This is a genomic window from Zunongwangia sp. L-65 (assembly GCF_056859415.1).
On sequence record NZ_JBSXOK010000036.1, the window covers coordinates 1 to 57,671 of the forward strand.

General features: G+C 36.0%; 53 protein-coding genes and 2 tRNA genes (1 of these 55 running past the window's edge). 34 read left to right on the top strand and 21 right to left on the bottom strand.

The annotated features are described in order from the left end of the window. Positions 1-498: 498 nt before the first annotated feature. Positions 499-1,626, bottom strand: a complete 1,128-nt coding sequence (folK, locus tag AC13DP_RS02965) for a 2-amino-4-hydroxy-6-hydroxymethyldihydropteridine diphosphokinase (RefSeq protein WP_483067291.1) — start codon at positions 1,624-1,626, stop codon at positions 499-501. A 110-nt stretch (positions 1,627-1,736) separates the two neighbouring features. On the opposite strand from folK, the gene AC13DP_RS02970 reads away from it, so the two are divergent. Together AC13DP_RS02970 and AC13DP_RS02975 are read left to right on the top strand one after the other, a co-directional pair. Then, positions 1,737-2,444 carry a queuosine precursor transporter gene (locus AC13DP_RS02970; RefSeq protein WP_483067292.1) on the top strand — a complete coding sequence of 236 codons (708 nt, stop codon included), beginning with the start codon at positions 1,737-1,739 and terminating at the stop codon, positions 2,442-2,444. A 127-nt stretch (positions 2,445-2,571) separates the two neighbouring features. Next, positions 2,572-5,271, top strand: a complete 2,700-nt coding sequence (locus AC13DP_RS02975; protein ID WP_483067293.1) for an AsmA family protein — start codon at positions 2,572-2,574, stop codon at positions 5,269-5,271. 653 nt (positions 5,272-5,924) lie between these two features. Here the strand turns inward: AC13DP_RS02975 and AC13DP_RS02980 are convergent. Beyond that, positions 5,925-8,555, bottom strand: coding sequence for a valine--tRNA ligase (locus AC13DP_RS02980; protein WP_483067294.1), 2,631 nt, complete (start codon positions 8,553-8,555; stop codon positions 5,925-5,927). Positions 8,556-8,687: 132 nt separating this feature from the next. On the opposite strand from AC13DP_RS02980, the gene AC13DP_RS02985 reads away from it, so the two are divergent. The 3 genes from AC13DP_RS02985 (at position 8,688) to murB (ending at position 11,574) form a co-directional block, all read left to right on the top strand. Beyond that, positions 8,688-9,104 carry a DUF1573 domain-containing protein gene (locus AC13DP_RS02985; RefSeq protein WP_347406587.1) on the top strand — a complete coding sequence of 139 codons (417 nt, stop codon included), beginning with the start codon at positions 8,688-8,690 and terminating at the stop codon, positions 9,102-9,104. Between the two features lie 265 nt (positions 9,105-9,369). Then, on the top strand, positions 9,370-10,563 hold the full coding sequence (locus AC13DP_RS02990) for a pyridoxal phosphate-dependent aminotransferase (RefSeq protein WP_347406586.1): 1,194 nt from the start codon (positions 9,370-9,372) through the stop codon (positions 10,561-10,563). A 3-nt stretch (positions 10,564-10,566) separates the two neighbouring features. Next, on the top strand, positions 10,567-11,574 hold the full coding sequence (gene murB / locus AC13DP_RS02995) for a UDP-N-acetylmuramate dehydrogenase (RefSeq protein ID WP_347406585.1): 1,008 nt from the start codon (positions 10,567-10,569) through the stop codon (positions 11,572-11,574). On the opposite strand, the gene AC13DP_RS03000 is transcribed toward murB, so the two are convergent. Then, positions 11,571-12,152, bottom strand: coding sequence for a fasciclin domain-containing protein (locus AC13DP_RS03000; protein WP_347406584.1), 582 nt, complete (start codon positions 12,150-12,152; stop codon positions 11,571-11,573). The genes murB and AC13DP_RS03000 overlap by 4 nt on opposite strands. A 132-nt stretch (positions 12,153-12,284) precedes the next feature. Here AC13DP_RS03000 and AC13DP_RS03005 point away from each other — a divergent pair, with 132 nt between their 5' ends. The 6 genes from AC13DP_RS03005 to AC13DP_RS03030 all read left to right on the top strand — a co-directional run bounded on the left by AC13DP_RS03005 (position 12,285) and on the right by AC13DP_RS03030 (position 18,390). Further along, positions 12,285-12,488: a hypothetical protein gene (locus AC13DP_RS03005; RefSeq protein ID WP_013073137.1), complete on the top strand. Its 204-nt coding sequence runs from the start codon at positions 12,285-12,287 to the stop codon at positions 12,486-12,488. 6 nt (positions 12,489-12,494) lie between these two features. After that, complete coding sequence (locus tag AC13DP_RS03010; protein WP_347406583.1) at positions 12,495-13,598, top strand: glycosyltransferase; 1,104 nt, start codon at positions 12,495-12,497, stop codon at positions 13,596-13,598. Continuing rightward, positions 13,589-14,158 (top strand): RNA polymerase sigma factor, encoded by a 570-nt coding sequence (locus AC13DP_RS03015; protein ID WP_347406582.1) that lies wholly within the window; start codon positions 13,589-13,591, stop codon positions 14,156-14,158. Before AC13DP_RS03010 ends, AC13DP_RS03015 begins: the two co-directional genes overlap by 10 nt. 75 nt (positions 14,159-14,233) lie before the next feature. Continuing rightward, positions 14,234-15,112, top strand: coding sequence for a lipoyl synthase (lipA, locus tag AC13DP_RS03020; protein ID WP_041579062.1), 879 nt, complete (start codon positions 14,234-14,236; stop codon positions 15,110-15,112). A gap of 4 nt (positions 15,113-15,116) precedes the next feature. Then, positions 15,117-16,115 (top strand): type I glyceraldehyde-3-phosphate dehydrogenase, encoded by a 999-nt coding sequence (gene gap, locus AC13DP_RS03025; protein WP_347406581.1) that lies wholly within the window; start codon positions 15,117-15,119, stop codon positions 16,113-16,115. Positions 16,116-16,158: 43 nt separating this feature from the next. Further along, entirely contained in the window at positions 16,159-18,390 is a 2,232-nt protein-coding gene (locus tag AC13DP_RS03030) for a tetratricopeptide repeat-containing hybrid sensor histidine kinase/response regulator (protein ID WP_347406580.1), read from the top strand. 111 nt (positions 18,391-18,501) lie between these two features. Here the strand turns inward: AC13DP_RS03030 and lpxK are convergent, their stop codons facing one another. Beyond that, on the bottom strand, positions 18,502-19,503 hold the full coding sequence (gene lpxK, locus AC13DP_RS03035) for a tetraacyldisaccharide 4'-kinase (protein WP_347406579.1): 1,002 nt from the start codon (positions 19,501-19,503) through the stop codon (positions 18,502-18,504). A gap of 184 nt (positions 19,504-19,687) precedes the next feature. Between lpxK and AC13DP_RS03040 the strand changes: the two genes are divergently transcribed. The 5 genes from AC13DP_RS03040 (at position 19,688) to AC13DP_RS03060 (ending at position 24,595) form a co-directional block, all read left to right on the top strand. Continuing rightward, on the top strand, positions 19,688-20,782 hold the full coding sequence (locus AC13DP_RS03040) for a Nif3-like dinuclear metal center hexameric protein (protein ID WP_347406578.1): 1,095 nt from the start codon (positions 19,688-19,690) through the stop codon (positions 20,780-20,782). Positions 20,783-20,784: 2 nt separating this feature from the next. Continuing rightward, positions 20,785-21,564, top strand: coding sequence for a zinc ribbon domain-containing protein (locus AC13DP_RS03045; protein WP_013073146.1), 780 nt, complete (start codon positions 20,785-20,787; stop codon positions 21,562-21,564). Positions 21,565-21,730: 166 nt separating this feature from the next. After that, the gene (locus AC13DP_RS03050) at positions 21,731-22,303 is read left to right on the top strand and encodes a hypothetical protein (RefSeq protein WP_339812914.1); all 573 of its coding nucleotides are present in this window, start codon (positions 21,731-21,733) and stop codon (positions 22,301-22,303) included. Positions 22,304-22,310: 7 nt separating this feature from the next. Beyond that, entirely contained in the window at positions 22,311-22,973 is a 663-nt protein-coding gene (msrA, locus tag AC13DP_RS03055; RefSeq protein WP_272959171.1) for a peptide-methionine (S)-S-oxide reductase MsrA, read from the top strand. A gap of 140 nt (positions 22,974-23,113) precedes the next feature. Then, complete coding sequence (locus AC13DP_RS03060) at positions 23,114-24,595, top strand: potassium/proton antiporter (RefSeq protein WP_339812917.1); 1,482 nt, start codon at positions 23,114-23,116, stop codon at positions 24,593-24,595. A gap of 9 nt (positions 24,596-24,604) precedes the next feature. On the opposite strand, the gene AC13DP_RS03065 is transcribed toward AC13DP_RS03060, so the two are convergent. After that, complete coding sequence (locus tag AC13DP_RS03065) at positions 24,605-25,960, bottom strand: FAD-dependent oxidoreductase (protein ID WP_347406577.1); 1,356 nt, start codon at positions 25,958-25,960, stop codon at positions 24,605-24,607. Positions 25,961-26,231: 271 nt separating this feature from the next. Here AC13DP_RS03065 and AC13DP_RS03070 point away from each other — a divergent pair, with 271 nt between their 5' ends. The 8 genes from AC13DP_RS03070 to AC13DP_RS03105 all read left to right on the top strand — a co-directional run bounded on the left by AC13DP_RS03070 (position 26,232) and on the right by AC13DP_RS03105 (position 32,262). Beyond that, positions 26,232-26,477 carry a hypothetical protein gene (locus AC13DP_RS03070; protein WP_013073151.1) on the top strand — a complete coding sequence of 82 codons (246 nt, stop codon included), beginning with the start codon at positions 26,232-26,234 and terminating at the stop codon, positions 26,475-26,477. A gap of 112 nt (positions 26,478-26,589) precedes the next feature. Beyond that, entirely contained in the window at positions 26,590-27,246 is a 657-nt protein-coding gene (locus AC13DP_RS03075; RefSeq protein ID WP_347406576.1) for a flavin reductase family protein, read from the top strand. Then, a complete protein-coding gene (locus AC13DP_RS03080; RefSeq protein WP_228250386.1) occupies positions 27,243-27,392 on the top strand; it encodes a DUF2256 domain-containing protein in 150 nt (49 codons plus the stop codon). The genes AC13DP_RS03075 and AC13DP_RS03080 overlap by 4 nt, the downstream gene beginning before the upstream one ends. Continuing rightward, the gene (locus AC13DP_RS03085) at positions 27,392-28,681 is read left to right on the top strand and encodes a DASH family cryptochrome (RefSeq protein ID WP_483067295.1); all 1,290 of its coding nucleotides are present in this window, start codon (positions 27,392-27,394) and stop codon (positions 28,679-28,681) included. Before AC13DP_RS03080 ends, AC13DP_RS03085 begins: the two co-directional genes overlap by 1 nt. Next, positions 28,666-30,213 carry a cryptochrome/photolyase family protein gene (locus AC13DP_RS03090; protein WP_347406574.1) on the top strand — a complete coding sequence of 516 codons (1,548 nt, stop codon included), beginning with the start codon at positions 28,666-28,668 and terminating at the stop codon, positions 30,211-30,213. The genes AC13DP_RS03085 and AC13DP_RS03090 overlap by 16 nt, the downstream gene beginning before the upstream one ends. 165 nt (positions 30,214-30,378) lie before the next feature. After that, positions 30,379-30,534, top strand: a complete 156-nt coding sequence (locus tag AC13DP_RS03095) for a lmo0937 family membrane protein (protein ID WP_139219220.1) — start codon at positions 30,379-30,381, stop codon at positions 30,532-30,534. Positions 30,535-30,761: 227 nt separating this feature from the next. Beyond that, complete coding sequence (locus tag AC13DP_RS03100) at positions 30,762-31,520, top strand: SDR family oxidoreductase (RefSeq protein ID WP_347406573.1); 759 nt, start codon at positions 30,762-30,764, stop codon at positions 31,518-31,520. 40 nt (positions 31,521-31,560) lie between these two features. Continuing rightward, complete coding sequence (locus AC13DP_RS03105; protein ID WP_347406572.1) at positions 31,561-32,262, top strand: hypothetical protein; 702 nt, start codon at positions 31,561-31,563, stop codon at positions 32,260-32,262. A gap of 89 nt (positions 32,263-32,351) precedes the next feature. Here AC13DP_RS03105 and AC13DP_RS03110 read toward each other — a convergent pair whose 3' ends face one another. Beyond that, a complete protein-coding gene (locus AC13DP_RS03110) occupies positions 32,352-33,332 on the bottom strand; it encodes a leucine-rich repeat domain-containing protein (protein ID WP_347406571.1) in 981 nt (326 codons plus the stop codon). 13 nt (positions 33,333-33,345) lie between these two features. Next, positions 33,346-34,623 carry a kynureninase gene (gene kynU, locus AC13DP_RS03115; protein WP_483067296.1) on the bottom strand — a complete coding sequence of 426 codons (1,278 nt, stop codon included), beginning with the start codon at positions 34,621-34,623 and terminating at the stop codon, positions 33,346-33,348. A 141-nt stretch (positions 34,624-34,764) separates the two neighbouring features. Between kynU and AC13DP_RS03120 the strand changes: the two genes are divergently transcribed. Further along, complete coding sequence (locus tag AC13DP_RS03120) at positions 34,765-35,412, top strand: O-methyltransferase (RefSeq protein ID WP_228250379.1); 648 nt, start codon at positions 34,765-34,767, stop codon at positions 35,410-35,412. Here the strand turns inward: AC13DP_RS03120 and AC13DP_RS03125 are convergent. The 8 genes from AC13DP_RS03125 to AC13DP_RS03160 form a co-directional block, all read right to left on the bottom strand. Beyond that, entirely contained in the window at positions 35,406-35,963 is a 558-nt protein-coding gene (locus AC13DP_RS03125) for a phosphatase PAP2 family protein (protein ID WP_013073161.1), read from the bottom strand. The two genes, AC13DP_RS03120 and AC13DP_RS03125, sit on opposite strands and share 7 nt — an antisense overlap. A gap of 14 nt (positions 35,964-35,977) precedes the next feature. Beyond that, on the bottom strand, positions 35,978-36,265 hold the full coding sequence (locus AC13DP_RS03130) for a Sec-independent protein translocase subunit TatA/TatB (protein ID WP_013073162.1): 288 nt from the start codon (positions 36,263-36,265) through the stop codon (positions 35,978-35,980). An 85-nt stretch (positions 36,266-36,350) separates the two neighbouring features. Continuing rightward, the gene (locus AC13DP_RS03135) at positions 36,351-38,654 is read right to left on the bottom strand and encodes a M1 family metallopeptidase (RefSeq protein ID WP_041579064.1); all 2,304 of its coding nucleotides are present in this window, start codon (positions 38,652-38,654) and stop codon (positions 36,351-36,353) included. A 51-nt stretch (positions 38,655-38,705) separates the two neighbouring features. After that, the gene (locus tag AC13DP_RS03140) at positions 38,706-39,218 is read right to left on the bottom strand and encodes a DUF6702 family protein (protein WP_347406568.1); all 513 of its coding nucleotides are present in this window, start codon (positions 39,216-39,218) and stop codon (positions 38,706-38,708) included. 88 nt (positions 39,219-39,306) lie between these two features. Then, positions 39,307-40,107 (bottom strand): hypothetical protein, encoded by an 801-nt coding sequence (locus AC13DP_RS03145; protein ID WP_228250373.1) that lies wholly within the window; start codon positions 40,105-40,107, stop codon positions 39,307-39,309. After that, complete coding sequence (locus tag AC13DP_RS03150) at positions 40,086-40,787, bottom strand: peptidase associated/transthyretin-like domain-containing protein (RefSeq protein ID WP_483067297.1); 702 nt, start codon at positions 40,785-40,787, stop codon at positions 40,086-40,088. The genes AC13DP_RS03145 and AC13DP_RS03150 overlap by 22 nt, the downstream gene beginning before the upstream one ends. Before the next feature lie 53 nt (positions 40,788-40,840). Continuing rightward, positions 40,841-41,623 (bottom strand): carboxypeptidase-like regulatory domain-containing protein, encoded by a 783-nt coding sequence (locus tag AC13DP_RS03155; protein WP_483067298.1) that lies wholly within the window; start codon positions 41,621-41,623, stop codon positions 40,841-40,843. 167 nt (positions 41,624-41,790) lie between these two features. Then, positions 41,791-42,600: a carboxypeptidase-like regulatory domain-containing protein gene (locus AC13DP_RS03160; RefSeq protein ID WP_228250368.1), complete on the bottom strand. Its 810-nt coding sequence runs from the start codon at positions 42,598-42,600 to the stop codon at positions 41,791-41,793. Positions 42,601-42,715: 115 nt separating this feature from the next. On the opposite strand from AC13DP_RS03160, the gene pepE reads away from it, so the two are divergent. Next, positions 42,716-43,423 carry a dipeptidase PepE gene (gene pepE / locus AC13DP_RS03165; protein ID WP_041580099.1) on the top strand — a complete coding sequence of 236 codons (708 nt, stop codon included), beginning with the start codon at positions 42,716-42,718 and terminating at the stop codon, positions 43,421-43,423. Between the two features lie 2 nt (positions 43,424-43,425). Then, positions 43,426-44,340 carry a glutaminase gene (locus AC13DP_RS03170; protein WP_483067310.1) on the top strand — a complete coding sequence of 305 codons (915 nt, stop codon included), beginning with the start codon at positions 43,426-43,428 and terminating at the stop codon, positions 44,338-44,340. A 140-nt stretch (positions 44,341-44,480) separates the two neighbouring features. On the opposite strand, the gene rpsT is transcribed toward AC13DP_RS03170, so the two are convergent. The 4 genes from rpsT to proS form a co-directional block, all read right to left on the bottom strand. Continuing rightward, the gene (rpsT, locus tag AC13DP_RS03175; RefSeq protein ID WP_041580101.1) at positions 44,481-44,732 is read right to left on the bottom strand and encodes a 30S ribosomal protein S20; all 252 of its coding nucleotides are present in this window, start codon (positions 44,730-44,732) and stop codon (positions 44,481-44,483) included. Between the two features lie 29 nt (positions 44,733-44,761). Next, a tRNA-Glu gene (locus AC13DP_RS03180) sits at positions 44,762-44,833 on the bottom strand. Between the two features lie 64 nt (positions 44,834-44,897). Beyond that, a tRNA-Glu gene (locus AC13DP_RS03185) sits at positions 44,898-44,969 on the bottom strand. A gap of 84 nt (positions 44,970-45,053) precedes the next feature. Continuing rightward, positions 45,054-46,532 carry a proline--tRNA ligase gene (proS, locus tag AC13DP_RS03190; protein WP_483067299.1) on the bottom strand — a complete coding sequence of 493 codons (1,479 nt, stop codon included), beginning with the start codon at positions 46,530-46,532 and terminating at the stop codon, positions 45,054-45,056. Between the two features lie 109 nt (positions 46,533-46,641). Here proS and AC13DP_RS03195 point away from each other — a divergent pair, with 109 nt between their 5' ends. Then, positions 46,642-47,829: a hypothetical protein gene (locus tag AC13DP_RS03195; protein WP_228250365.1), complete on the top strand. Its 1,188-nt coding sequence runs from the start codon at positions 46,642-46,644 to the stop codon at positions 47,827-47,829. Between the two features lie 80 nt (positions 47,830-47,909). Next, positions 47,910-49,421, top strand: a complete 1,512-nt coding sequence (locus AC13DP_RS03200) for an OmpP1/FadL family transporter (protein ID WP_483067300.1) — start codon at positions 47,910-47,912, stop codon at positions 49,419-49,421. A 178-nt stretch (positions 49,422-49,599) separates the two neighbouring features. On the opposite strand, the gene AC13DP_RS03205 is transcribed toward AC13DP_RS03200, so the two are convergent. Beyond that, on the bottom strand, positions 49,600-51,438 hold the full coding sequence (locus AC13DP_RS03205; protein WP_483067301.1) for a T9SS type B sorting domain-containing protein: 1,839 nt from the start codon (positions 51,436-51,438) through the stop codon (positions 49,600-49,602). A 134-nt stretch (positions 51,439-51,572) separates the two neighbouring features. Between AC13DP_RS03205 and folE the strand changes: the two genes are divergently transcribed. From folE to AC13DP_RS03230, 5 genes are all read left to right on the top strand, one after another. After that, positions 51,573-52,250 (top strand): GTP cyclohydrolase I FolE, encoded by a 678-nt coding sequence (gene folE / locus AC13DP_RS03210; RefSeq protein ID WP_228250361.1) that lies wholly within the window; start codon positions 51,573-51,575, stop codon positions 52,248-52,250. A 30-nt stretch (positions 52,251-52,280) separates the two neighbouring features. Next, positions 52,281-53,765, top strand: a complete 1,485-nt coding sequence (gene cysS / locus AC13DP_RS03215) for a cysteine--tRNA ligase (protein ID WP_483067302.1) — start codon at positions 52,281-52,283, stop codon at positions 53,763-53,765. Between the two features lie 27 nt (positions 53,766-53,792). Beyond that, positions 53,793-54,017, top strand: a complete 225-nt coding sequence (yidD, locus tag AC13DP_RS03220) for a membrane protein insertion efficiency factor YidD (protein ID WP_013073177.1) — start codon at positions 53,793-53,795, stop codon at positions 54,015-54,017. 116 nt (positions 54,018-54,133) lie between these two features. Continuing rightward, positions 54,134-54,964, top strand: a complete 831-nt coding sequence (lgt, locus tag AC13DP_RS03225) for a prolipoprotein diacylglyceryl transferase (protein WP_041579069.1) — start codon at positions 54,134-54,136, stop codon at positions 54,962-54,964. Continuing rightward, a complete protein-coding gene (locus AC13DP_RS03230) occupies positions 54,964-55,446 on the top strand; it encodes a DUF192 domain-containing protein (RefSeq protein WP_483067303.1) in 483 nt (160 codons plus the stop codon). Before lgt ends, AC13DP_RS03230 begins: the two co-directional genes overlap by 1 nt. 807 nt (positions 55,447-56,253) lie before the next feature. Here the strand turns inward: AC13DP_RS03230 and secDF are convergent. Beyond that, positions 56,254-57,671: the 3' end of a protein translocase subunit SecDF gene (gene secDF, locus AC13DP_RS03235; RefSeq protein ID WP_228250357.1), read on the bottom strand. The gene runs 1,573 nt beyond the window's last position; only the last 1,418 of its 2,991 coding nucleotides appear in the window; its start codon lies beyond the right edge, outside the window — the gene reads right to left on this strand; the stop codon is at positions 56,254-56,256.

A 57,671-nucleotide genomic window follows, 5' to 3' on the forward strand; every position in this document is an offset into this window, starting at 1 on the left:
AAGAAAAGTCGAAGAGGGCAAAAATAAAATGAGTGTTCTAAATGCGGTCAGGAACAAATTGTTACACATTGCTATGGCACTAATTAAAAACCAAACAAATTATAAAAACCGCTTGGAATTGTCATAGAAATCGAAGTGACACATCTTACTGTAAACTAAAGTGATTTTTAGGGACGAAAAATTATATCAAGAACTGCAAAGCACTAAACTGTTGGAATATAGAATAGAGGGAAGAGACAGCAAAGAGGTACGATTCAAGAAATAGGAATCAGGAGTATTTAATTTTAAATCTCAATTTTGAATTGACTGTAAAGTATATATCGTAAACTTTTTCGGAACTCGATCGAAATGACAAAGATTCTCCTCATTTCCACTGTATCGTAACGAAACGGAGAAGCCTTAACAATCAACTAAAATAACTTCTCGATACAACAAATTTCTCCATTTCATTTCGAAATCTGTCACTCGAAGCGACATCATTTTACTATAAACTAAAACCTATAGCTTAATTTCTCCTAATAATTTCAAGTAATCTTTGCGGTTGTTTACAAAATCCAGTTCAGAAATATCGATAATCTGGACTTTCATATTGGTTTGAGACTTTATAAAAGAGAGGTAGCTTTTATTGATATCCATTAAATATTCAGGCTGAATATTCTGTTCGTATTCCCGCCCTCTTTTTTTGATATTCTGAAGTAATCTTTCGGTATTTTGATAAAGATAAATGTACAAATCTGGCTTAACCAACTCTTTATACATTAAATGAAATAACTTTTGATACAGCGAATATTCATCTTCTTCTAAAGTGATTTTAGCAAAAATCAGGGATTTAAAAACGTCATAATCAGAGATCACAAAGTCCTTAAACAAATCGTACTGCGCCAAATCATCAGATAATTGCTGATAGCGATCGGCCAAAAAAGACATCTCTAGCGAAAAAGCATAGCGCTCCTGATCTTCGTAAAATTTTGGTAAAAACGGATTGTCCTTAAAACGCTCTAAAATTAGTTTGGCGTTAAAATCCTGAGAAACCATCGTCGAAAAACTGGTTTTACCGGCTCCAATATTCCCTTCCACCGCAATATAATTACAGGAACTAAACTTGTTATTGAGCTTGGGTGTTTCAAGTTTCGCATCGATTTTAGACAATCCAGCATCATCCTTTACTTCGAGCAATAATTGCTGAATTTTCTTTTTTAGTACAGGATGCACTTCTTTAGAAGCAATATCATTTAAAGGTTGTAATACAAAACGTCGATTTTGGATTTGCGGATGCGGCAAAGTCAAGGTTTCTGTTTCACTCACTTCATCTTCAAAAAGCAAAACATCCAAATCTAAAGTTCGATTTTGGTAATTTTTAGCATCATTCCTTTTTCGGCCAAAGTAAGCTTCAATCGCTAATAATTTACGTAGTACCTCTTCCGCAGAAAAACGTGTAGAAACCGAAATACAGGCATTAAGAAAGGTGTTTCCGGCAAAACCCCAGGAAGCGGTTTCATACACTGAAGAAATTTTTAGAATTTCACCAACATCTTCAAATATCCTGTTTACTGCATTTTGTAAAATATCAAAACGCTCTCCTTCATTGCTTCCCAGCGCTATATGTACTATCTTAGGGGATTTCAAACTGTAATTAAGAAAAGTTTAATAAGGGGTATGCTATAATTTCACAGCAAATTAAGCAAAACAAATGCACATACCCTTAATTTTGTTGGTAAGTATTTTAAAAAATAAATTTGGCAAAACTCTACTTAAAAGATAAACTAACGGCCTATAGATTTTACCTGATTATAGCCGCTTTGTTCATTGCATCTCTGGTAGTTTCTAATTTAATATTTCAGAAGTTTTTTAGCTGGGATTTTTTCGGCCTTTATACTTTTGAAATTTCGGTGGGTATTTTGCCATATCCGGTTACGTTTTTAATTACCGATCTTATTAGTGAGGTGTATGGGAAAAAGAAAGCTAACCAGGTCGTGACCGCCGGAATCTTTGCCTCGCTCTTTTCTTTATTGATTATTTATACCGCAGATGCTGTACCGGCAACAGACTGGTCCCCTATTGGAAATGAATTATTTCAAAAAGTGTTTGGAGCTACCGCCATTGCTGTAATTGCTTCGATGCTGGCTTACTTACTGGCTCAATACATCGATATTCAGCTTTTTCATTTTTGGAAAAAACTCACCAAAGGGAAACATCTTTGGATAAGAAATAACTTTTCAACTTTTCTTTCCCAATTTGTAGACACCTTTTCCGTGCTTTTCTTGTTGTGTAGCTTTCATAAAATTGAATGGGATCGTTTTGGTGCTCTTTTACTAAGTGGGTTTTTATTTAAAGTAATTGTAGCGATTTGCGATACACCTTTTCTATATGCCGCGGTATATGCAATGAGAAAACGATTTAAGCTTGCGGAAGGGGAAGAAATTATCCTGGAAGAACAAGATTGATTCGGTATTACTTTTTTATGAGTAACTAGCTCGAGGCATTTATTAGAAAACAAGTTTATTTCTAGGCAAACATTGAAATATTTAATCTCGATTATCGAGAAAAAACTACTACTTAACCTTAATTGTGATGAAAAAAGTATTTAAAATTATAGGAATTACGCTACTTGTAATTATTGTATTATTGATTGCAGCCCCGTTTTTATTTTCTTCACAAATAGAGAATTTCGTTAAGAAGACGATTAATAATAACGTAAATGCCAAGGTTGAATTTGCTGATATCGACCTTAGTTTATTTAGAAGTTTCCCACAAGCTACCGTGGTTTTAATTGACGTGAGCGTAATTAATAACGCTCCTTTTGAAGGCGATACTCTGGCCGATGTTAAAGAAGTAACCTTGCAAATGAGCATCAAAGAACTTTTTAAAGGGAGCGAAGAACCAAAGAGAATAGACGAATTTAAAGTTAATGATGCTTATATTAATATTTTGGTAGATTCACTGGGCAGAGCCAATTATGATATCGCTAAAATTGATACTACCGCAACCACTACAGGAACCCCTGCAGATACCACCGGCGGTTTTAGTTTAGATCTTCAGCATTACGAGATCAATAATTCCCGATTACACTATAAAGACGTTGGGGCTAAAATGGCCTTAAAATTAGAAGAATTAAATCACCAGGGAACCGGAGATTTTTCGTTAGACCAAACCGAATTGGATACCGATACTGAAGCTATCGTTTCTTTTGAATTTGATAGTATTAACTATTTAAACAAGAATAAAGTAGATCTAGATGCCGTAATCCAAATGGATCTGGAAAATATGAAATATACCTTCCTTGAAAACGAAGCGCATATCAATCAATTACCATTAACTTTTAATGGCTTTGTGCAGGTTGATGGGGACGATACGAATATTGATCTTACGTTTAAAACACCATCATCTGACTTTAAAAACTTCCTGGCGGTAATTCCTGAAGTGTACGCCAAGAATATCGAAAACGTTGAAACCAAGGGAGATTTTGTGGTTGATGGAATGATTAAAGGTACCGCAAACGACAAATACATTCCTAAATTAGATATTAAAGTCACCTCAAATAATGCCTCTTTTAAATATCCCGACTTGCCAAAAAGTGTGCAGGACATAAATCTCGATCTACGTGTTTTAAACGAAACCGGAATTGTAGAAGATACTTATTTAACTTTTAAAAATGTAAAATTCAGAATCGATCAGGATCGTTTTGCGGCTAACGGAAGTGTAAAAAATCTTATGGGTAATATGTTAGTAGCCCTAAATTTAGACGGAACCCTAAATTTAGCAAACCTTGATAAGGCTTATCCTTTGGATATGGATCTTGATCTAAACGGAATCCTTACCGTAGATGCTTCAACGAGTTTTGATATGAACAGTATCGAAAAAGAACAATATCAAAATGTAAAAAGTAGTGGTACGGCAGGGATCAAAAACTTTAGCTACAAATCCCCTGAAATCCCTAATGAAATTAAAGTCTCTAGCGCCAGGGTGAATTTGAGTCAGGGTAATGTCACTGTTCCAGAACTTGATTTAACCACTGGTCAAACCGACTTACAGGCTACAGGAACTATTCAGAATTTAATGGGCTTCTTGTTTACAGATCAGGAATTAAAAGGGATCTTCAATGTAAAATCAAACACTTTTGCAGTGAATGATTTTATGGTTGCCCAAACCGAAGAGAAACCAGTAACAACTTCCGAAGAAAACACGTCTGAAACATCAAAAACCGAAAAAGTAGCCACCGGTGAAGAAGCGATAAAAATACCGTCTTTCTTGGATGTGGTACTTACCTTCAATGCAAATAAGGTTCTTTACGATAATCTAAAACTAACCAATGCTAAAGGAAAATTGATTATCCGTGATGAAACCGCAACCTTAGAAAATATCACTACAGATATTTTTAACGGAAATATCGCTCTTAACGGTCATGTTTCTACAAAAACTGCAACGCCAACATTCGATATGTCTTTAGATCTAAATGCGATAAGTATTGCTGAATCTTTTAACGGACTGGAACTTATGCAAGGATTGGCACCTATCGCCAACGCATTGCAGGGAAAAATACAAACTAACCTAAATTTAAAAGGAAATTTAAACAACGATCTTACCCCAATTTTAACCAGTTTAGCCGGTGATGCTTTAGCTCAAATATTAACCGCGGATGTAAATCCGGAAAAAATGCCGCTTTTAGCGAAACTAGACAGTCAACTCAATTTTATCGATCTTGATAAAGTTGATTTAAATAATCTAAAAACAAAATTATCTTTTAAAGATGGTGCGGTAAATATTCAGCCATTCGATTTTAAAATTAAAGATGTTCTGGTACAGGTTTCGGGTAGCCATGGTTTTGATATGAACATGAATTATAAACTGAATTTAGATGTTCCTGCTAAGTATTTAGGAAACCAGATTGGAAATACCTTAAGTCAGCTAAGCGGATCGAGTTTGCAAAATACCAAAGTTGAAATTCCTGTTGGTTTAAGCGGAACTTTCCAAAGTCCGCAGATCAATTTGAATATGCAGCAGGCCATTAGTAGTTTAACGCAGAAAATTGTTGAAGAGCAGAAAAATAACCTGAAAGAAAAAGGTACGAATGCCTTAAACGACCTGATTAATAAACAACTGGGTAAAAACAATCAAAATCAGCAGTCTACAGATAGTACAGCAACAAAGACTCCACAAACAAAAACCGATTCTACTAAAACAACGCAGGAGAAAAAAATTGAAGACGCCGCAAAATCGATTCTGGGCGGATTGTTAAATAGAAATAAGAAGAAAAAGGACACGACGCAGTAGTTCAGCTCGCAGTCACGGTAAACAATTTACAATACTAATTACCGTATACATTATCAACCCTCACAGGCCTATTCTGGATAGCTATGACCTGTGAGGTTGTTAATTTTAATAATAAATTCATGTTTCGTTCAAAAAACTTTAGAACCTCAGTTCGATCTAAGAAAATTTCGGAGACTGAGTGAAATCTTGGCAAAAGATTTTGTATCGAAGTTTCCATTTTGGTAGCATTTCGATACAAATTTTCCTTGAAAATTCACTCAATGAACCAAAATGCCTGCAAAAACTTTTATATCAAACTCAGGTTTAGAATAAAAGTAGATTATTAGCTTTCAGAAAAAACTTACCGAATTCTCGGATTCTACTTCTTAGCGAAATCATCGCATAACACATTGCCCAATTAAACAACCTCAACGCTATATTTCCTCTATTCTAACAGCAAGTGATCTGCTTATAGAGAGTTTATAGTTTACAGAAAAGCGATATGCTTTTAGCCGTTATTTTTCAGCTCAAAAAATCAAATTCAATATTCAAAATTGAAAATTCAAAATTTTATCTTAATTATTGTTCTCTTCTCTCTAGTCTAAATTTCATTTTTACTACAAACAAAAAGCCCCACAAAATTGTGAGGCTTTCATTAAAGGCTTTATTTTTTTTTATTTCAAACTCGCTAAACTTGTCTTTAAAGCTTCAATTTTAGCTTCTGCATCTGCTTGTTTCGCTTTTTCAATAGCAACAACTTTCTCTGGAGCATTGTTCACAAAGCGCTCATTAGAGAGTTTTTTATTTACTGAATTTAAGAAACCTTCGGTATATTTTAATTCTTCCTCTAGCTTGGCAATTTCAGCTTCCACATCGATTGCTCCACCAACCGGAATAAAATAATCATTTGATTTTACACGAAAAGATAAGGCTCCTTCTACCTGTTCATTTACATAATCCAGGTTGGCGATATTGCCCATTTTAGCGATCACTTTATCAAACGAGTCCGACACATTATCATTGTTCTGAACCTTTAAATCAATCTCATTTTTAAACGCAATATTTTTATCTTTTCTAATCTTACGCACCCCAGAGATTACCTCTGAAGCAAAAACAAATTCATTGATAATTTTTTCATCATAAGCTACTTGCGCTGGCCATTGCGCTACAATTAGAGCTTCCTCTGGTGTTCTTTCACTGATGGTCTGCCAAATCTCCTCTGTAACAAAAGGCATAAAAGGATGAAGAATTCTTAAATTATCTTCTAGAATAGCGATTACCGCATCGAATGTCTTCTTATCTATCGGTTGCCCATAAGCCGGTTTTACCATTTCTAAAAACCAGCTACAGTAATCGTCCCAGATTAATTTATAGGTTCCCATTAGCGCATCACTAATTCGATACTTAGAATAATGATCTTCAATTTCTGCTAAACTCTTCTGGAATTTTGCTTTATACCAGTCGATTGCGATTTTAGAAGTCTCTGGTTGCTTAGTCTCTGCTGAAACTTCCCATCCCATAACCAGGCGGAATGCATTCCATATTTTATTAGCAAAAGCACTACCCTGCTTACATAGATCCTCGTCGAACATCAGGTCGTTTCCTGCAGGAGAACTAAGTAGCATTCCCACACGAACACCATCTGCACCGTATTGGTCGATCAACCCTAGTGGATCTGGTGAGTTCCCTAAAGATTTAGACATTTTACGACGTTGCTTATCACGAACAATTCCGGTTAGGTACACATTTCTAAATGGTCGTTCCCCTCGATATTCATAACCCGCGATAATCATTCTTGCCACCCAGAAGAATAAAATTTCTGGTGCGGTGACTAAATCATTGGTTGGATAATAATAATTTATTTCGTCATTTTCTGGTTCCAGTATCCCGTTAAAAACACTCATTGGCCATAACCAGGAAGAAAACCAGGTATCTAAAGCATCTTTATCCTGAGTAAGATCTTCAGCTGTTAAACTTGAATTTCCTGTTTTTTCCTGTGCTTTTTGAACTGCATCTTCAAGCGTCTCTGCTACTACAAAATCATTAGTTCCGTCACCAAAATAATAAGCCGGTATTTGATGTCCCCACCAAAGCTGACGAGAAATATTCCAATCCCGTACATTTTCCATCCAGTGACGATATGTACTTAAAAACTTCTCTGGCACCAAATTAATATCATCTCCAACAACCGCATCAATAGCCGGTTGTGCGAGATCCTTCATTTTTAAAAACCACTGGTCACTTAGTTTAGGTTCGATCACCGCACCGGTACGTTCGCTAGTTCCTACTTTATTAGTATGATCTTCGGTTTTCACTAAAACACCAGATGCTTTTAATTCAGCAACAATTTCTTTTCTTACCCTAAAACGATCCTTCCCTACATAATGCATCCCAAAATCATTTAGTGTAGCATCATCATTAAAAATGTCAATAATTTCAAGATTATGCTTATCCCCCAACATTTTATCATTTTCATCATGCGCCGGAGTCACTTTTAGACAACCAGTACCAAACTCAAGATCTACATACTCATCTTCAATAATTGGGATTACTCTTCCGCAAATAGGCACAATTGCTTTTTTACCTTTAAGATGTGTAAAACGTTCGTCGTTAGGATTAATACAGATGGCAGTATCGCCAAGAATAGTTTCAGGACGAGTAGTAGCAATAGTTACAGACTCATCACTTCCTTCGATCTTATAATTAAGGTAATATAAATGTCCTTGTTTTTCCTGATAGATCACCTCTTCGTCAGAAAGCGTTGTTTTTGCTTCAGGATCCCAGTTTACCATCCTAAATCCGCGATACACCAAACCTTTTTCATAGAGATCCACAAAAACTTTAATTACAGAAGCAGACATATTGTCGTCCATTGTAAATTTTGTACGATCCCAGTCACAAGAAGCACCTAATTTTTTAAGCTGATCCAGAATAATACCTCCATGCTTATGTGTCCATTCCCAGGCATGTTCTAAAAACTCCTCACGAGAAAGATCGTTTTTGCTAATCCCTTCGTTTTTAAGTTTTGCCACAACTTTTGCTTCGGTAGCGATAGAAGCATGATCTGTTCCCGGCACCCAGCACGCGTTAAAACCTTTTAAACGCGCTCTTCTTACCAATACATCCTGAATAGTATTATTAAGCATATGCCCCATATGCAGGACTCCTGTTACGTTTGGTGGCGGAATTACAATCGTATAAGGTTCTCTTTCGTCTACCTCTGAATGGAAGTATTTATTATCCATCCAGTATTTATACCATTTATCCTCTACTTTATTTGCACTGTATAGTGAAGCGATTGCCATATTTGGTCTAGTTTTTGAAAATAAAGGCAAAAGTAATTATAAGTGGAGAATTTTAAAAGAAGTTGAATTGAATATAATTTTTGAATCTGTTGTAATTCAGCGTATCTTTACTCTTCCGAAAATTATTGAATTATGAAAAAACTAGCATTAATTGCCATTTTAGCCTTTGTAGGATTTAATTCTGCCATGGCACAAAAAACTGCCAAAATGCAGTTTAAGTCTGAAACAATAGACTATGGTGAAATTAAAAAAGGAAGCGATGGCGTTCGTGTATTCGAATTTACAAATACAGGGGACATCGATTTGGTGATCACCAATGTAACTTCCAGCTGCGGCTGTACGATTCCTAAAAAACCAGATGGACCAATTAAACCGGGAGCATCTGGAAAAATTGAAGTAAAATACGACACCAATAGACTTGGACCAATAAGAAAAACGGTTACCGTATATTCTAATGCTGAAGAGCCTACCAAAGCCTTAAAAATAAAAGGTAGGGTTTTGGACGATGAAACCCCCAAAACCGATGGTGGTGATACGGATACCAAATAACCAGAAATCACTGTAAAATCTTAAAACTCCCGAAATTTCGGGAGTTTTTTTATGCCTCATAAAATGTGGCGCTTAAAAGTAAACTGCCTTAGGGCAAGCCCATGAGGCTGTCCTAAGAAAATTATTTTTATTGCAAGGTATCTTGATAACTATTCTTACAACACCGGAACATTTAATATCGATTATCGAGTCAAATTTCAACAAAAGCTTCCTTAGATTCTTACTTAAATTTTGCATTTTTGCAACGAATATAAAACGCACAAGAATGCCTTCAATTTCTAAAAAAGGGCTTAGCATGCCCGAATCTCCGATAAGGAAATTAGTTCCGTTTGCAGAAGCGGCAGCCAAAAAAGGTAAAAAGATCTACCAGTTAAATATTGGACAGCCCGATATTAAAACTCCTGAAATTGCTATGCAGGCCGTAAGGGATAACAGTATAGAAGTTTTATCTTATAGCCATTCTGCAGGTTTTGCAAGCTATCGTGAAAAACTGGCTAAATATTACGAAAGAAATGACATTCACGTCACTGCAGAAGATATTATTGTGACCACCGGTGGTTCTGAAGCCCTTTTATTCGCAATGGGAACTATTACAGATCCGGGAGACGAAGTGATCATTCCTGAGCCGTTTTATGCCAACTACAATGGTTTTGCGACATCAAGCGGAGTAACAATTGTACCAATTAAATCTTCTATTGAAAACAATTTTGCCTTACCTCCAATTTCTGAATTCGAAAAACTAATCACAGAAAATACAAAAGCCATTCTTCTCTGCAATCCTGGCAATCCAACAGGGTATTTATATACAAAAGAAGAAGTACAACAAATCGCCGATTTGGCTATAAAACACGACCTCTTCGTTGTCGCTGATGAAGTGTATCGAGAGTTCACCTACGACGGAGTAAAACATAATAGTATTATGAGCATTCCTGAGTTAGCGAACAACGCAATTATGGTAGATTCGGTTTCTAAGCGTTTTAGTATGTGTGGTGCTCGTATTGGTTGCTTGGTTTCTAAAAACAAAGAAGTAATCACCACCGCAATGAAGTTTGCTCAAGCACGACTTAGTCCTCCAACCTTAGCTCAAATTGCCAGTGAAGCTGCTTTAGATACACCGCAGGAGTATTTTGAAGAAGTAAATGAAGAATATACTTTACGAAGAAATATTCTTGTAGAAGGTCTTGAAAAGATTAAAGGTGTAAAGGTGGCTAAACCTAAAGGAGCCTTTTATTGTATCGCAGAACTGCCAATAAAAAGTGCAGATGATTTTGCGCAATGGTTGTTGGAAGATTTTGAATTCGAAGGTGAAACTATAATGGTGGCTCCTGCTGCCGGTTTTTACTCTACTCCAAATACGGGATTAAACCAGGTGCGTATTGCTTATGTATTAAAAAAAGAAAATCTTGAACGTGCCTTACAAATCTTAGAGGTGGCGATTAAACAATATACCAGTAAATAGGATATGAAGGTAATCCACAATGTCTCTTTAAAGCCCTACAATACCTTTGGGATTGATGTTAGAGCCAGTAAATTCATCAAAATCCAAACGATTGAAGATTTAAAAAAGATTTTAAGGAAAACCTATGCCGAAGAACTTTTTATCCTGGGTGGCGGTAGCAATATGTTACTAACAGGAGATATTCATAAAACGGTACTCCAGATCGATTTAAAAGGAAAAGAAGTTCTAGAAGTAAAAGATGATTATGCCATTATAAAAGCTCATGCCGGCGAAAACTGGCATGAGTTTGTTTTATGGACGCTAAAAAATGATTTTGGCGGACTAGAAAACCTCTCCCTTATTCCGGGAAATGTAGGAACCTCTCCCATCCAAAATATTGGGGCTTACGGCGTAGAGCTTAAAGACAATTTTGTGTCTTGCGAGGCCATTAACATCCAGACTTTAGAAAGTCGAACTTTTACGCTTGAAGATTGCGAATTTGGGTATAGAAATTCTGTTTTTAAAAATAAACTGAAAGCACAATACATTATCACCACTGTAAATTTTAAACTAAGTACCAAAAATCATCAACTTAAAATAGATTACGGTGCTATCAAATCTGAATTAGAAGGCATCGAAAATCCAACTATAAAAGACATTTCAGATGCGGTAATTCGAATTCGGGAAAGCAAACTTCCCAATCCTGCCAAGATTGGTAATTCTGGTAGTTTCTTCAAGAATCCTGTAATTTCTATGGAAGTTTTTAAAAATCTACAACAAGATTTTCCAGAAATCCCAAATTATCCCATTAGTGAATGCGAAGTAAAAATTCCTGCAGGGTGGCTTATTGATAAAGCCGGATTAAAAGGCCATCGTGATGGCGACGCCGGTGTACATATAAAACAAGCATTGGTTTTAGTAAACTATGGGAATGCTAGCGGAAGTGATATTTTAATGCTTTCGATAAAAATCAGGGAAATTGTCAAAGAAAAATTCGGGATTGACCTGGAACCTGAAGTGAATATCATTTAATTCCGCCCCACAATTCTGTTTATTTTATATAAAAATCCGTTTGAAGCTTTGGCCGGCTTAGCCAATTTCAGCAATTCTCCAGAAGCCGATTTTATATAAACATCGCCATCTTTTTCTATAAATTTTAACCTTGAGCCTTCCATATTTTCTACTAATAATTGATGCCGATTTTCGAGAATTTCAGCTTTTAATTTTTCGTAAGGTAAAGCGCGATTCAGTATAAATAACTTAGAGAATCCTGCCGATTCATTTTCGTCGAATTCAGTATAATTTAAAGTTTCAAAAGCTTCATCTTCCGGAGCAAAAACAGTGTACGGCCCACGTCCCTTCAATAAAGTCGCCACAAGATCTCCATTTTGAAGCACTCGATTAAAACTAGAAAGCTTAATATCTTCTGCTGCGATAATAGCTATACTTCTTGATTTGGTTATTGCTTTCATTCGCTTTGTATTGCTAACGCTAAGCAAACTATCTTCGATTTTCACCTCGTCGATCATATTTTGCCGCTGTTTTTCTTTTATTTTACCGCAAGAGACCACTAAAAAAAGAGCTGTAAAAATTAACATTATCTGTTTCATACTTCTAAAGTACAGCCACTTAAAATCTCAAAACGGTAAAACTTCGTTAAAGAATGTAAAGCAATTACTAAACATGCGACTTATTTTAAAAAAGAGCGAATAATTCGTATTTTTGCATTACAAGATTTAATTATGGAACTATTTATTATAACAGCAGTTTTACTAGGATTAGCCTTTGCAGGTATTGCAATTAAAATATGGGGAAAGAAAGATGGGGAGTTTGCAGGAACCTGCGCTAGCCAGAGTCCATTTTTAAATAAAGAAGGTGAACCCTGCAGTTTCTGCGGAAAGATGCCAGACGAGAAGTGTAAAAATCCAAAGCAACCGTCCAATTAATGCTGAATGGCAACAGTTCTATTTGCCCTTTTTCTTCTATTCGCGGCAATTAATATTGGTTATTTTCTAGCTTTTTTTAATTTTTCGGGAGCAGCAACTTCTGAGGCCAAACCAGTAACATTTCCTGTTTCGGTAATTGTTTGCGCAAAAAATGAAGCTGAAAATTTACAAAATTTCCTGCCTTCCATATTAGAGCAGGACTATCCTGATTTTGAGGTAATAGTTATTAACGACGCCTCTGCAGATCACACCCTGGATATTATTGAAGAATTTCAACAATTGGATCCCCGAATTAAAATCGTAAATGTTGTAAATAACGAAGCATTTTGGGCCAATAAAAAATATGCGCTTACACTGGGGATCAAAAAAGCGCAAAATGAGCATTTAATTTTTACCGATGCCGATTGTGCGCCTCAATCAATTCATTGGCTTAGACATATGGCCTCAGGATTTTCTGGAGAAAAATCTATCGTTTTAGGGTACGGTGGATACTTTCAATATAAAAAATCGTTTATCAATAAGTTAATACGCTTTGAAACGCTTTTAACTGCCATACAGTACTTTTCTTACGCAAAACTTGGTAATCCCTATATGGGTGTAGGCAGAAATCTTGCCTATACCTCTAGCCAGTTTTATAAAATGAATGGTTTTGCTTCACACTTACAAGTTCGATCTGGCGACGATGACCTTTTTGTAAACGAGGCTGCCACCAATAATAACGTAGTGCTTTGCGATCATCAGGAAAGTATTACCAGAAGTGTACCCAAGACCAGTCTTTCCGGATGGTTTAGACAAAAAAGAAGACATGCCTCTGTAGCGAAATTTTATAAATCCAGGCATAAATTTTTATTAGGATTATTTTACGCCAGCAGATTGCTATTTTGGGTCTTGTTGATTATTCTATTGGTTTTTAAATTATACTGGCCGTTCACTTTAGGTGTCTTGGGATTAACTTTAATAATAGAAGGCATCGTCTATTTTCAGTCAGCTAAAAAATTAGATGAAAAAGATGTAATTTGGATATTTCCTATTCTCGAACCTTTCCTAATCCTAGCGCAATTAGGTATATTTATAGCAAACATTATTTCAAAACCCTCACATTGGAAATAAATCAGGAGTTATTATTACAAAAAATCCAAGAGGCAAAAAAAGGAAACCAGTCGGCTTTTAACTATTTGCTTGATAAATTTTGGAACGATGTTTATGGATTCCAGCTAAAAAAAACACAAAATGAGTATGAAGCTGAAGACATTACCGTACAAACCTTTTCTAAAGCTTTTAAAAGATTAGAAACTTTTGACGAAAATTACTCGTTTAGTACCTGGCTTATTGCGATTTCTAAAAATATTCATGTAGACATCCTTCGGAAGAAAAACAGCCAGTTACGCATCAATACTATTTCTGAGTCAACTGATAAAGTAAATACGATTGTAGACGAAACACCTTCTATTGAGGACAAGCTCATTACCGAACAAAACCTGGCACAACTCCTTCAGGATATCAAAAAATTAAAACCACATTATCAGGAAGTTTTAAACCTTCGGTTTTTTCAAGAGAAATCGTATAAAGAAATTTCAGAATCCTTGGGCGAACCTATGAATAATGTGAAGGTTAAATTATTAAGAGCCAAAAAATTACTTTCAGAAATTATTGAAGATCGAAAAAGCTAGTTAAGTTTTTAAACTAGCTACGTCTAATTATGCAATTAGATAGAATATTGTATCTTTGAAAAAGAGATTTTTGCTATGAGTACAGAGACACTTACACCTACAAAAACAACACCTAAAGGAAAACCAAAATGGCTTAGAGTTAAGCTTCCTACAGGTAAAAAATATACCGAATTACGTAGTCTTGTAGACAAATACGACCTACACACTATCTGTACTTCGGGGAGTTGCCCGAATATGGGAGAATGCTGGAGCGAAGGAACTGCAACTTTTATGATTTTAGGTAATATTTGCACACGCTCCTGCGGTTTTTGTGGTGTAAAAACCGGTAGACCGGAAACGGTAGATTGGGATGAGCCAGAAAAAGTAGCACGCTCTATTAAATTAATGAAAATTAAGCATGCGGTGGTGACAAGTGTCGATCGTGATGACTTAAAAGATATGGGATCTATCATTTGGGCCGAAACGGTAAAAGCGATTCGTCGTATGAATCCTGAAACCACCCTTGAAACACTAATCCCCGATTTCCAGGGAAATACAAGGAATATAGACCGTATCGTAGAAGTAGCTCCTGAAGTTGTTTCCCATAATATGGAAACCGTGCGTCGCTTAACCCGTGAAGTTAGAATTCAGGCAAAATACGATCGCTCTTTAGAAGTTCTACGCTATTTAAAAGATCAAGGTATTAATCGTACAAAATCGGGAATTATGCTTGGTCTTGGCGAGACAGAAGAAGAAGTTATCCAAACGCTTCACGATCTTAAAGACGCTAACGTAGATGTGGTAACCATCGGGCAATATTTACAACCCAGTAAACGCCACCTGCCTGTTAAGCAGTTTATCACTCCAGATCAATTTAAAAAATACGAAGCTATAGGTTTAGATTTAGGGTTTAGACATGTAGAAAGTAGCGCACTGGTAAGATCTTCTTACAAAGCACAAAAGCATATTAACTAAGAAAATGCCTAAAATTAATCTTGGAATAAACGGTTTTGGCCGAATTGGCCGAAATTTGTTTAGATTACTTATTGATCATCCTCAAATAAATGTAGTCGCGATAAACGACCTGGCCGATGCAAAAACATTAGCACATTTATTAAAGTATGACAGCATACATGGGATTTTTAATGCTAGCATTTCTGCACAAGAAAATAAGTTAATCGTAAACGGAAAAACGATCACTGTTTTTAACGAAAATCATCCTTCTACAATCGATTGGAAGTCTACTGCAGTAAATGTAGTGGTCGAAGCTACCGGAAAGTTTAAAACGCGACCAGAACTCGAAAAGCACCTAAAAGGATCCGTAAACAAAGTAATCTTATCGGTTCCACCACAGGACGACAGCATTAAAATGGTGGTTCTAGGAGTCAATGATAATATTTTGGACGGTAGCGAGGACATTATTTCAAATGCATCCTGTACTACCAATAATGCAGCACCTATGCTAAAGCTTATTCATGAAAATTTTCAAGTTGAGCAAGCTTATATCACCACAGTACATTCGTTTACTTCAGATCAAAGTTTACATGACCAGCCACATCGGGATTTAAGACGTAGCCGTGCGGCAACACAGTCTATTATTCCTACCACAACCGGAGCCGCCAAAGCATTAACCAGTATCTTCCCTGATTTAAATGATGTTATTGGAGGCTGCGGAATTAGAGTTCCAGTACCCAACGGATCACTTACGGATATGACAATCAATGTTTCGAAATCAACTTCCATAGCAGCAGTAAACAGGATTTTCAAAACAGCGGCAGAAACTAGTTTAAAAGGCATCTTAAGTTATACTGAAGATCCCATTGTTTCTAAAGATATCTCTGGAAACACTCATTCTTGCGCTTTTGATGCTCAAATGACATCTGTAATCGATGGTAAATTAATCAAGCTTATTGGCTGGTACGACAATGAAATTGGATATTCAAGCAGGTTGATAGATTTAATTTCAACTTTCTATTAATTTAAGTATCTTTAGTTCCAATTTTAAGCCGTTTAGCTATAAAATGGATAAATTAAAGCTTACGTATATCCTGCTTTTTTCGTGCTTTTTAATTTTTTCATCTAGTGCCCAAAATCAGAACAGAGAAGAAATTACCCGTCAAATTGATAGCCTGCTAAGGAGTGCAGAACTTTCTGTAAACAGATATGAATTCGACAAAGCCAAAAATGAACTTAACCGATCATTAAAATTAGCCAAGGACAGTAATCATAAGAGGTATGTTGCTTTAAGCAGTAGTATATCCTCCAAACTCGATTATATTCGTCATAATTACAGTGATGCTACAACGTCACTAAATAGAGCTATCGCCATCCAAAGAGAAATTATGGATGAGACCGGTCTTGCTTACAGCTATCTTAGTTTCTCTAAAATCTTAATTTCCCAGCAAGAACGGCAGCGCGCCATCGATTATTTAAATCTATCTGAAAGTCATTATAAAAACTCTAAGGAAAAAAACCTACAGGATTACCTAGCTCTTTTAAACCTGCAACGCGCTATTTTATTTTTAAATTTAGATGAACAACCTAATAAGGCTTTTTTATATTTAAAGGAAGCCCGAAAAAATTTAGATTCCCTTTCCAATCCCTACGAGTATGCCCGGCTTCACTATTATTTAGCCAAAACAGAACTGAGTAGGAACAATTTTGATGCGGCCATTCGCTCTGCGAATATTTCTTTGGCCATTTCAGAGCAGCATGAATTTAATGGCATGATTATGAGCTGTTATGAAATTCTTAGCCAGATCTATGAATATAAAGGGGATAGTTTGGAGGCGCTGCAATATTTAAAACTTTCGAATATTGAAAGAGATAATATCTTTGATATTAATAAAAAAGCTCTGGCGCAAGATCATTATAGCAAATATGGTCGTGATGCGCTTAAAAGCGAAATCAAGGAACTTTCTGCTCAAAAAGAAGAAAACGAGCGTTCTTTAAAAGTAAATAAGCTTACCACCATTTTAAGCGTGGCCCTTATCACCATTCTGTCTTTACTTACTTTATCGTTATATAAAAACAACAATCTTCGAGCCAGAGCCAATGGTTTACTACAAAAGAAAAACCGTGAACTTACTTTAGCGAAAGAAAATGCTGAAAGAGCAACTACAGCCAAGGCACAATTTTTAAGCACCATAACGCACGAGCTAAGAACTCCGCTTTACGCTGTTACAGGCTTAACACACTTACTGCTAGAAGAAAATCCTACACCTAATCAAAAAGAACACCTTAATTCTTTAAAATTTTCAGGGGAATATTTGTTGAGTTTAATCAATAACATTTTAGATCTCAACAAACTTGAAGCAAACAAAGTGGAGATTATAAACTCTTCCTTCGACCTAAAAAAGAGAATTTCTGATGTATTGATAGCCCTTAAAAATTCGGCTGACGACAAGAATAATAAAATCCATTTCGACTTTGAAAAAACAATTCCAAATAGATTAAAAGGAGACCCATTAAAACTATCTCAAATTTTAATCAATCTCATCGGGAACTCTATTAAGTTTACTGAAGACGGAAACATATGGATAAAAGTTGGTCTTCTAAAACAGTTTAAAGATGAAGTATTGCTCCATTTTGAAATCGAAGATAACGGCGAAGGAATTTCTAAAGAAAAGCAAAAAGCAATTTTCGAGAATTTTACCCAGGGCTCTACACAAATCAACCGCAAATTTGGGGGCACCGGCCTTGGACTTTCTATTGTTAAGAACCTACTTAGTTTAATGGAAAGTGAGATTAGTCTGGAAAGCGATTTAGGAAAAGGCTCTAAATTCTCTTTCGATTTAAAATTTGGGATTGTTGAACCGGCTTTAAACACTGAGGAGCAACAAGAAGAAAAACCGGCTACAAAACAAGATTATCTGGAAGGCAAAGAGATATTGGTGGTAGAAGACAATAAGATTAACCAGATGATCACTAAAAAAATTATAGAAAAAAATAAAGCAATTTGTAGAGTTGCCGATAATGGTAGTACCGCCATCGAAATGGTTAGAGAAGGAAGCTTCAACCTTATCCTAATGGATATTCATATGCCGGGAATTAGCGGTATTGAAGCCACAAAAGAGATTAGAAAATTTAATACTGAAATACCGATTATCGCTCTAACCGCAGTAACCTTAGATGAAAATCTTGATGAATTTTACCTTAATGGTTTTAATGATATCATTCCGAAACCTTATAAAACCGAAGAGTTCTTTGCTAAGATCAATAAGTATTTAGCCAAACAGGAAACCAAAACTTAAATTGATCATTAAAATTTGTTTAAAGAAAGGACTATTCTTTATATGCTATAGAAAAGACCTGAATAATTTGAATTGGCCACAAGATTGTACGCTCTAAATTTATTATTTATACTACTCCTTAAATTCAGTTATAAACCTATTAATCCTGTTTAAAAACTGTTCTTCATTTTCTACAAACGCAGTTTCTATAGGTAAATAATAAAGCGGAACGGTTATGTTGTCTTTTAAGCGCATAAAATCCTTCTCGGTAGTAAGAATACATTCTTTGGTATTCAACTGCGCTATTTCTACTTCGGTAAAGTTGTGATGGTCTGGAAATTTTCGATGCTCAAAGTGTACATTTTTGGCTTTTAAATATTGAGTAAAAGGCGCTGGTTTAGCAATCCCCGTTACCACTGTAATAGTATCGCACAATTCGCTAAATGGATACTGATTTTCACCATCTGAAATAGTTTCAGCATATTGAATAGTGGAGAAAAATAAATTTTGATATTGTTTAATTTGAAGCTTAAACCTTATGTGCTCTCTTTCTTTAAGCGTAATATTTTGAGGACATTTAGTAACGATAATCACCTGTGCCCTATCCGCACCAGAATAAGTTTCTCGAAGATTTCCGGTAGGCAATAAAAAATCATCAGCATAAAGATCACCATAAGCGGTTAGTAAAATATTAAAACCAGCTTTTACTTTTCGATGCTGAAAAGCATCGTCTAAAAGCACAATTTCTGCGTGTTTTTTCCTCAATTCTGCAATACCATTTGTACGATCGGCATCTACGGCTACCATAACCTCTGTAAATTTATTTTTAAATTGTAAAGGTTCATCTCCGGTTTGTATAGCTTTCTCCTTCCCATTCAACAACAAAAACCCATCTGTCGATCTTTTATACCCTCTACTCAAAACCGCGATGTTTTTATAGGTCAATTTACGTAGTAAGTATTCTATCATTGGTGATTTTCCTGTGCCGCCCGTACTTATATTCCCCACGCAAATGACCGGAAAATCATAACTGGTACTGTTTAAAATCCCGGCATCAAAAAATTTGTTTCTAAACCATACAACTATACCATAAACAACGGCAAAAGGAAAAAGGAATTTTCGTAGTAAATCCATATAAGGCAGGCTATAATATTTATCTTTGAATCTTAATTTTGCTAAGCGCTATAGTTTTTCGCATTAAAGCTATAGCGATTTAAAAAATCGTATTCACTTTAGCATTAATACATCGCTTCTAAAGTTACCCGATCTTTACTGAATTAGCAAAAAGAGCTAAAAAAGGCAATTAAAATTTAAAAATATGATTATTCAGGATATCATAAAAGAAATTGAGGAATTTGCTCCTTTAAATTATGCTGAAGACTTTGATAACGTAGGCCTTTTGGTAGGTGATAAAACCGCTGTAGTTACCGGAGCACTTATCACCTTAGATACGCTTGAAACTACCGTAGACGAGGCTATTAGCAAGAATTGTAATCTTATTGTAAGTTTTCATCCTATTATATTTTCCGGACTCAAAAAAATTACTGGAAAAAATTATGTAGAGCGTGTTGTTTTAAAGGCCATAAAGAATGATATCGCAATATATGCAATCCATACTGCTTTAGATAACCAGTATAAAGGAGTTAATGATATGATCTGTGAAAAAATCGGACTCATAAACCGTGAAATCTTAATTCCCAAAAAAAACAGTATCAAAAAACTACTCACCTTTGTACCTGCAGATGATGCTGAAAAAGTCCGAAAAGCGATATTTGATGCAGGTGGAGGCAGTATTGGAAACTATGACAACTGTAGTTTTAATGTAAATGGAACGGGAAGTTTTAAAGGAAACACCTCCTCTAATCCCGTGATTGGAGAACGCGGAAGCCTTCACTTTGAAAAAGAAACTCAAATTGGTATCACATTCCCGGCTCATTTAGAAGGCAACATTCTAAATGCTTTATTTACTTCCCATCCTTATGAAGAAGTAGCTTACGAGATTACCAGTCTGGAAAATAGCAACCAGCATCTTGGGATGGGAATGATTGGTGAATTGGAAAAACCGCAGGAAGAAAAAGCCTTTCTAAAAACAATAAAATCAACTTTTAAAACAGGCTGTTTACGCCATTCAGAATTATTAGAAAAACCGATAAAAAAAGTGGCTGTTTTGGGTGGTAGTGGCGCTTTTGCGATCGAAAATGCGAAAAAAGCAGGAGCAGATGTGTACATCACAGCAGATTTAAAATATCACGACTTTTATAAAGCCGAGAAAAATATAGTGCTGGCCGATATTGGACACTATGAAAGCGAACAATTTACAAAAAATTTACTATATTCTTTTTTAACGAAAAAATTTAGTAATTTTGCACTTATTTTAGCAGAGACAAATAGCAATCCTATCAAGTATATTTAAGTATGGCAAAGAAAAATGATCTTACTGTAGAAGAGAAGTTAAGAGCTTTATACGATCTTCAGTTGGTAGATTCCAGAATTGATGAAATTCGAAACGTGAGAGGCGAACTTCCTTTAGAGGTACAGGATTTAGAAGATGAAGTAGCCGGATTGAATAAACGTTTACAAAAATTAGACGGTGATATCGAGGTGATCAACAACGATATCAAGAATAAGAAAAATCTTATCGACGAGTCTAAAACTACTATCAAAAAATATTCTGAGCAGCAAAAAAATGTTCGTAACAACCGTGAATTTAACGCTTTAAGCAAAGAAGTTGAATATCAGGAATTAGAAATCGAACTTGCTGAAAAACACATCAAGGAATATAAAGTTCAGATTGAGCAAAAGAAACAGGTGATCGAACAAACTAAAGAACGATTAAAAGATCGCCAGGCACATTTAGATCACAAAAAAGGTGAACTTGATGCCATCCTCGCCGAAACTGAAAAAGAAGAGCAGGCGCTTATTGACAGATCTGAACAGTACGAAAATGAGATCGACGCTCGTTTAGTAAAAGCTTACAAACGTATTCGTAGCAATGTAAAGAATGGATTGGCAATTGTACCGGTAGAACGCGGTGCTTCAGGAGGTTCTTACTTCACCATTCCACCACAGGTTATTATGGAAATTGCTGGTAGAAAGAAAATTATTACCGATGAGCACAGTGGCCGTATCCTTGTTGATGAAGATTTAGCAAAAGAAGAAAAAGAAAAAATGGATCAACTTTTCCATAGTATGTAATCGCTTAAAAGCTGATTAATATTAGAAAAACTGCTTAAAAATATTGAATATTTTTAAGCAGTTTTTTTATGCATTCAATCCATCAATCCCATTGATTAACAAGGATTTCACAATAATAAGTGCGCAAAAAGTTAACTTTACTGTATAACTAGCACTCATAATTATAATGAAAAAAACAATTTTACTTTTACTTCTTTTTATAGCCTTTTCCTGTAAAAACACCAACAACGATAAATCTGAAATAGCACCTAATGAGACTGCTCCGGTAGAATCTAACGAATCTGCTGCGGATAAAGAAAGTGATATTAATCGCTATGATAATATCGATAATCTTGAAGAGCCTGTAGACACTTCTAAAACTAATAGTGGCGCCGGTGAAATTTCAGGAAGATACCTTAAGCAGGGAGAATTAGATGAAGCCTGCAACTGTTACTGCATAAAAGTAAGTCTTACCGGAAATTCAGAATTTTGTCTTCAACCAGATCGTATGTATATTAACGTACGGTTTGAAAAAACAGGTAATGGTTACGATGCCTTTTATGTGAGCCCTTCTTCTAGAAATAAGGATAAGAATTTACCATGGGAAGATTTTTCTAAAAAAGATGCCATTGCCAGCCTTAAAGCTACAAATGATGGCCTGAAACTTGATTGGATAGGTTTTAAAATTAATGGCCAAATCGCTACAGACTATGCCATTTTTGGAAAGAAAACCTTAGAAGGAAATTTTACAAAAAACTAATTATAACATGAAATCAATTTTCTTAACTGCCGTATGTATATTATGTTTTGCCTGCGGAAATAATGCCCAAAATAAACCGGCTACAAAACCTGAAATTGCCAATGCCAAACCCGTTGAAGTACCTTTAGAAAATGGCATGGCTAAAGCCTATTTTGCCAGTGGTTGCTTTTGGTGCGTGGAGGCGGTTTATGAAAGCGTAAAAGGAGTGAAAGAAGCTGTTTCTGGATATTCAGGCGGTCATACTAAAAATCCTACTTACGAACAAAGCAATACCGGAAGAACCGGGCATGCTGAAAGCGTAGAAGTTATTTATGACCCAAAAGTTGTAAGCTTTGAAACTCTCGTAAAAGTGTATTTTGGATCCCAAAACCCTACTCAGGTTAACGGGCAGGGACCGGATCATGGTTCCCAGTATCGCTCTATCATTTTTTATCAAAACGAACAGCAAAAACAAACTATAGAAAAAATAAAAGCTGAAGTTGCTAAGAATTACGATAAGCCCATCGCGGCAGAAATTTTACCATTTCAAAAATTCTGGATCGCCGAAGATTATCACCAGGACTATGAAAAATATCATCCCGAAAATCCATATATCCAAAAAGTGTCAATCCCAAGGATTAACAGGTTTAAGAAAAAATTTCCAGAGCTGTTAAAAAAAGAGGTGCATTAAAAGTCCTAAAACACTAAAAAAAGCAACCCGAAATTCGATAATTTCGGGTTGTTTTTTTTTATTTTAAGTGCAAGCATCTCATCATTTAAAGATCAATTATCGAGTAAAAGTGTATTTTAGTAAAAAAATTAGAGCACCCCATGAGCATCACCATCGAGAACATTCTTTTAATAGGTTCACTACTACTTTTTATAAGTATTCTTGCTGGTAAAACATCGTATAGATTTGGTGTCCCTACTCTGGTTTTATTTCTCTCTGTAGGAATTTTAGCTGGTAGTGAAGGTATTGGGGGCATCTACTTTAATGATCCAGAGATCGCGCAGTTTATCGGGATTGCTTCCTTAAATTTCATCTTATTTTCAGGAGGCTTAGATACGAACTGGAAAAGTATAAAACCGGTCGTTTGGCAGGGAATTTCATTATCTACGCTTGGGGTCTTATTTACAGCGCTTGGAGTGGGAACTTTTGTTTGGGCTATTACCGATTTTTCTATCTACGAAGGATTATTACTGGGTGCCATTGTATCTTCTACAGATGCGGCGGCGGTTTTCTCTATTTTAAGATCAAAAAACCTGGCTTTAAAATCTCATTTGCGCCCCACATTAGAATTAGAAAGTGGTAGTAACGACCCGATGGCCTATTTTCTAACTATTGCTTTTCTCGGGTTAGTTTTAAACCCCGAACAAAGTATCTGGAGTATTATTCCACTTTTTATTCAGCAAATATTAATTGGTGGTTTATTGGGTTTTATTTTTGGGAAACTTTGCAAAATCGTCATCAACAAAATAAAATTAGATTTCGACGGACTTTATCCTGTACTGGCCATCGCGCTGATGTTTATTGTTTTTTCAGCAACCAATTTTATGGGAGGTAATGGTTTCTTAGCTGTATATTTAAGTGGGGTTTATCTGGGGAATCAAAACCTTATCCGGAAAAAGACCATCATGCAAATGTTCGATGGGCTTGCATGGCTCATGCAAATCGTTCTTTTCCTTACGCTAGGCCTATTAGTCTATCCAAGTCAGATTGTACCAGTTGTAGGCATTGGAATCGTAATTTCGATCTTTTTAATTTTCATTGCAAGGCCAATAGGTGTATTAATAAGTCTTTCATTTTTTAAAATGAAAATGCGGCGCCGCTGGTACGTAAGCTGGGTTGGGCTACGTGGCGCTGTACCCATCGTATTTGCTACTTATCCATTACTTGCCGGTGTGGATAAGGCTAACTTTATTTTTAATATTGTATTCTTTGTATCCTTAAGTTCAGTAATCATCCAGGGAACAACTTTATCTGTTGTAGCAAAGTGGCTGCATGTAGCACTTCCCGATCGGGTAAAACCAAAAAGCCAGGTTGAAACTTTCTTATCTGATGGAGCAAAATCCATCATACGGGAAATTCTTATTCCTAAACATAATAAAGCGGTAGGAAAACGAATTGTAGAAATTGGATTTCCCAAAAAAGCGATCATCGCCATGATCTCAAGAAACGAAAAATTTATAACTCCTAAAGGAACTACTGAGATCGAAGCTAATGATATCCTGATCATTCTTAGTGAAGACGAACGTACAATGACGCAGGTTTATGATACCTTAGAGATAAAAGAAGGAATAGAAGAAATTTAAATTCCGCTTCTAAACAGGAATTTCTTCTCCTAATAATTCCAGGATTCGTTCCTCGATTTCCACACTATCCCATTTAGTTTCAATATTTGGTATTTTTAAAACCTCCGCCATAATTTTTTCCTGCTTATCCCCTATCTTTAAAGCTTCCGCATAAGGATGAGCTGAAAAAGTTACTCTGGAATAAAGCGGCACCCAGGCACTGGGATGGTTTTCAGCAAATTTCTTTTCTATTTTTTTCTGAAGTAAAAACTTAGGATTCGCCGTTTTGCTACTCATTTCTACAAAGTTCCTGTAGCTTAATTCAGCAATGGCATCGCTATTAGGTTTTCGTGCAATTTGGTATTCAGAAAAGATCTTATCCCAGTCATCGCCGTATTCTTCCATCTTATCAAAAAGTACTGAAATATCTTCAAAGCCAGCGTTCATTCCCTGTCCGTAAAATGGTACAATGGCATGCGCAGAATCACCAATTAAAGCTATCTTATCATCGTATCGCCAGGGAAAACATTTTATAGTAACCATGGCACTGGTAGGATTCTTGAAAAAATCATTTTTTAAATTGGCAATATCTTCTTTGATATCGGGAAAATATTCTTCAAAAAAGCGTTCTGCTTTCGCTTCAGTATTGATACTTTCAAAAGAAATTTCACCTTCAAACGGCATAAATAAGGTACAGGTAAAACTACCGTCCAAATTAGGCATGGCAATCAACATAAATTTGCCACGTGGCCAGATATGAAAAGAAGCATGATCTAATTTGTGCGAACCATCGGGATTTGCAGGAATCGTAAGTTCTTTATAAGCCACATCTATAAAATGTTGCGAATAGTTAAACCTGCTTTGTCGCTGCATTTTATGCCGAACCCTAGAGAATGCACCGTCAGCACCAAAAATAAGATCGAATTTATACTCGGTCCATGGGGTTGTTTCTGCAGTACCGGTATAGATTTTCGCATGATTTAGATCAATATCCCAAACTTTCTCTTCAAACCTAAAAACCGCACCTGCTTCTTCCGCAAGATCGATCATTTTTCGGTTTAAAATCCCACGGGAAATAGAATAAATCGCCTCTCCTTCTTTTCCATATTTCTGAAAATAAAGAGGTTTCTCATTTACATGCATAGCTCGTTTATCCAGAGCTAAGGCGATTTTCCTAATTTCGTCCTCCAGACCTATTCTCTGCAAAGCGTTCCATCCTCGATTAGACATTGCCAAATTGATGGACCTGCCTGAAAACTCTACCTTTCTGACATCCGGCCTACGATCAAAAATAGTTACCCGATGACCGGCTTTTCTTAAATAAATCGCCAGTAGAGAGCCTACCAGGCCAGAACCTACGATTGCAATATTCTTGGATTGTTGCATGAATTATTTGAAGTACGCGATCTGCTTTTTATAAAGAAAACAAATACAATTTACAATACAAAAATACAGATATTTTATGAAACACCTTGTCCTTTAGCATTTATGAAACATTTGAGCAGTCTCAACTACAAATTATAAAGCAAAACTTTAAAATTACCTAATCCGCAACAATTCATAATCTTTCACTAAAAACCTACTAAAATTGGTTAATTGCTTGATTTTAAATAATTCAAAGAATTACTTTTAGTAATACAATTAAAATTCAAAAATTATGGATCAAGAAAAAATTGATAATATGCGTTCGACGCTAAGTAAACTGGAAGACATTAAAAACAGTCAGGAAAGTATTATCGATAAAATAAACCATGTGATTACAGATTTGTTTGAGCATCCTGATAAAGAATTAGAAAAAGCTATGGAAGAAGCCCACCAGCGATCTTCAGATAATATAGAGGCTGTAAATGAAGCAATCGAAGATTACGAGATGAAAATTAATCAATTAGAATTGCAGGATTAATTTAAAAATCTGTTAACAGCACGTCTAAAAACAGAGTTGTAAATTGAGGTTAGTTAAAAAACTAACCTCTTTTTTTATTAATATTAAGTAGTACTTCAAAATAAAATTCCACATGAAACATGTTAGCGCCAGCGAAATAGAAGGTATGGAAAGAATCTTCAGGTTAAACCTTATCAATAGCCTCTCTGGGTACAAAAGTGCCAACCTTATAGCTACAAAATCGAAAGAAAAGGGAGCCAATGTCGCCGTTTTTAGCTCGGTTACTCACCTTGGTAGTGATCCTGCACTTATCGGTTTTGTGACGCGACCAGCCACCGTACCTAGAAATACCTATAAGAATATTAAGGACACTGATTATTTTACAGTAAATCATATCCACCAGGATATGATTGCAAAAGCACATCAAACCGCGGCAAAATATGAAGAAGCTGTCTCAGAATTTTCTAAAACCGGACTGGAAGAGGAATATTTAGATGAATTCTTTGCTCCCTACGTAAAACAATGTGCCGTTAAAATTGGTTGCGAATATGTAAATGAATATCAGATCAAAGAAAACGGAACTGCTTTAGTTATCGGAGCTATCAAGCATGTTTATTTTGATGAAAGCATCCAAACTCCAGATGGCTGGCTACGATTAGAAGATGCCGGCACTGTTGCAATTAATGGCTTAGACGGCTATGCGTTACCGGCGCTGTTAGATCGATTTCATTATGCAAGACCGGGACAGGAAATCAAAAGTTTTTTCGATAAAAATGCCCCCAAAGATTGAAGTATGTAAAGAAAGAAAACTTACCACAAAAAAGCTGTCCGGTTTGCAAAAGGCCATTTAGCTGGCGTAAAAAATGGGCGAAAAACTGGAACAATGTAATTTATTGCAGTGAAAAATGTCGAAGAAATAAAGTGAGAACAAATTAATGAGTACAGGATTAATCTGGTTTGAAAATAATCTGAGAGTAAAAGACAATAAGGCATTATTTGAAGCCTGCGAAAAGCATGAACAGGTTATTGCTGTATACTGTTTTGACCCCAGGAAATTTAAAAAAACAAAATATGGATTTCCAAAAACAGGGAAATTCAGAGCTAAATTTTTAATTGCAAGTATTAAAAATCTTCAGGAAAATTTAAACCAATTAAACATTAGTCTACTCATTTTTCTACAAAAACCGGAAGAAATTATTCCTGAAATTGCAATAAATCATAAGATTGAAGCGATTTACGTTCAGGAAGAATGGACTACAGAAGAAAAACAAATTATAGCGGCGCTAAAAAAGAAACTTCCTACTATCGATTTTCAATCGTTTTACACGCAGTTTTTATTTCATCCAGAAGACATTGCTTACGATGATTTTAATGAGATCCCACAGGTTTACACTGAGTTCAGAAAAAAATGCGAGCAGTATGTTGATGTTCGTAAAGAAATTGAAATTCCAAAGCAAAAGCCGGAAAGTAATCGTATCAAAAATACTTCTAAAACACCTAATCTTAAAGAACTGGGATTGGAAGATTATCAGCAAGATTCCAGAACGGCTTTTTCGTTTAAAGGTGGTGAGGACGAAGCATGGAAAAGGATCGATTACTACTTCTGGAAAACAACAAAACTTTCAGAATATAAACAAACCCGAAATGGATTACTGGGAAAAGACTACAGCTCTAAACTTTCAGCTTGGCTAGCCAATGGTAGTATTTCCGCAGTAAGTATTTTTCACCAAGTCAAAAAATTTGAGCACGAAATCACCAAAAATCAGGATACCTACTGGCTGATATTTGAGCTTATTTGGAGAGATTTTTTTAAATACACCTCCCTAAAACATGGCAATTCAATCTTTAAGCTATCTGGGATTTTAGACAAGAAGCTCGATTGGAAATTCAGCATAGAAAGCCTGCAACAATGGATTAACGGCGAAACCAAAGAGGACTTTGTAAACGCGAACATGAACGAAATCGCGGCTACCGGTTTTATGAGTAATCGTGGCCGGCAAAACGTCAATAGTTTTTGGGCAAAAGAATTAAAACAGGATTGGCGGGCCGGTGCTGCTTATTTTGAAAGTGTTTTGGTCGATTATGACGTACATAGCAACTGGGGCAACTGGATGTACAATAGTGGTGTGGGTAACGATCCTCGAGATCGAAAGTTCAATATCAAAAAACAGGCAGACCTTTATGATCCTGATAACGAATACGTAGATACATGGCTAAAAAAGTAAAGAAATTACGCTTAATTTTAGGGGATCAGTTAAACCATCAGCATAGCTGGTTCCAAGAAAAACAGGACGATACGATCTACGTCTTAATGGAAATGCGTCAGGAAACCGATTATACGGTTCATCACATTCAAAAAGTAGTAGGCTTTTTTTTAGCGATGCGAAATTTTGCTGAATACCTTACCAATAGACAACATGAAGTTATCTATTATCATATTAATGATAAAGAAAACAACCAGACTTTAGCTGAAAATCTAAAGCAACTCATTAAAAAAAATGATATTGAAAAATTCGAATATCAATTGCCCGATGAGTATCGTCTTGACCAACAGTTAAAAGAAATCTGCAAGTCACTTTCAATCGATTCTGAAGCTTACGATACCGAGCATTTCTTGACTACGCGGAACGATCTCGAAAAATTCTACGACGGGAAAAAACAAATGACCATGGAGTATTTTTACCGTGATATGCGGAAGAAATATGATATTATGATGGCTACAAAAAATGATCCTGAAGGAGGCAAGTGGAATTTTGATAAATCGAACCGAAAAAAATGGACAGGCATACCTGAAATTCCGCATGAACGCGGTTTCAGAAAAGATGTTTCCCATCTGGTAAAAGAGATCGAACAGGCTGGTATCAAAACCATGGGAAACATCAATGAGAAAAGTTTTAACTGGCCAAGCTCACGAGAAGACAGTCTTTCAGTTTTAAATTATTTCTGTAAAAATCTTTTAGTACACTTTGGTGATTTCCAGGATGCGTTGCATACAGATCATGCCTATCTCTTCCACTCCAGATTATCCTTCTGCATGAATACAAAAATGCTAAGCCCAAAAGAAGTGATCGATTCGGCTATTAGTTATTATTATGAGCATAAGGACAAAATTGATATTTCTCAGGTAGAAGGTTTTGTACGGCAAATTTTAGGTTGGCGGGAATATATGCGGGGTATTTACTGGCTAAAAATGCCAGGATACCGAAGAAGGAACAAACTGGACAATCAGAATGAATTACCACCATTTTACTGGGATGGTAAAACAAAAATGAATTGTTTGCATCATGCCATCACGCAAAGTTTAGATAATGCGTACGCGCATCATATTCAGCGTTTAATGATTACCGGCAATTACGCCTTACTTACCCAGTGCCACCCCGATGAAGTTGATGCCTGGTATTTAGGAATTTATATCGATGCGATCGAATGGGTTGAAATTACCAACACCCGTGGAATGAGCCAATTTGCCGATGGGGGAATCGTAGCTACAAAACCTTACATATCTAGCGGAAGTTACATTAATAAAATGAGTAACTACTGCAAAAACTGCCATTATAAGGTGAGTAAGAAAACGGAAAACGACGCCTGTCCCTTTAATAGTTTGTACTGGAATTTCCTGGATGATAAAAAAGAATTCTTTAAAAACAACCAGCGCATGAACATGATGATGAGTTTACTAGAGAAAAAAGATGCTAAAGAAATCTCTAAAATTAAAGAACGTGCAGCCCTAATTATTAAAAACCCTATAGATTTTTAACAAACGAGTTAATTACGAGTTAAATAGCTTTTAGCCCGGCCTGCTATTCTATAAATTAGACTTAACTAACTGGTGGATAAAAGCTCATAGAGCTTGATTAACTAACCAAAAAATTAAAATTCGAAATTAACTAATGTGGCCCTAAGTCACTAAAAACCAACTAAAATGAGAGATATAATTTGGCTAATCATCGTACTATTAATTATTGGATGGCTTGTAGGTTATTTTGCCTTCCCAGATTTGGGAAGTATTATACACATCCTAATTGTACTAGCGGTAATTTTACTACTTTATAGATTGCTTACAGGACGCAGATTATAATTTATTATGAAATCGAATCTATCGAAAACCTCCAAATGTTTGGAGGTTTTCTTTTTTATATATTTACTAGATAATCGAAATTAAATGCCGCATCCCAATAGCTATTGGGATACCACTAAATAAGTATTTTCTAATAAATTATTTCATGGACTTTCCATGAGATAGCTTGACATAAACTAAGATTAGTCACTATAACTATAAATCTTCACCCTAAAAAACTGAGCTACATGTGGAATTTAAACAATAAAATCGCCTTGATTACCGGGGGATCCAAAGGTATTGGTAAAGCATGCGTAGAAGAATTTGCCCGGCTGGGTGCCAGCATCATTTTTACCGCAAGAAAAAAAGAAGATATCGTAAGACTTGAAAACGAATTACGGGCAAAAAATTATGATGCAACAGGCCTTGTTGCCGATGCTGTTGTAAAAGAAGATCAGGATAAAATTATCACTGCCATACAAGAAAAATGGGGTAAACTGGACATTTTGGTAAACAATGCGGGAATCAATATTAGGAAGAAAGCTTTGGAATATACCGAAGAAGAATATCGCACAGTAATCGAAATCAATCAATTTTCAGTCCTGGAGATCAGTCTAAAACTTCATTCCCTTTTAAAAATTTCAGGAAATTCAAAAATTATCAATATCGCATCTGTTGCAGCTACGCAGGATGTTGGCACTGGCGTACCCTACGCCATGTCTAAAGCCGCCATGCTTCAGCAAACAAGAAGCTTAGCCGTAGAATGGGCAGGCGATGGCATTCGGGTAAATGCAATTTCTCCTTGGTTTACCTCGACCCCACTTACCAAAGGACTATTAAAAGAGGAAGAGCGAATGCAGCCTATCATAAGAAGAACTCCGCTAAAAAGAGTGGCAGAAGCTTCAGAAATGGCAAATATTGTCGCTTTTCTCGCTATGGATCAATCTAGTTATATTACAGGCCAAAATATTATTGCTGATGGTGGAATGAGTATTAATGCTATTTAATTGTTTTGTACCTTTAGAACTTACAGCTAAACCATTAATTATGAAAAAAATATTTTTTCCCCTTTTAGTGATGCTAAGTATTATTTCCTGTAAAAATACCGAAAGCGATAAAAGTGATTCTGAAATGACTTCTGAAAATACTACAGTAGCTGCCGCAGAAGAAAAAGACGGCATCGGCAATACCATAGCGATAGCTAATGGGTTCGATAAATTTAAGGATGCTACAGAAGTTGAATTTACTTTTAATGTAAAAGTAAATGACACTGTGCGCTCTTCGCGCCACTGGAAATGGAATAAAAAAACCAGTGAGATTAGTTTAACCGAAGGGGATAGCACTAAAACTTATACCAAAAACGATTCGATTCCTAAGAATAAAGTAAGTATCGATCAAAAATTCATTAATGATTCTTACTGGCTGCTATTTCCTTATCAATTGGTATGGAGCGACCCAAAACTTACTGAAGAAAAAGAAGTAGCTGCTCCGATTAGTGGTGACACCCTTAACAAATTAGAGGTTGCCTATAGCACTGATGGTGGTTATACTCCAGGCGACACCTATGATATTTACTATGGAGACGATTACATGATCGAGGAATGGGTCTACAAAGCTGCGGGCGGTGATCGACAAATGGCAACAACCTGGGAAGATTATAAAGAATTTAAAGGTATTCCCATTGCAACCATGCATAAATCTGGCGATGGAAGTTTTCAACTCTATTTTACTGATGTTTCTATAAAGTAGGTTGGATTTTATAAAATATTAAGGCCAGAGATTTATGTAAAAACTAATGGATCTCTGGCTTTTTTTATTAGTACTATAGGTTGCTATTTCTATAATTCTTTCCAGTTGGGTGATCTAAAATCCTCTTCTACTACAGTCTTTAGAACTTCAATCTCCTTGTTGCTTATCTTATGATTTCCACCGGTTAGTAGTAATTTTAAATTCTTTAAATCTTTAAGTTTACTAATACTTTCAATATCATTATCTGCAATTCCGAGTTCCTCAAGATTCTTAAGGTTTTCGATTCCCTCTACAGTCTTGATTCCCGTATGCCACAAATACAATATTCGAAGTTGATTTAACTGAGCTACTTTGCTTATAGTATTCAAAGGATTATCTGAAGCAATAAAACTTGTGAGATTAGGAGTTCGATCTAAGAATTGTAATTCACTTATAAGGTTAGTAGAAACATCCAAGCTTTCTAAATTGCTATGTAACTCTTCAAATTGAAGTTCTGATATTCTATTTTTCGAACTATCCAAACTTCTCAATCGCTGCATCGATTGGATCTTAATTGTTCCTTTTATATTATTATCTGCAACGATAAAATGACGCAGTTTTCTATGAGCTTTAAACTCATTTATTTCTTCTATAAGATTTCCGCTTAAATCAAGTGTGGTAAGAAATTTACAGTACGCTAAATTAGCTACCTTTCTTATTGCATTATTACTCAAGTTTAACCAAGTTATTTTATGCTGATCGGTAAAACAATCGATATTAGAAAGGTTATTATTACTTAAATTCAATGCAGGTAGGGTTTTAAGCTTTTTTAGAGCAGATATATCTTGTATTGAATTTCTTTCCAGAAATACTCCGGTTAGATTAGACAATTCGGCTATCGGAGCTATATCTTTAATTTTATTTCTTCCTAAATTAATTTTTCGAAGATTAGACAAATATTGTATTCCTTCTAAATTTTCAATTTGCTTATCCCTGGCATCCAATTCGGTTATAGTACCTAAATCTTCTGTTTGAGTTTGTGAGACAACTTTTTTTAAGTTATTATCCTTAATTTTCTGTAATCCATCCATATTTTCCTCTTGCTTACTTCTCTAAAATACCTCTTTTCAAGATTTGGCCAAATTCGTACATATCTTCATAAGAACAGTAAAATGGTGTCGGCGCTAACCTAATTACATTAGGTTCACGCCAATCTGGGATTACACCGTTTTCCATTAAGTAATTAAAAAGTTCTTTGCCCTCACCATGCAAGAAAACAGATAATTGTGTCCCGCGTTCTTCCTGATTCGACGGAGTGATGATTTCAAAACTGCTTTCCACTTCTTTATCAATTTCGTGCAATATAAATTCGAGATAAGCCACAATTTTATTTCGCTTTTCAATAAGAGCATCCATGCCAACCTCATCAAACATTTGTAATGAAGCCAAATAGGGTGCTAACGCTAAAACCGGCGCATTACTAATTTGCCATGCATTTGCTCCATCTTCTGGCTGAAATTCGGGTTCCATTAAAAACCGGCGGTCTTTATTATGGCCCCACCAGCCTTCAAATCGTGGAATGTCTTTTTTGTTATGATATTTTTCGTTGATAAAACAACCCGAAACATTTCCCGGGCCGCTATTCATGTATTTATAACTACACCAGGCAGCAAAATCTACATTCCAATCATGCAATTCTAATTTTATATTTCCGGCGGCATGGGCCAAATCCCATCCTACAAAAGCCCCAATTTTTTGTCCGGCTTCAGTAATGGTTTTCATATCAAAAACCTGCCCGGTATAATAATTTACACCACCAATTAAAATCAAAGCACACTCCTCTCCTACTTCTTCAATTTTCGCAAGAATATCTTCTGTTCTAAAATTATGTTCACCATCCCGCTTTTTTAGTTCAACAATAGCATCCTCGGGATTTAAACCATGGAAACGAACCTGACTCGCAATCATATATTGATCGCTAGGGAAGGCCTTTTCTTCACAAATGATTTTATAACGCTTTGTTGTTGGACGATAAAAAGACACCATCATTAAGTGCAAGTTTACCGTAAGCGTATTCATCACTGTAATTTCTTTTGGTTTTGCTCCCACTACTTTAGATAGCTTTTTAGCAAAACGCTCGTGATAATCCCACCAGGGCTTATCGGCCTGAAAATGTCCTTCTACAGCCAGAGTACCCCAATCGTCCATTATTTCATTTACATAGCTTTGTGCCAATTTTGGCTGTAACCCTAAAGAATTGCCGGTAAAATAGATCGCATTTTTATTATTGATCTGCGGAAAAATAAATTCATTGCGATATTTTGCTAAAGGATCTTTAGCATCTAATTGCTGAGCAAATAAAAGGGAATTTTCAAATTGCATGTGGATTGTAATTTTTGCTAAAATACAACTTAGGCTTTAGAATGCCAGTATGAGATAAGTGAAGCTTTTCTAAAGATCTGAAATCAAAATTTGATAAAATACCAAGCCGTTTATTTTAGTATTTTTGCTGAAAAATTTTTTATGGACTTTTTACCTCAGGATATTATTGAGTATTGTGAAAATCATTCTGAAAAAGAACCTGAATATTTAGCAAAACTAAATAGGGAAACACATCAAAAAATTTTACAACCACGGATGTTAAGCGGGCATTACCAGGGTAGATTATTAAGTTTAATCTCAAAACTGGTAAATCCGAAGTATATTCTTGAGATTGGCACCTACACTGGATATTCTGCACTTTGTCTTGCAGAAGGGCTTCAACCTAAAGGACAACTTCATACCATTGATATTAACGAGGAGCTTTTCGATTTTCAGCAAAAGTATTTTAAGGAATCTGCATTTAAAGATCAGATCATTCAGCATTTGGGGGATGCCACTCAAATAATCCCGCAATTGGATATGAAATTTGACCTTGTTTTTGTCGATGCCGATAAGCCAAATTATCCTACCTATTTTGAGATCATTATCGAAAAAATGAATCCCGGCGGATTAATATTATCCGACAATGTTTTATGGAGTGGCAAAGTTCTGGAAGAAGTAAAAAAAGAAGATATTTCTACTAATGCGCTTGTAAAATACAACAAAATGCTTGCTGAAGATGAGCGAATTGAAACGGTGATTTTACCACTTCGTGACGGATTAACATTAAGCAGGGTCAAAAATCAGTAAAACCGACTTTCGTATTTAAGATAGATTTTATAGAAAATCCAGGCCATTAATACCCCTACCAATCCTCCCACAAAGAGATCACTTGGGTAATGAACACCTACGAATATACGGCTTAGGGAAAGCATAAAAGCCCAAATATAAAGCACCCAGATCCATTTATAGGTTTTACGAAGAACCAACACTACAAAGGTGACCAAAACAAATGCTGAGGAGGTGTGTCCTGAGAAAAAACTAAAGTTTGTGGGTTCCTGAAGAATTCTTATGATTTCGTTGATTTCCGGATTATTATTAGGTCTTAACCTATCTACTATATTTTTTGTCCAAAATGTAAGGCCAAAAGTTACTGCCCAGGAAACTAATAAAAATATAGACGCATAAATCGCTTTCTTTTTGCGAAAAGCGAGAAAAAATAAAACAAAGAAGAGAATATAGAGCGGTATCCAATGCCGAATCTGAGTAAACCAAATCCAAAAATTATCGTAATCTTCGATACCTAAACCATTGAGATACACAAAAAGTTCCCTATCCCACTGCTTCAGTTGTTCGAACATTCAGAAATTAAAATTTAAAATTTACGTTTTACAGAACCGGTAATTTCATCGATATCTTCTTTTACCTTATCAATTTCACCTTTTACATCTTTAGTGATGCTTTTGGTATCGATACCTTGTTTATCTGCGCTTTTAGTGATCTCATTTTTAATGTCATCTGAGGCATTTCTAAGCATTCTCATGCCTTTACCCATCCCACGTGCGATTTCCGGAATCTTATCTGCTCCAAAAACCATCACTAAGATAAAGATGATAAAACCAATCTCTGCGCCACTAATAAAAAACGGAAGTGTAGTCACCATAATAATAACAAATATAGATACAAATATCAGCATAAAAAAAGCCGACCCGTTAAAGTCGGCTTAAAAATTTATCAACTTTTTTAGACTATCCGTCCGTATTGTTTTTAAATTGTTCAAACTCATTAGGAGTTTCTTCTTTTGGCCAGCTGTTATTACTTAAATCAACATCTGCTGTTTCTAAATCGGGATCTACCACTACCTTCGTGATTTCTTTATTAGAAGCAATAGTTTTAGTTACGGTATTATCGTTCTTCATCCAAACCTGTACAGGATATTTTTTCATTTCAGTAGAACCATCATCATAAGTAAATTCTACAATCAAAGGCATTACTAATCCACCTGGTTTATTAAATGTTACCTGATAAAAGTATTTAGGCACTTTTAAGTTATTTCTTTCTTCAGAAGAAAAATTATCCATTACATACTCGTTGAGTTTTTTAGAATTTTCAAGTATAGATTTTCCTTTCATACTTTTTTCAAATTCTTTATCACCTTCTTCTACAACATAAATAGCGTCTACTTCATCTGGATTTGCGCCATAACGTTCTAAAAGTTCACGGCCTTTTTCAGTTTGCTTATCGGTTACGTAATATTTTTTCACATCTTCTACACCTATATCTGTATAATCTGTAGTGTAAAACCAACCTCTCCAAAACCAATCTAAATCTACTGCAGAAGCATCTTCCATTGTTCTAAAGAAGTCCTCTGGAGTTGGATGTTTAAACATCCATCGTTGTGCATAGGTATGGAATGCATGATCAAAAAGCTCACGCCCCATTACCGTTTCCCTTAGGATATTAAGAGCTGTTGCCGGCTTACCGTAGGCATTATTTCCTAATTGATAAACTTCCTCTGGATTTGCCATAATCGGAGCAATAAAATCTTGATTTCCCCTCATGTAAGGAACTATATTTGCTGGGATACCACGACGTGAAGGATAAGTATCGTAACCTTCTATAGCTTCTGGATAGCGTTCTCCAAATTCCTGCTCGGCAAGATATTGTACAAAAGTATTAATCCCTTCGTCCATCCATCCCCATTGGCGTTCGTCACTATTAACGATCATAGGAAAAAAGTTGTGACCAACCTCATGTATGATTACTCCCATCATTCCAAATTTCACACGATCACTATATTCTCCATTTTCATCTGGACGACCATAGTTCCAGCAAATCATGGGATATTCCATCCCCTGATTTTTAGCATGTACAGAAACGGCTTTATGATAAGGATAAATAAAGGTATGATCTGAGTAACTTTGCAAGGTAGAAGCTACTACCCTCGTTGACCATTTTTCCCAAAGTGGATTTCCTTCCTTTGGATAAATAGATACCGCCATAACATCACTGTCATCGTTCATTTTAACCGCCATCATATCCAGGATAAATCTTCTTGACGTTGCAAAAGCAAAATCCCTAACCATTTCGGCTTTGTATTCCCAGGTTTTTGTTTTTCTCTCAAAGTCTTTAGAAGCTTCTACTGCCTCTTCCTGAGTTCTGATAACTACCGGTTCATCATAAGATTTTTGCGCTTTTTTATAGCGCTTCATCATATCTTTTGTATACACATCATCACGGTTTTGAAGCACTCCGGTAGCTTCCATAACGTGATCTGCAGGAACCGTAATACTCACCTCATAGTCTCCAAAAGGAAGAGCAAACTCACCGCTTCCCCAAAATTGCATATTCTGCCATCCTTCAACATCGTTGTAAACAGCCATTCTTGGAAAAAACTGAGCGATCTCATAAGCCCTATGCCCGTCTTCAAACTGCTCGTAGCCGGATCTTGCTCTATCTACAATATGATTATTGATATTATACCACCATTTTACACTAAATGTAAAACTCTCTCCTGCCTCTAAAGGTTCAGGAAGATCAATACGCATCATGGTATTATTAATGGTATAAGAAAGTTTATCACCACCCGCTTTTACTTCTTCTATATTAAAACCTCCATCAAATGGTTCTTTTAAATATTGATCGGCAAAACGAGATGCCGTAGAAGCAGGAGACATTCCACTTGATCCTTTCTCTAAGGCCGGAGCATCTTTCTTACGAATGTTTTGATCTAACTGCATCCATAAATACTCCAATTTATTTTTTGAATTATTGTGGTAAGTTATCGTCTCTTCACCGCTAAGCCTGGTGTTTTCATCATCTAAGACGATATCCATCTTATAATCGGCTTCATTTTGATAATACGCCTCTCCAGGTGCTCCAGAGGCTGTACGGTACATACTTGGATCTCTAAATTCCTGGTATAATTGTCTAAATTTGTTTTGATTAGTATGTCCTTGCGGTTTTTGGGATTCTTGTTGTTGCTCCTGGGCGTTCACTCCCGCTATAACAAACATTAAAAACGCAGTACATAATAGTTTGACTGTCTTCATGTAGGATCGATTTATTAAATATTGTTAAAAATAAATAATTTATTACCGGTTTTAGAACCAATCACCGAAATTTAACACATTGGTTTCAGTATCTCTGCGAAGCATAAGGCTTTTTACCTCTTTTCCTATTTTAACATTAACCACATTTTTTTGATCATCGAACATATCGGTAAGTACCGCATTTGTGATGCTTATTTCTTTAAAGGGTTCAAGATTTTCAGCTTCAATAAATAAGATAAGCTGGTCTTTATCATACTTTTTACCAAGATAATTTAGGGATACCGGCTTGCCGTCTACCGATATTTTAAATTTGGCGGATAAATATTTCTGAATTAATGGATTTACCGGGCCGACTTCAGCTTCTTTAGATAAGGTGATGGTTTCTCCGTATCGTTTTTCTAAAACATTTTTAAAGTCGTCTATAAACACTTTTGAAACAATTTGAAGGTCTTTTTTCTCCTTTTTATACTCAATCTCCGTAACACTTAAATAAAATTTATGTGCAATAGTTTTAAAAGAAAGACTTGCAAAAACAACCAATATTAGAAGAACGGCTTTTTTCATTTTAAAAATTTATTTCAGAAATAACAAATACTAGTCCAAAATACGAAGTTCAGCAATTTAAAGGACTTTTTAGGAGACGAGGTGATAATTATCGATTCTGATTTTCTAGTTCTGGCACATCCCCTTTACGACTTATGGTTTTAAAAGCTTCAGCTTCGGCTTTAAAATAATCGATAAGTTTTAAAGTTTCATCTTTAGCGACTAATTGCTGAAGTTGTGAATCGCTTTTACGCGCGCAGTAAAACATGAAATTGATAATTTCCCACTCTTCCAGGCCAAAATCTTCAGTAAATATCGATTTTGGTATTGTCTCTAATAATTGCTGCGCCTCTGCCTGTAATTCGTAATTTCCCTGGGCTTTTTTTAGATATTTTAAATCGCCATTTATCATCCCGATAAGCATTCCTAAACCTCCCCCGTAAGAGCCCATTTTTCGTTGCGCCATGCTTAGTTTTTTTCGCGGCGGCGGTATAAACATTAGCGGTTTTACCTTCATGTGTTTAATATCACTTTCCAGATCACCAATAAGTTTTACATCACTTAGATAAACATTCTCTAGTTGATTGATTTCTTCGGTTAAAGTGACTTCCAGGAAGCCTTCATTTAAAATTTCTCTTGTAATAAGAATGTATTCTTTTTGAAATTGCACTGAAGAAAATAAAATACTGTCGTTCTCTCTCACCAAAATACCAAATCGGCCATCGGGCTCGTTTACGGTCCCTGTTTCTGCCGTAATATTTACAATATTTATAAAGGTTTCTCCTATGGAATCGTTAGTGATTTTCCCTAAAAGCTCTTCACGCTCCTGAGAAAATCCTAAGGAAATATTGAAAAAAATTATCACCAAAAATATCCAATATCGCATTACTAACTTTTTCTTTTCTTCCACGATTTTACTTTATGCTGAAAAAACTCAAAAAGAGGTCCTTTGCTTTCCCGATCTACGTACAAATTGAATAGTTCATCCTCTGCACAGAAATAGATAAACAACATTAATTCGTCCTCCTGAATTCCCATTTTAAGAATATTATCTGGCGCAATTAATTCCAAAGCCTTTTCTACACGATCATCATAAACCATATTCGCCTTTATCTTTTTTACTTTTTGCCGTTCTCCTGTAATGGTATTTAAAAGAAGGTTAGACGGATCACCACCCGTGGCCGCTAATTTTCTGTCGATTAAAGAAGGAATATCCTGTTTTAATTGTGGGGCATTTAATTGGTATTTATCATAAAAATCGATCTTGGTAAAATCCTTTTCCAGATTTCCAATTAGTTTTGAATCGAAGAGATAGACTTCGTCTAACTGATTAACGCCAGGCAATAAAAAGACTTCTAAAAACTTCGCATTCAAAATAGCCTTAGTGATCACAACCTCTTTCTTTTGATACTGAACTGATGAAAATTGCAACGTATCACTTTCTTTTACCTTAACAACAAAATGGCCGTCTGGATCGTTGGTCGTACCAACATGAGAACTTATATTGATGATGTTTATAAAAGTATATTCTAAACTATCGGCCAGGATTTTACCTTCCAGTTCTACCGGTTGCTGGGCTTTTAAGATCATGCTTAAAAACAAAAAAATAACTACGAAAAAAGGTTTTTGCACTAAATTTTATTTTAATGAACAGAATCGATTTGGATCTCTGTGCGTTGCTGCGTTAATAATTTAAGGAACTTAACCGATTCTCGCTTATAAAACTCCAACAGCTGAAGCTTATCGGGATCGTTGCGCAATTCTTTAAATTCAGATTGAACAAAGCAATAATTTATAAAAAGGTATAATTGTTCTTCGGTTAAATGGCATTTATCGAGTAGAAAGCTTCTTCTTAAATCTAACTCAGTTTCCAATATATTCTGATCTAACACACGCTCATTTAAGCTTTTAAGCATTTTTGTTCTTCCACTTAATCCATTGATAATAGGATCTAACGGAACTATACCAAATAAAGCACTATACCATTTTAAACGCATACCACCAGGGCCTGTAGTCGCGGTATACAATAATTTTTCTTCTTGCCGAAGCGGCATTTTTAAAGACATAGGTGCATTTAGCGCATATTTATCGTTAATAGGCATCGATTTGATATCTGCAGCTAAATTCCCTGAGAGATTGGGCAATTTAACTTCATCTAATTGATTGATGGCCGCCTGAAGATGAACTGTAAAAAAAGCTTGTTCGTAAGTCGAAGAAGTTACTACCACTTCTTTCTTTTTATACTGGACTGAAGAAAATAAGATGGTATCCATCACGGAAGCCGAAATCATAAAACTTCCAGATTTATCACTGGTGGTTCCTCTACCTGAGGATATATTTATGATATTAATTAAGCTCCCATCTAAAGAATCAGCTACAATTTTTCCTTCAATCACCTTAGATTGTGAAAAACTGATAGCTGGCATAACTAAAATAGACGATAAGAAAATTTTAATTCGCAAAGGATCATTGATTGATGAAAACTAACTACGAAAACTTACCCCAGCCTAGCATTCTCCAAAACAACATCCAGTAAATCTCCAAATACTATAACTTTAAATGTCTAAAAAAATTATACCGAAATCAACAAATATCAATCTAAAGTTTCTACTCTCGCATCCAAATGCGCTTGGTAAGCTTTGCGTTGCTCGATTAAAAACTGAATGATATCTAGTTCGTTTTCTTCAGAAAGCATTTGCCCGTTTAATCCATTATCGGCAGCGAAAAATATAAAATCATTTACCTGATTAGCTTCCAGATCTAATGTTTCTTTAAAGAAATCATTACTATACATTTGCTTGATTTCATCATCTAGCTGTGCATAAGGTATTGCTCTGTAATCTTCTTTTTCTTTACCGTATTTTCCTGTTACCAGCTTGAAAACATTGATAAGGTTTAGACCGTTTACCATGTATGTTTGACTGGACAACTGTGCCTGATTCCGAACAGGATAAGACTCCGGTGATTTTACCTTAGGAGTTTCTAGCATTGAAACATTCATATTTGGGATTTGTGCAGGAGTAACTTTTATTCGGTTTACATCTACGTTTATTGAGCCCGATAATGTTCCGGCAGAAACCCGTACTTCAGGAAGTTTGTTTAGTGCTATATTAATAGAAACATTCAGCATTTTAGAAGCTAAAATATCTTTAGTAATTCTTACGGAAAACTGCTCAAATTGAAGTGAAGAAAAAACAATTCGGTCATTTAAACGGGCATTAATCTTAAATTCTCCTTTTTCATTAGAAATTGTCCCTTTACTATTGGCCTCATTAAAGATTGTAATTCCATCCGGATCATCTCCCTCGGGCACTGTTATTTGACCATCGAGTTGCACGTTAGCATTTTGAGCAAAACCAGTTGCTGAAACAAATAAAAAAAGGAAAAAGAGTGTACGGTACATAGCAATAATTTATAGCATTAAAATAACCATTCTTAACCTAAAATTAGCTATATACACAGCGTAAACTTTTGTTAAAAGTCAGTTTTCTAGCTACTTTTACCAAAAAATAATGAAAATGATGAAAGCGATATTAGCAAGTACTTCTACGCTGCACGGCGAGGGCTATCTGGAATACTTAATACCACATCTTACTGATCTTTATGGAAATGACAAGGAGGTTTTATTTATACCTTACGCAAGACCGGGTGGTATTTCTCATGATGAGTACACACTAAAAGCGAAAGAAGCTTTCAAAAAAGCTAACCTTAGCCTAAGGGGTATCCATGAATTTGAAGATGCGGTTAAAGCAATACAAAATGCTGAAGGAATCTTTACCGGTGGCGGCAATACTTTCTTGCTGGTAAGTGAATTGTACAGAAATGGATTGATCGATATTCTAAAGAATGTAATACTAAACGGCACTCCTTATTTAGGAACCAGTGCCGGCACAAATATTGGTGGACTCACCATGGGCACTACAAACGACATGCCTATAGTTCTTCCTAAATCTTTTAAAACTTTAGGCTTAATTCCTTTTAATATCAATCCGCATTATTTAGATCCCGATGTAAATTCTACGCATAAGGGAGAAACAAGAGAAACACGTATTAAAGAGTTTCATCATTTTAACAGCCAGCCTGTTGTAGGTTTACGAGAGGGCAGCTGGCTGGAACTAAATAAAAATGAAGTAATTTTAAGAGGAACTCCTTCTGCCAGAATATTTAAATGCAATAAAGATGCCTACGAAGCGGCAACAGGAACCAATTTAACCAATCTTAACTGATGATAGATTATCACGAAATACTAAACACCATTCAGGAAGAAATGAGTTATCGCGATGTAAAGGGAAAAGTTGCATCATACATTCCTGAACTTGCCCGAGTGGATCCTAAAAAATTCGGAATGCATTTATATCGGAATGAAAACGAATTTTATGGATTTGGTGATCACGAAGAGAAGTTTTCGATACAATCTATCAGTAAGGTCTTTACACTTTCCTTAGCTATAAAAAACTTAGGCACCAAGGTTTGGGAACGCGTTCATGTAGAACCATCAGGCAATCCTTTTAATTCGTTAATGCAATTGGAGCAAGACCGTGGTATTCCCAGAAATCCATTTATAAATTCTGGTGCTTTGGTGATTTCAGATATTCTTGTTGATGTTTTAGATAATCCTAAAAAAGAATTGCTGGAATTTGTTAGGAAAATCACCGGAGAAGAGGATATTGATTATGATGAAAGTGTTGCGCAATCAGAGCTTTCATCAGGATACCGAAATATAGCTTTAGTGAATTATATGAAAGCTTTAGGCAATATTAAATGTGATGTAGAGGAAATTATTGATTTTTATTTCTATTCCTGCTCTATAGCCATGTCCTGCAAATCTTTGGCTAAAGCATTTATGCTCTATGCCAATAAAGGCGAAATTCTACATTCTGGCGCACAAATATTAAACCCAAGCACGGTAAAGCGTTTAAATGCGCTAATGCAAACCTGCGGATTTTATGATGAATCCGGCGAGTTTAGTTTTGAAGTTGGCCTACCCGGGAAAAGTGGTGTTGGTGGTGGTATTGCTGCTATTCATCCTCAACAATATTCAGTAGCAGTCTGGAGTCCTGTTTTAAATAAGAAAGGAAATTCTGAATTAGGAATGAAAGCGCTGGAAAGACTTACGACCCTAACAGGCTTATCTGTATTTTAAAACAGAAATCACTGGAAATATGAAAAGCTCCTTCAATCTACATGAAGGAGCTTTATTTTTTACTAAAAGCCGAACAATAAAAAAATGCTCCCTAAAGTAGAGAGCATTCCTCTATAAATTGAACACTTATAAACTCTAAATTAAAGTGCAGCTACGTGCTTAGCGAGCTTAGACTTTAAGTTAGAAGCCTTATTGGTGTGTATAATGTTCTTTTTAGCCAACTTATCAATCATAGAAACTACAGAAGGATAAAGAGTCTCTGCCTCTTTCTTATCTTCAGTGTCACGCAATTTTTTAATAGCGTTTCTTGTTGTTTTATGTTGATAGCGATTTCTAAGCCTTTTAGCCTCGTTGCTACGGATTCTCTTTAACGCTGACTTATGATTTGCCATTACAGATAATTTAATTAATTCTTTAAAAGTAGTCCGTAGGGGAATCGAACCCCTGTTACCAGGATGAAAACCTGGCGTCCTAACCCCTAGACGAACGGACCAAATATTATTAAAATTTCATGCCAATTAAGGCTTCTCGACAACACAAACTACTTGTGTTTTTAGTAGTCCGTAGGGGAATCGAACCCCTGTTACCAGGATGAAAACCTGGCGTCCTAACCCCTAGACGAACGGACCAACAATTTTTTGTTTCAATTGCGGATGCAAAAATACAACTATTTTTGAATGCCACAAGAGTTCGCGAAAAAAAATTGAAAAAAATTAATACGCCTTCGCAAATAGCACTCTACCGCTAGATGGTTTACCTGTTAAAACACAGGTTCCCTCCTCTTCTTTACGATCAAATGGAACACATCTAATAGTAGCTTTAGTTAATTCTTTAATTCTATTTTCGGTTTCTGGCGTACCGTCCCAATGCGCCGATATAAAACCTCCCTTTTTCTTTAAAATGGCTTTAAACTCATCAAAACTATCTACTTTAGTAATATGCTCATCTCTAAAGTTCTTGGCTTTATGATATAAAGTTTCCTGGATTTCCTCCATTAAAGCCACTACTTTTTCTACTACGCCATCCATTTCAACAAACTCTTTGGTAAGCGTATCCCTTCTGGCAAGTTCTACCGTTCCTTTTTCAATATCTTTTGGACCAATAGCTAATCGAACCGGCACACCTTGCAGCTCATACTGGGCAAACTTCCATCCAGGTTTGTGCGTATCCCTATTATCAAATTTTACTGAAATACCCTTAGCTCTTAAATCTTTTACCAAGCCGTTAGCTACATCAGAAATTTGGTCTAACTGCTCTTCACTCCTATATATAGGAACGATCACTACTTGAATTGGCGCTAATTTTGGAGGCAACACCAAACCTTTATCATCGCTATGCGTCATTACAAGCGCTCCCATTAAACGAGTGGAAACACCCCATGACGTTGCCCAAACATGCTCTAAGCCTCCTTCTTTGGTTGCAAACTTTACATCAAAAGCTTTTGCAAAATTCTGACCTAAAAAATGAGAAGTTCCCGCTTGTAAAGCTTTACCATCTTGCATTAAAGCCTCAATACAATAGGTTTCTTCTGCCCCCGCAAAACGTTCATTCTCCGTTTTCGCCCCTTTTATAACCGGTGTAGCCATAAAATTCTCTACAAATTCGGCATAAATATCATTCATCTGCATGGTTTCAGCCAAGGCTTCCTGTCTGGTTGCATGCGCAGTATGGCCTTCTTGCCATAAAAACTCAGAGGTTCTAAGAAACAATCTTGTTCTCATTTCCCAACGTACTACGTTTGCCCATTGATTAATAAGAATTGGCAAATCCCTGTACGATTGTATCCAGTTTTTATAAGTATTCCAAATAACTGCTTCAGAGGTGGGTCTTACCACCAGCTCTTCCTCTAATTTTGCTGCAGGGTCCACAATAAGTTTTCCCTTATTTTCCTCATCGGTTTTTAGTCGGTAATGGGTTACTACCGCACATTCTTTTGCAAAACCTTCTGCATTTTTCTCTTCGGCTTCAAAAAGGCTTTTAGGCACAAACAGCGGGAAATAGGCATTTTGATGCCCGGTTTCTTTAAACATTCTATCTAATTCGGCCTGCATCTTTTCCCATATGGCGTAACCATAAGGTTTGATAACCATACACCCTCTAACTGCTGAATTCTCAGCAAGATCGGCTTTTACGACAAGCTCGTTATACCATTTAGAATAGTCTTGTTCTCTGCTAGTTAAATTCTTACCCATTATTGTTTTTTGGCATAAATATTGTATTTTAAAGAAACACAATATAGACTTATTTTGTTAGCGCAAAACTAACTAAATTTGTAATGTTCAACAATTAAAAAACAAGCTAATGATACGCAATGATAATTTACTTCACAGAACTTCATTTTTAATAACACCTGTGTTATTGCTATTATTAGCATCATGTGGTTCTTACCAATATTCAGGGTACAACGATGGTATCTATGGTGAATCTTCCAGAACTGTAGATCGTCCACGTACCGGTTATGAGAGACCTCAAAATGCTAATGAGCAGCGAGAGGAAAAACTTAAAGAAGCTAACTCTTACTACAAAAATGCGTTCGCACAGCAGTCTGCAATGTTAGAAAACGCGATGCAGCAAGATGTAGTATTTACAGATATTGATTCTTACTCCTCTAATTCGGGATATCCTGAAGATGAAGAAATGTATAACGAAGAAGGAACAATGGCCTACAACGGCTCCTACGCTCCTTGGGGTCAGGGTGATCCAGACGATACTACCATAAACATCTACAACTACGGAGGCGCATGGGGTAGAGGATTTTACAACCCATACTTTGCAATGGGATACGGATGGGGCGGCTTTGGCTGGGGCGGCTGGAACGGTTTCTATGATCCTTATTTTGCAAACCCATACTGGGGTAGCTGGGGCATAGGCTGGGGCGCTCCCCTCTACGGTGCTGGATGGGCTTATGGCTATGGCTGGGGTGGATTTTCCCCATGGTATTACGGAAGATGGAACCGTGGTTATTACGGTGGTTATTATGCTAATAATTACCATAATTATTATCAGCCAACATATTCATACACCAATTCTCGACGTAATTCCAGAAGTTCTTATTCTAATGTATCCAGCCGTAGAAATGACGCTACTACAAGAGCAAGAAGTAACTCTTCATATTCCAGAAGAATTAGAGATATAAGAAATATAGATAGTAATTCGAGAAGCAGCAGATCTACATCTACACGAAATCGTGTTACCGATAGAGAAAATACTAATGTTTACTCACGATCTAACAGGAGAAGTTCAACTTCTTATAACAGAAGTAACAACTCCGGTTCCAGATCTTCCATAGGCAGATCTTCAGATAATTCTACTTATCAGCCCAGCAGATCGAGATCAACAACACCAACGCGATCTTCTGTTAGAACATCTTCTCCTTCAAGAAGTTCTGGCTCTGTAGGAAGAAGTTCTTCTGGAAGTAGCAGATCATCAGGAGGCAGTAGATCATCTGGAGGAGGCAGTTCCCGCGGTGGCCGAGGAGGAAGAGGCTAGAATAAACTTACATATAAATACCTTACAGCGGAAACACTGTAAGGTATTTTATTGCCTAAAATTGAATATAACACCTAATTATGAAAAAGATTTTAACTTTCACTTTACTGGCAATCATTACATTCTGTGATTTGAAAGCTCAGGATATAACCGATGCCTTCAGGTATTCTCATACCGATCTAAAGGGTACGGCCAGGTTTCAGGCTATGAGTGGAGCCTTTGGTGCCCTTGGCGGCGATATTTCAGCCATTAGTATTAATCCTGCCAGCTCAGCAGTATTTATAAATAGTGCCGCAACATTAACCTTTAGTGATATATCCAAAGAAAATACTACTACTTACTTCTCTGGTATTAATAATGCAGAGCACAGTGATTTTAATTTAAATCAGGCCGGTATAGCATTAATATTTAACTCTAATGGTGATAGCGAGTTTACTAAATTTAGTTTTGGTGTTAATTATGCTGAAGAAAATAATTTTGATGATTCCTTTAAAGCTGCAGGATTAAGTAATAATTCAATTGATCAATATTTTCTAAGTTATGCCCAAGGGGTTCCTCTAGATCTTTTAATCCCATATGATGATGAAAGCATCGACGACCTTTATGCCTATCTTGGAGAAAACGAAGGATATGGCGCCCAACAAGCACTCTTAGGATATCAGGGATTTATCATTAATCCAGAAAGTGATGATATTGAAAATACTAAATACTACTCGTCACTATCTCCCGGACAATTTCAAAATAGTTATAATTATATTTCTACAGGGCTTAACGGTAAAATCTCTTTTAACTTCGCTGCTGAATTTCAAAAAAAATTATACCTGGGGATTAACTTAAATAGCCATTTCATTAATTATGACCGTACTACCAGATATTTTGAAAGCAACGCAAATACAGGTAGTGAAACAAATGAAATTTCATTTGTAAATTCACTAAGTACTGATGGGGATGGCTTTTCTGCTCAGATTGGTGGAATTTATAAGATCACCGATCAGTTTAGAATAGGAGCTACTTACGACACCCCAACCTGGTACAATATTAGAGAAGAGGCTTCTCAATCTTTAAGAACGTATAGTGATGTATACGATGAAAGCGTTATTGTAAATCCAGATGTTATTAATGTTTATCCTGAATACAAACTTAGAACCTCTGGGAAAATAACCGGAAGTGCTGCACTTGTGCTTGGTGGACAAGGCTTAATTAGCCTGGATTACAGCTATAAAGATTACGGAAACACTGAATTTCAACCTACTGATGATGCAGATTTCATCATACAAAACAATATTATCGCTGAAAACTTAAAAGGAGCATCCAGCATTAAGGTTGGAGGAGAGTACAGAATTGATAACTGGAGCTTAAGGGGAGGATACCGTTACGAGGAAAGTCCATACAAAGACGGGGTTACTATGAGCGATTTAGATGGATACTCTGCAGGAATTGGTTATAGTTTTGGTGCCTTTAAAATCGACGCAGCTTATACTAACACCCAGTACTCTGAGAGCAGATCCCTTTATCAGGTTGGTTTAACAAATACTGCGGCTATCGACAGGGAATTTTCTAGCCTCGTGTTTTCGCTAAGCTTTGGATTATAATAGCAGCCAGATAGTTTTTAACCATAACATTAAACAGCAAATAATATTTTTCTACGATTGGTAAAAATCTAAGAAAATCATAGCCTTAATAAGGAATTAAAAATCTCGATTTATCGAGTAAATCTCGCGATTTACAGAAAAGCCTAATAACTGAAGAATTTCAATTCATTAGGCTTTTTTATTTTATTAAACTAAAATGAGCACTAAAATTGTGCCTGCTACTTGTTTTAAAGTTCACATATTCCAAATTGAACCAATAATCATCTTCAGGCAAAAGTTTACCATTCATAAGCCCATCCCAACCTTCTCCATCCGGGTCTATATTCTTTAAAAAAACACCATTACGATCAAAAACCCTAATCTTAAGCACCTTATAATCCGCATCCTGCGTTACTGACCAACGATCGTTATAACCATCTCCATTAGGAGTAAAGAAAAAATCATAGCCTACAACTGTAAACTCTTTTACAACAACTCCTCCACAACCGCCTGCTTCCCGAATTTGTAATTCATGAACTCCTCGCTGGATATTACGAAAAACAGGATCGGATGTATAGGCCCCATTATCCAGGCTGTACTCAAATTCCGAGGAATGCCCAATATTGCGTGACGCATTAATTTCTACAGTCCAGCTATTTTCAAAATCACCCTTTAAAATGTCTACTTTTACCGAATTCGGTTCAGACACGTAACTAACAGTAGTGGAAAAACGAACTTCACAACCTGTAAATTTTTCAGTCAACACCAACGTGTAATTGGGATTAGCAGACTCTTCATATAAATATAAATCGTATTCCGAAGATATTAACTCCTCTCCATTGTACCAGGAATACTCATAACTTTTGCCAAAATCTTTTCCCAGTACAAGCTCATCATTAAATAATCCGTAAGCATCCACGCAAATTCTATAGTTTTCCTCCAAAGGTGTTTCGGGAAGCGTCCGAATATCTAAATGAATTGCCGCAATATCTGATATGCAACCAGATTCAAGATTTACTATACGGGCCAAAATTGTCTCTCTACTTACGCTATAATTTTCAGGATCCGGAATTTTATTGTTATTAAGAGCACCTTCTTCTGTCTCAAAATATTCTACTTTGAAAAATTCCGGAGAGGTATTAAGCGATAATAGTTCAGTTTGTTTTATGGTTAGATCAATAAGGCTATCCTGTTCACAAACAAATATGGCTTCCACAGGCTCCTTAATTACAGGGCGATCATAAAAAGTCACCTCCACATTATCTCCTATAGTGTTATCCCCATCAGCATTCTGGATTAAAACTCGGTAGGTACCACTTACGGTAACCTTTAACTGTGCTTTATTTTCAGCCTCTAATTGAACAAAATCATCTTTATTTTCATCAAAAACAAACCACTGATAGCCTATGGCTCCTTGTACCTCTACATTAAGTATAGTTTCGTTTTCCCCACAAACTACTTTATCTGCTCCCAAAATTCCGTTTAGAATAGCACAATTTGTAGAACCTGCATTGCTACCATTATTGGTTTGCTTCAAATTGATAAAACCAGGAAGTTCACTGTAGTTGGTTAGCAAAAAAACATAGACCTCACCTTTTTTAGCATTATTGATCGCAGCCACTTCTACAGCATCTTCGGAATATGAACAATCCACATGATTTTTTTCAGACAGTAACTCGTTGTTACAATAATCCTCTGAAGCGTTAAATGGGCCCCAAATCACGAAATCAACATCTAAAGCTTCTCCGCTCCCATCTTCATTTTCGCTTTGAGAAATCAAAAACTCTAAATCTCCCGAATCTTCTATTTGCAAATAAAACCAGGAAGGATACCTGGGAAACTCTACGCACCCATAATCCGGACCGCTTTCCCCGGCCACCACCTCGCTATTCAGCCTATTTGAATTTTCAAAAACAAGCTCTTCATTACCCGCACAAAAAGGACGAATATCTGCACAACGGGAACCTTGTGCAATAAGAGTGGTAACCAGCAAAAAAAGGGATACAAAAAGACCTGTTTTCAACGTGTTTGCGCGCATTGCGCGCAAATTATAAAATTATATAATGCAAAAATCCATTAATAGACAAGAGGCAGGAAAATCAGTATTAAAAGTATTAAATGTGTATCTTTGCAAGCTAAATGAATACTTTACGACTTATAGCGTAAAACGGCATGAAAATAGACAAAGTTTTGAATGAAATTGACGAAATGGGTGATGCACACGCCGGAAGTAGTGCAGAAACACCTATAAGAAAAGATGCTTTTGAAGTTAGTGATACTGATAAGATTGCACTAATTAGAGAAGATGTTGAACATATTATGCAAACACTTGGATTAGATCTTACCGACGATAGTCTAAAGGGTACGCCTCAACGTGTAGCAAAAATGTTTGTAAATGAGATTTTCTCTGGGCTGGATCCAAAAAGAAAACCAAAAGCATCGGTTTTTGACAATAAATACAAATATGGTGAGATGCTTGTAGAGAAGAATATTACAGTTTATTCTACCTGCGAACATCACCTTCTACCAATTGTTGGAAAAGCACATGTAGCGTATATTTCTAATGGTACCGTTGTAGGTTTATCCAAAATGAACAGAATAGTAGATTATTACGCCAAAAGACCACAGGTACAGGAACGAATGACCATGCAAATTGTACAGGAACTTCAGCAAGTGTTGGGAACTGAAGATGTAGCATGCGTTGTTGATGCCAAACACCTTTGCGTAAATAGCCGTGGAATAAGAGATATAGAAAGCAGTACCGTAACCAGTGAATTTGGCGGTGCTTTTAAACAAAAAGAAGTTCGTAGAGAATTTTTGGACTATATTAAGCTAGATACTACATTTTAATTAACTTGCTTTCTTAAAACTACGCTCTTTATGGCGCTTTTCGAAGAACAACAGCTAAAAATTTACAATTCAATTTCTGGAGAGAAAGAAGTATTCAAACCTATAAACGATAGCTACGTTGGAATGTATGTTTGCGGTCCAACCGTATATAGCAACGTTCATTTAGGAAATTGTCGCACTTTTATTTCTTTCGACCTGGTGTTTAGATACCTAAAGCATCTGGGATATAAAGTGAGATATGTTCGAAATATTACCGACGCCGGTCATTTGGAAAATGATGCCGAAACCGGAGAAGACAGAATTGCTAAAAAAGCAAGACTTGAACAGATTGAGCCTATGGAAGTGGTGCAAAAATACACCGTAGATTTTCACAATATCCTGGAGAAATTCAACAATCTTCCCCCTAGTATAGAACCTACAGCGACAGGACATATTGTAGAGCAGATAGAAATCATTAAAACGATTATCGATAGAGGATTTGCTTACGAAGCTAATGGTTCTGTTTATTTTGATGTTTTAAAATATAACGAAGAAAAGCACTATGGTAAATTAAGCGGTAGGGCAATCGAAGATATGATTGCAAATACAAGAGAGCTTGCCGCACAAAGTGATAAAAGAAATCCGCAGGATTTTGCACTTTGGAAAAAAGCAGAACCACAACATATTATGCGCTGGCCCTCACCATGGAGTGATGGTTTCCCGGGATGGCATTTAGAATGTACCGTAATGAGCACCAAATACCTTGGAGAAGAATTTGATATTCATGGCGGGGGAATGGACTTAAAATTCCCACATCACGAATGTGAAATTGCCCAGGGCGAAGCTGCTACCGGTAAAGATCCAGTTCACTACTGGATGCACGCCAACATGCTTACCCTTAACGGGAAGAAAATGGCTAAAAGCACCGGCAACAATATTCTCCCTGAAGAGCTTTTTAGCGGAAAAAATGAAGTAATTGGTAAAGCTTTTTCTCCTAACGTAGCACGTTTTTTTATGCTACAGGCACATTATCGCAGTATTTTAGATTTTTCTAAAGAAGCACTAAGCGCAAGTGAAAAAGGCTTCAACAGGCTAATGGAAGCCTACGCATCTATAGATGATCTACCTGAATCTTCTGCTAGCACCATTAATCTTGCTGAGTGGAAGCAATCTTGCTACGACGCCATGAACGATGATTTTAACAGCCCTATATTAATTGCAAAATTATTTGACGCTGTAAAATGGATAAACGCTATAAAAGAAGAAAGCTTAAAGATATCTGCAGAAGATAAGTTAGAGCTGAAGCAGGTGCTTCACGATTTCTTATTTGATATTTTAGGCTTACGCGACGGCGAGAAAAGTTTAGATAATAATTCAGACAAACTTTCGGGAGCAGTAGAGCTTCTTATAAAACTTAGAGCGGAAGCCAGAAATAACCGTGATTTCGCTACAAGTGACAAAATTCGAGATCAATTACAGGAAATGGGGATCCAGCTAAAAGATGGTAAAGACGGAACCACTTTTTCCATCAATTAAAAACAAACAATCAATAAATGGATAACTATGCTTAAAAAAATGCTTATTTATCCATTTATTATTTTGGTAAAATGCTACCAGAATTTTATTTCTCCTCTTACACCCGCTACCTGCAGGTATACCCCCACCTGTTCTAATTACACGATTGCAGCATTACAAAAACACGGACTTTTTAAAGGTGGATGGTTAGCTTTAAAACGAATATTTAGTTGTCATCCCTGGGGTGGTAGCGGTTACGATCCTGTGCCTTAGCATTTTTTCAGCATAAGTGTAAATAAGATATCAGCCAATAGAAGTGATTAAGCTTCATTTTATAGGCGAAGTTTTTGCAAATATGTATCTTTACAGCTCAACCGAAATTCAAAATAATGCTTATTGACGCCATGAGATGGAGCCCTTCCGAAGGGATAGATTTAGGGATCCTAACAATACACTATTATAGCCTAATGTTTCTAATTGCCTTTGGTCTAGGCTGGTATATCATGAAGGCCATCTATACCCGGGAACGTATTCCTCTAGAAAAATTAGACTCTCTTTTTATCTATACTGTACTTGCTACGCTCATAGGAGCACGTCTTGGTCATGTTATATTTTATGATTGGGATTATTTCCAACACCATTTATTAGAAATATTCTTACCAGTAAAGTTTGAACCAGAATTTCAATTTACCGGTTTTAGAGGGCTTGCCAGTCATGGTGCAGCAATAGGGATAATAACCGCTATGTATCTTTACCGTAAGCGTGTTCTGGACAAGCCGGTTTTATGGATTTTAGATCGTATTGTTATTCCCGTTGCCTGCGGTGGTATATTCGTGAGAATAGGAAATTTTATGAATTCTGAAATCATCGGTAAACCCACTAATAGCGATTACGGAGTGATTTTTGAAAACCTAGGCGAATCTTTCCCCAGGCACCCCGCGCAGCTTTACGAAAGCTTTTGCTACTTGCTAATCTTTCTTCTACTCTATTTTCTTTATTGGAAAACCAATAAAAGATTCAAGGTTGGATATATTTTTGGCTTATTTTTAGTGCTGCTTTGGACGGTAAGATTCTTTGTGGAATTTGTAAAAGAAGCTCAGGTAGAAGAACGCGCCACGTGGCTTTTAAACACAGGACAATGGCTTAGCATCCCATTTATTATTGCAGGATTTTATTTTATGTATCGCCCGCAGGCAAAACAACAAAACACAGCGCAATAGTGATAAATAAACTTTTATATTTTGGATTAACGGGGATTATACTTTTTTGTAGTTCCTGTAAAAATGATGAAGGAAAAGAAATTGAAGTTCAAAATATCGAATTTCGGGATGATGCAGATTTATACCTAATAAATAAGGAAGATGACACCATTAAAACCCTTGATATCGAAATAGCAGATGATGACTATTCCAGGGCAACAGGACTAATGTATCGTGAATCGATGGAAGAAACCCAGGGAATGCTTTTTGTTTACCAAAGGGAATCGATACATAATTTCTATATGAAAAACACCTACATACCATTAGATCTTATCTTTTTTGATTCCGATAGCACTATAGTTAGCTTCCAAAAAGATGCAAAACCTTTAGATGAAAGTCTTTTGCCATCACAGGTACCCGCCCAGTTTATATTAGAAATAAATGGCGGTCTATCTGAACGCTGGGGTTTAAAAACAGGAGATCGATTTAGCGTTCAGCAATAAGTTTTTACAAAGCATTAAATCATAGCTTTAACGCTAAAAATAAGGGTTAAAACGTCCTAAAACCGGGTGTTTTAACCCTTTTTATTTCTGAATTCATAACTTTTCAAGAGCTTTATAATATCGATACCTATCCGTTAGGCCCTACAATTGTAGCATGACGATTTGCACAATCTTCCTCAAGAATTCAAATTCAACCCTAACAGGCTTTTCTTCATTTACTTACAGACAGCATCTACCTGAGTCGTTAATCACTTCCTTTAAATTAAGACGTAAATAGGGCTGGTTGACTCTAATTATTGGTCTTTAAGAAATTAATTTAAGCAGATACAATTGGGTATTATGCACTAAAAGATAAAACCACGAATACACTTAATACGTCTTACGTAATCCATCCCGTTACAAAATTTTCGACTGGATGATGTTGCTCAAAAAATGTCTATACTAGCAACCTGAAACCACGCTATAAAAACGCTATTTTCATTGCTTTAATGTCTTTAGTTGCCAAAAGCAAAATACAAAATTTAGGATAGTTATAGCAGGCTCTATTTCTATATAGTAAATATAGCTACCAGCGAACTTTCTTCAATTGCCACAGCGGTTTGCAAGGGCTGGTAATATCCCTTATAGCTTCAAGTTCTTTCTCATCAGTTCTCCTTAAGAGTTTAATTACTTCCAAAAGTATGCTAAAAATATTTACGATAAATAAAGAAGGTTACTTAGACAGCTCTTACAAGATAAAAAATAGTGCAATAAAAAAGCCTCGCAGGTTAACTCTGCGAGGCTTTTTTATTTAAAAGTTTCGATCAATTAAGCCGTAGCTTCTTCTTCAACCTTTTCTTCTTTATCCTGAATAGATGATTTCTTTTTCACACTATCAAACATTACAGGTGTTGCAATAAAGATAGAAGAGTAAGTACCAACTACCACACCAACGATAAGCGCAAACATAAATCCTCTAATGCTTTCTCCTCCAAATATAAAGATAGCAAGTAACACCACTAAAGTAGTTAAAGAGGTATTTAATGTACGGCTTAATGTACTATTTAAAGCAGCATTTACCGTTTTACCTAACTTCCAAGTGGTATGCTCATTAACATATTCCCTAATCCTGTCAAAAACAACCACGGTATCATTCAGCGAGTAACCAATTACAGTTAAGATCGCAGCAATAAACGCCTGATTAATTTCTAAACTAAAAGGCATAAATTTATAAAGCAATGAGAATACTCCAAGAACGATCAACACATCATGGAATACCGCTACAACAGCCCCTAAACTAAACTGCCATTTTCTAAATCTTAATAAAATATAAAGGAAAACTACAATTAAAGAACCTAAAACTGCCCAGAACGATGCTGCTTTAATATCCTCTGCAATGGTAGGCCCCACTTTCATAGATTCCATAATCCCTACAGTTTTGTCTGAAGAACCATTAATAAACTCATCTTCACTAAGATCTCCTGGAAGATAGGGCTGAAGACTTTCAAAAAGACCTTCCTGAATTTCTTCATCTATAGCAGTACCTTCTTCCTCAATTTTATAATTTGTAGTAATCTTTAACTGATTATTTGGACCAAAAGTTTTCGCTTCAGCATTTCCGAATCGTTCTTCCAATATGTTTTGTACTTCAGTCGGGCTTACATCCTGATCGAATCTCACTGTGTATGTACGCCCCCCAACAAAATCAACACCAAGGTTTAATTGCTGGGTCAATAAAGATCCTAAACTTATTACGATTAATATTCCGGAAATAATATAGGCAACTTTTCTTTTTCCAAGAAAATCAGTATTCATTCCTTTGAAAAGGTTCTTGGTAATTCCTGTAGCAAATTCTAATGATTTTCCATTCTTACCGTAACCATCGATAAATAATCGAGTAATAAAGATCGCTGTAAATAAAGAGGTAGCAATACCTATTAATAAAGTAGTCGCAAAACCTTTAATTGGTCCGGTTCCTAAAATCAAAAGGATAAAACCTGTAAGGCCGGTAGTAATATTTGCATCTAAAATAGAAGAAAGTGCATTACTAAATCCATCTTTAATAGATTCTGCCTGAGATTTCCCTTTAGCAAGCTCTTCCTTAATCCTTTCAAAGATTAATACGTTTGCATCTACAGACATCCCTATAGTTAATACAATACCAGCAATACCAGGTAATGTAAGTACGGCACCAAGACCTGCCAGGATTCCGAAGATAAACAAGATATTTACAATTAAGGCAACAT

Bases quoted from the DNA above. Each gene is read 5' to 3' on its own strand.
- AC13DP_RS03130 (WP_013073162.1), bottom strand. From the start codon at position 36,265: ATGGTGACTACACTTCCGTTTTTTATTAGTGGCGCAGAGATTGGTTTT.
- yidD (WP_013073177.1), top strand. From the start codon at position 53,793: ATGCTTAAAAAAATGCTTATTTATCCATTTATTATTTTGGTAAAATGC.
- AC13DP_RS03060 (WP_339812917.1), top strand. From the start codon at position 23,114: ATGAGCATCACCATCGAGAACATTCTTTTAATAGGTTCACTACTACTT.
- AC13DP_RS03005 (WP_013073137.1), top strand. From the start codon at position 12,285: ATGGAACTATTTATTATAACAGCAGTTTTACTAGGATTAGCCTTTGCA.
- AC13DP_RS03095 (WP_139219220.1), top strand. From the start codon at position 30,379: ATGAGAGATATAATTTGGCTAATCATCGTACTATTAATTATTGGATGG.
- AC13DP_RS03205 (WP_483067301.1), bottom strand. From the start codon at position 51,438: ATGCGCGCAAACACGTTGAAAACAGGTCTTTTTGTATCCCTTTTTTTG.
- msrA (WP_272959171.1), top strand. From the start codon at position 22,311: ATGAAATCAATTTTCTTAACTGCCGTATGTATATTATGTTTTGCCTGC.
- gap (WP_347406581.1), top strand. From the start codon at position 15,117: ATGCCTAAAATTAATCTTGGAATAAACGGTTTTGGCCGAATTGGCCGA.
- AC13DP_RS03050 (WP_339812914.1), top strand. From the start codon at position 21,731: ATGAAAAAAACAATTTTACTTTTACTTCTTTTTATAGCCTTTTCCTGT.
- folE (WP_228250361.1), top strand. From the start codon at position 51,573: ATGAAAATAGACAAAGTTTTGAATGAAATTGACGAAATGGGTGATGCA.
- AC13DP_RS03140 (WP_347406568.1), bottom strand. From the start codon at position 39,218: ATGAAAAAAGCCGTTCTTCTAATATTGGTTGTTTTTGCAAGTCTTTCT.
- AC13DP_RS03120 (WP_228250379.1), top strand. From the start codon at position 34,765: ATGGACTTTTTACCTCAGGATATTATTGAGTATTGTGAAAATCATTCT.
- cysS (WP_483067302.1), top strand. From the start codon at position 52,281: ATGGCGCTTTTCGAAGAACAACAGCTAAAAATTTACAATTCAATTTCT.
- AC13DP_RS03125 (WP_013073161.1), bottom strand. From the start codon at position 35,963: ATGTTCGAACAACTGAAGCAGTGGGATAGGGAACTTTTTGTGTATCTC.
- AC13DP_RS03105 (WP_347406572.1), top strand. From the start codon at position 31,561: ATGAAAAAAATATTTTTTCCCCTTTTAGTGATGCTAAGTATTATTTCC.
- AC13DP_RS02990 (WP_347406586.1), top strand. From the start codon at position 9,370: ATGCCTTCAATTTCTAAAAAAGGGCTTAGCATGCCCGAATCTCCGATA.
- AC13DP_RS03030 (WP_347406580.1), top strand. From the start codon at position 16,159: ATGGATAAATTAAAGCTTACGTATATCCTGCTTTTTTCGTGCTTTTTA.
- AC13DP_RS03085 (WP_483067295.1), top strand. From the start codon at position 27,392: ATGAGTACAGGATTAATCTGGTTTGAAAATAATCTGAGAGTAAAAGAC.
- AC13DP_RS03065 (WP_347406577.1), bottom strand. From the start codon at position 25,960: ATGCAACAATCCAAGAATATTGCAATCGTAGGTTCTGGCCTGGTAGGC.
- AC13DP_RS03200 (WP_483067300.1), top strand. From the start codon at position 47,910: ATGAAAAAGATTTTAACTTTCACTTTACTGGCAATCATTACATTCTGT.
- rpsT (WP_041580101.1), bottom strand. From the start codon at position 44,732: ATGGCAAATCATAAGTCAGCGTTAAAGAGAATCCGTAGCAACGAGGCT.
- murB (WP_347406585.1), top strand. From the start codon at position 10,567: ATGAAGGTAATCCACAATGTCTCTTTAAAGCCCTACAATACCTTTGGG.
- proS (WP_483067299.1), bottom strand. From the start codon at position 46,532: ATGGGTAAGAATTTAACTAGCAGAGAACAAGACTATTCTAAATGGTAT.
- AC13DP_RS03135 (WP_041579064.1), bottom strand. From the start codon at position 38,654: ATGAAGACAGTCAAACTATTATGTACTGCGTTTTTAATGTTTGTTATA.
- AC13DP_RS03160 (WP_228250368.1), bottom strand. From the start codon at position 42,600: ATGTACCGTACACTCTTTTTCCTTTTTTTATTTGTTTCAGCAACTGGT.
- AC13DP_RS02985 (WP_347406587.1), top strand. From the start codon at position 8,688: ATGAAAAAACTAGCATTAATTGCCATTTTAGCCTTTGTAGGATTTAAT.
- kynU (WP_483067296.1), bottom strand. From the start codon at position 34,623: ATGCAATTTGAAAATTCCCTTTTATTTGCTCAGCAATTAGATGCTAAA.
- AC13DP_RS03040 (WP_347406578.1), top strand. From the start codon at position 19,688: ATGATTATTCAGGATATCATAAAAGAAATTGAGGAATTTGCTCCTTTA.
- AC13DP_RS03000 (WP_347406584.1), bottom strand. From the start codon at position 12,152: ATGAAACAGATAATGTTAATTTTTACAGCTCTTTTTTTAGTGGTCTCT.
- AC13DP_RS03155 (WP_483067298.1), bottom strand. From the start codon at position 41,623: ATGCCAGCTATCAGTTTTTCACAATCTAAGGTGATTGAAGGAAAAATT.
- AC13DP_RS03150 (WP_483067297.1), bottom strand. From the start codon at position 40,787: ATGATCTTAAAAGCCCAGCAACCGGTAGAACTGGAAGGTAAAATCCTG.
- AC13DP_RS03100 (WP_347406573.1), top strand. From the start codon at position 30,762: ATGTGGAATTTAAACAATAAAATCGCCTTGATTACCGGGGGATCCAAA.
- AC13DP_RS03195 (WP_228250365.1), top strand. From the start codon at position 46,642: ATGATACGCAATGATAATTTACTTCACAGAACTTCATTTTTAATAACA.
- lipA (WP_041579062.1), top strand. From the start codon at position 14,234: ATGAGTACAGAGACACTTACACCTACAAAAACAACACCTAAAGGAAAA.
- AC13DP_RS02975 (WP_483067293.1), top strand. From the start codon at position 2,572: ATGAAAAAAGTATTTAAAATTATAGGAATTACGCTACTTGTAATTATT.
- AC13DP_RS03070 (WP_013073151.1), top strand. From the start codon at position 26,232: ATGGATCAAGAAAAAATTGATAATATGCGTTCGACGCTAAGTAAACTG.
- AC13DP_RS03010 (WP_347406583.1), top strand. From the start codon at position 12,495: ATGGCAACAGTTCTATTTGCCCTTTTTCTTCTATTCGCGGCAATTAAT.
- lpxK (WP_347406579.1), bottom strand. From the start codon at position 19,503: ATGGATTTACTACGAAAATTCCTTTTTCCTTTTGCCGTTGTTTATGGT.
- AC13DP_RS03045 (WP_013073146.1), top strand. From the start codon at position 20,785: ATGGCAAAGAAAAATGATCTTACTGTAGAAGAGAAGTTAAGAGCTTTA.
- AC13DP_RS03090 (WP_347406574.1), top strand. From the start codon at position 28,666: ATGGCTAAAAAAGTAAAGAAATTACGCTTAATTTTAGGGGATCAGTTA.
- AC13DP_RS03110 (WP_347406571.1), bottom strand. From the start codon at position 33,332: ATGGATGGATTACAGAAAATTAAGGATAATAACTTAAAAAAAGTTGTC.
- pepE (WP_041580099.1), top strand. From the start codon at position 42,716: ATGATGAAAGCGATATTAGCAAGTACTTCTACGCTGCACGGCGAGGGC.
- lgt (WP_041579069.1), top strand. From the start codon at position 54,134: ATGCTTATTGACGCCATGAGATGGAGCCCTTCCGAAGGGATAGATTTA.
- AC13DP_RS03075 (WP_347406576.1), top strand. From the start codon at position 26,590: ATGAAACATGTTAGCGCCAGCGAAATAGAAGGTATGGAAAGAATCTTC.
- AC13DP_RS02980 (WP_483067294.1), bottom strand. From the start codon at position 8,555: ATGGCAATCGCTTCACTATACAGTGCAAATAAAGTAGAGGATAAATGG.